Genomic DNA, 57,671 nt, shown 5'->3' with positions numbered 1-57,671 from the left:
TTGTTCTCTATTATTTACATAATCGTATGGCCCTACCCCTGCTAATTTCCACTCCGCATTTGTATTACGCATCATGGGCTCACAATGAGAAGTCCCTATGTAGATCCCATATTTATCAGCGATTTTCTTGTTTTCTGGCGTGAGATAAAAGGCTACTGTACACTCATGCATAGCAGGCCAGAATGTATTAGCTCGTAATCTAAGCAGCAATTCAAAGATTCGTTCATGTGTTCTAGGTCCTATTTCACCGGGCTTACTTTCTGGCTCATGAGTAAGAGAACTCCAGGGCAGTAAAGCAAAATCTTCATCATTTAAAAAGATTCCCCGATGCGCTACTGACGGATAATCTATCCTTTTATAGGAATCATGAAAAATATATTGATTCAATTTATTAGGAGTAGAATCAGCCCACCATTCCCAAGGAGATACTCCAATAATTCGTGACAATTCCAAAATTCCATAAGCTGTACCACGTTTGTCACTTCCTAGCACTAGGAGTTTATTGCCGACAACCTGAATCAAAAAAGCTTCCTTATGTTGTTTTAACGTTTGAATATCTAAAGGATTTAATAAATTTTCTATAGAAGAAGATTTTCCTAACGTGACTATTATAACTTCACTATCTTCCCTATAGTCCACAATTTTTGCTTGAAATACATTTTCAAAATCTCGCTTAAAAATAGAAAAAGCTGTAAAGACGACTTCTTCTGAATAACCATTAATAGATACACTAAGATTCTTTCCTCTATTTAAAATAACCTTTGCATGCAAGGGGTTACAACATATAATAAGTATAAGGACACAAAACTGTAACTTTAATTTCTTCATCGGCATAAATATTAAAGAATTCTTTATCAAGAAAAAAATCTGGACTATAAGGTCCAGATTTTAACACTAACTACTATTTATAAAACTATTGTATTTTGAATGGTAAATACCAATTACTCATGTTCATTAATTTCGAACGCACTTCCGCCGCTTTAGGATTATTGGCTTTGGAAAGTTTTTCGTATACTTTCTCTGCCAAAAACGAAGGATCATTTCTTCTGCGGGCTATACGCATTAAATCTGACCATCTTCCCCCTTCAAAAGCTAATTCTAAAGCTGCTTCTTCAATGATTTTATCTTCCAAATCTGCTATAGGCACATTATATTCAATCATCACGCTACCATAATTATTTGCAGTCCCTGGTCCGTACTTGATGCCAGGAAATTGTAATGCGGGCAGCATAGCTCTTCCACGCACTCCTACATTTCTATACCACACACCGCGCACAATATACTGATTATCACGAGCGTCAAAGTGGTAAGGTGACGATTCGGAGTAAGTAACGCGATCATTGCCAAAGCCTTGATGAGAAATCTGTGATTCTAATTCGAAAAAACTACCTGGAGCAAGCGTCGTATTATTTGATGTAAATCCTCCGTAATAAAAGGTGGATTTAATACCATTATTAAGTAAGGCATAAGCAACACGTCCATGTCCGTCCCGATTAGCAGCTTCGGCAAAACGAAGGTGTGCTCCTGCAGCTCTAGCGATATTCCACTGTCCTCCTTTATTTAAAAGCGTCAATGTTGATGTCGAGTTATCGGTATATTTAGTAATTACAGGATCTCCGGCAGCATCCACAGTATAAGATAATTTACCTCGAGCATCCCATGGAATACCATTTATATTAGTTTTGCTATTCCATAAATCCATTGATTTTTGAGAAGGCTTTATTTGATAATTTCCTTCTTTGGACGCTAATTCAATAAATGGATTCCCTGGCGCAAAAGAATTATGATATGGTATAGACCAATTCCATTCGGAATTCCAATGTCTATTGGTGTTTGGAAGTGCGAACAAACTTCTCCAGCCTTCTGTCAATGAATTTACTAAAGAGGCCCCTTCTTGTCCACGAGCAAATGAAACTTGGATATTAGCATCAGCATTATCAAACCATCCAACACGATTGTGATTAAACTGAATACTGACATTGGTATTCTTATCCTCCGCTGTGAGTGCTTTCTTATACCAGCGAGCCGCTTCCAAGTAATTTCCTTTCCACAAATATAACTCTCCAATGACATGTGGTTTATTCGCAAAAATCTTATTTGTATTATATCCATCTGTTGTAAAAATCAAGGAAGTTCCGTTAGGATAAGCAAAGTATTCCGTGTACGGCAGATCCTTCACGTCATTGATCAAAATGTCAATTAAAGCCTCGAATTTTGTTTTTGGCATCATATTCAATTCTTTAATTTGAGACACATCTTCAATATTGGTAGCCAAATAGGGTATTTCGCCAAAATGAATTCCCAACTGCAAATAAAGCCATGTACGCAATACCATTATGTCCGAATACCTTTGGTTATATTCCTCATTGCTTAACTTGCCCTCTCTCTCCATTATCTTGAAATTATACAACGCATCATTACAGCTAAAGATGACTTTATAAAATGATGTAGGATCGACATAAGGGTTGTCCTGCGTTACTTCATGATTAGAAAGTTGTTGCAGATAAGGGTTAGCATTACGTGTCACATCGACCAAGTCTGCTCTCAACTCATTCCACAATATGTATTTATCTCCTAAGGCAGCAAACTGTCCGTAAATCCCCAATACTGCAGCATCAGCATCCGCTAATGTATTGTACATCAACGTGCGATCTAATTTATCCTCGGGTTGAATATCCAAGGTTTTGCTACACGAAATGGCGAGTATGCTTGTACAAATCGTACCTATTAAAAAACTTTTCGAAAATCTTATCATATCCATAATATTATAACCCTAAGCGTACCCCAAATTGAAATGAACGGAATTGAGGCTCCAAAGTAACGTCTACACCTTGATGAAAAATATCCGCAGATTGTGCAAATTCAGGATCGTATCCTAGATACTTGGTAAATGTGAACAGATTATTAGCTGTACCATATAAGCGTACATATTTTAATATAGCTTTATCCACAGGAATAATGTATTCCACAGAAACTTGTCTCAAGCGTACGTAAGAACCATCTTCGATCCAACGATCAGAAAATCTCGCATTTCCCATTGGATCATTGTATGAAGCTCTTGGGACATTGGTGATTTGACCTTCTGCTTTCCATCTGTTATTTAATAATTCAGTTTGATTGTAGAATGAACTACCCGATTCTAATTGTGCTCTTGTGTAATTGTATACATCATTACCTAATGAATAAGTGATCAAAGCACCGAACTTCCAATTTTTATAGGATACCGTATTATTCAATCCTCCATATAATGTTGGGTTAGGGTTTCCAATCACCGTTCTATCTTGATCATCAATAATTTTATCACCATTGCGATCCGTGAATTTAGCATCACCCGCTTTAAAAGGGATTTTTTCTCCTGCAGTATTTAAGACACCCAAGCCTGCTGCTGCTGCTTCAGCCGAAGTACTATAAACACCTTCAAAGGTATGTCCATAAAATACATTAGGAGCCTCGCCCACACGTGTAATCATCGTACCGCCCGCATATGATGTATATGCTGTTTCTGGAAGGCTTGTTACTTCTGGTTTAGCATGGCTTATTGTCAAATTCGCATCCCATTTCACTTTAGAGTCCACGATTCTTCCGAATACGCCGATGTCCACACCTTTGGTTTCCATACTTCCATTATTGAAAAGATAATATGTCACACCCGAAACGGTATTCCCTCTATTGTAAGAAAGCATATCTTTCGTTCGGTTTCTGTACACATCAACCGATAAGTTGAAGCGTTCTTGTGCAAAAGATAAATCGAGACCTGCGTTAATTTTTTCTACATTTTCCCATTGTAAAAATGGATTACCTATACCATCTCTTACCAAGCCCTGAACACCTAAGAAATTTTGGGATACATAGCCTTCGCGAGCATTGAAATTACCAATATCATCATTTCCTAAAATACCGTAACTGGCTCTAAGTTTAGCTAAATTCAATGATTCACTACCTTTTAAGAATTCTTCATTGGATAGAATCCAGGCAGCACCTATAGCTGGGAATACACCGTATTTATGACCATTTAAAGCTACTCCTTGGTTAACTTTGCTTCCAAAACGGGAAGAGCCATCCAAAGAAACTGCAGCATTCAGAATATACCTGTTTTTGAAAGTGAAATTGGAAAGTGCATAATAAGTTTGATTTGCCCATTTGCCAATATATCCTCCATAGGTACGCGAAGCTGCGGTTGAGTTACCAATACTTACCAACTGATCTGTCGCTGAATTAAAACCTAAAGCATAATCTTGTTCGGCGTCGTGTTGATGATAACGGAAACCTCCCATAGCTTGGATTTTTAATTCATTGTCCAATTCTTTTTCATAAGTAAGGCGTGCATCGTTAGAGATACCGTAGTAGCGAGCGACTTGTGTACCAAGTCTGCTATATACCTCCATATTATTAACCGTATCCTTTGCTACACCTTTCTTCGGAATAAAGAAATCTTCTTGTGCCTTATCGTATGTTACTGCTGTCAAATTGGTAAAGGTGAATGCATTATCAAATTTGTAATCAAATTTAATAGACCCATGAAAACGATAGGCTTTCTTATTATTAATACCATTGAAAACTAATTGCATAGGATTGGAATAGCCAAAATAATCAGCTTCAGCATAGTTTGGAGACAATGTACCATCCTCCGCCACATCATTAGTATTCAAAAATGGAGCTTTAATCATGGAAAGGAAAAGCGGATTAGTTTTAGGCGACAAACCCTGATCCTTTAGGCCTTGCTGACCATACCCCACAGAAATATTTGTTTGCGCAGAAAGCTTTTGTGCTAAGCGCATATTACTATTGAAGCGTGCCGAATAACGGTCTTGCTGCGTATTATCTATAATTCCTTTTTCATTATTATAACCTACTGATAAAGCATAATTTGCAATATTATCACCACCTGTCACACGCAAAAAGTAGTTTTGATCCAATGAATTTTTCAAGACTTCATTTTGCCAATTGGTTTCGTTGTGATATATAGGATACAAATTGTAATTCGTATTATCAATATTGAATGGCATAGCTGCTATTTGCTCTCCAGTATAAGGAGAAGTCGCCAATACATCATTGAGGTAACTTCTATAATTGTAAGACTGCATCATAGGAATAGCTTTCGGTCTGAAATTATAGCTTGTAGTAGCCTGAAAATCAATTTTTGTGGCCAACTCTTTTGCATGTGTCGTATTAATCACCACCACCCCATTTGCTGCTCTAGCTCCATAAATCGCTGTAGATACCGCATCCTTTAGTACCGTTACATCCTGAATATCGCGCAAATCCACATGTTGCAAAGGATTATTCTCATGTCCTGAAGTAATCGAAGACGTTAACATTTCCGCATTATATACCACTCCATCAATGATGTACAGAGGTTGATTTTGTGTATATAAAGAGCCAATATTACGGACAAACAAATTTGCTCCCATAGAAGGTGTTCCAGATTTACGAACCACCTGAACACCAGACATTTTCCCTTGCAGATAACTTGCTATAGATTCTGAATTTTGTTCCCACGCATTGATATAAGCTTTTTGAGTTGCCCCAGCTGTATGTAGCACATCATTGTTTCCAAAAACAGTTTGCGTAGTCTCATAATTAGAGCTAAAGCCAATAGGATACAATTTTATTTGCATAGGTTTATCAAACAGTGCTGGGACAGTTTTTAGGATATATCCATCCATAGAAACATGGATAACTGCCCATGAATTATTTACTTCTACCTCAAATGCGCCATTATTATCCGTTAATTTGGCTACAGCACGCCCATATGTAATACGCGCTCCTGCTACAGGTTTATTTGTACGGCTATCTATTACTGTACCTTTCACAAGATTCGATTTTTGCTGCGTCGTCACGACTATAGCTTTCGCTTCCTGACTGTACGCAACGCCCACTTGCAAGCTCGTGAAGAGGCAAAGAGTAGTAATCTTAAAATTGAAAATATTATTAAACTTTATCATGCGTATTGATTATTGAATAATGGGAACAAATCGTAAATATTCCAATATAATCGGCCCAGTTCCGTTAGACATCACAAGGAGTGGAAGATTACCATACTGATTTTGAGACACTTCACCTAGATATACTTCACCATGGTTTAGCGGTTGTACACCAAACGTAAAACGCGTATCATTAACACCTAAATGGTTAACAACTGGTCTTTTATATAAATCAACTTCATTTGGCGCAATTAAATTAGGATCCAAGAAATGAACATATTGTGTAAAAGTTGCTGTCTGTGGATCACCAGGTAATCCCATAATTGCACGACCATAGACTTTATACCTTATGACATTCATTCCTGTGACTCTATATTTAGCATAGAATGCTGTCACATTATGGCCATGTATCTGAATATCCTGATACAAGTTGCCCAAAGTATCACGCTTATCCCTGAAGTAGGTATTTCCTCTTTTATCTGTTTGCTTATAGCCTATTGGGTTTACACCTAATACAATTTTTTCCTTTATCTGATTCTGTAACTGGAAATCAATACTATGAACGCGATAAACGACACCATTACTCGCTTTGTGTCTTGATATTAGACTTCCTGAAGGAATTGTAAATTTAGTACCACTAATCGACGTCAGTTCGCTATTAAGCTGGTTTTCCAACAAATCACCTTCAACGATAAAATCTCTTAACAAGAATTTCTTCGTGAAGAAAGTGGTTGTACTATCAGGTCGATGCGTATTTCCTTCCACATAATTCGTTTTGAAAAAAGGAGTTAGTTTATTCAATTCGGCTTCAAAATTTGCATCATCAATCACGAAATAAGTATACTTTCTGTTCTCAGTCGTCATATTGCGACGTACCTCTGACATCCATACTGGACTACTTTTATAGAAAGTCTCTCCATTTTCAACATAAGCTGTATCAAAGGACGAAATAGCCTCTACTTGTTTGGTATTCTCAAATTCAGTTTTAACTAACGTAAAAATATTGCTTAACGGCTTCAAAGGTTGACCTATCACATGATATAGTCCATTGCTAGCAGTTAAATTCTTAGCAGTCGGCTGTATACCATCAAAAGTACCACGCGTAAATTCTACGTATTTGTTTCTGAAGTTTAATGCTTTGACCGTATCTGTATTATCATTTACACTATAAATCGAATTGATAAGGTGATAGCCTACAAAACTTCTCACTACCGAGGTGTCATTGAAATTATACTGGTTTTTGGCCGCATTAATCGCTTCATTCGTTGGGATTAGCACCGTGTAGTTTTTTGAAGCTTTTAAAGATTCAGCATAACCCGATTTTTCCAATAATTCGGCAAAAGCACTGTATTCAGTTGTGGAAGAAACAACTTCGAACAAGTTTTTCTGTGTATTTGCATCATCCTTACCAAAATGTTCTTCCCATTTGTCATTACAACTAGCAAGACAAATGCAGAGCATCGGCACTATATAATTTAAAATTTTCTTCATGCGTATCTTTCTCATTTATTGTGGTCTATAGAATAATTCACCTGGATAATGGTGGAATCTCGGATAATATTGCTCTGGATCGTCTGCAGGGATAAAATGAATCATATCCAACCAAACACCATTACTTTGCCATCTTGGTTCACTAATAGCATAAAATCTCAAGGTGTGTCTGTCGGTAGTTTCCACGTTGATTGTACCTGCCAAACGTCCTACGTTCAATGTTCCGTCACCATCTTTTGGTCTCAAACCTTGTGTAATTCCATTTGGATTATAATCTCCCACTGTAGCATAATAGCGTTTGTAACCTTGTGCCAATAGCAAATTATCTGAATTTGGATCATCACGTAATACTGTTGTACTTACACCAGACCCGCCATTTAAAGTTTGGTTAACCATTACAAGGTTTGGTAAAATTTGTTCGTCTGGTTTTCCTGGGTTGAATGTCACTTGTAAATCGGCACCGTTACCATTCTGTACATAACAAACCCAAACTTTGTATCTACCTTTTACCAAGAAAGGTGTTTTGATTTCAAAGCTATGTGGTCTATTTGGACTTGTAGTACTCAATGTCAAATCTAGGAAATCACCATTTGCGTATGGTCTCTTATCACCAATAAGGGATACTCCATAGCTATTTGTTCCAATCGTACTTACATTAAGCGGATAGAATGTAAATGAATTGGCTATAGGCAGACCATTCGCAATTAAGGATACACGTTTATTACGGTATGATCCTCCTAAAGCAGAAACCAATTCCGGCGAGGAAGCGATATCAAAATAAACAGGTACTTGCGCTCGGACTTTTATTCTGAATGACTGTTTACTTTCGTGCAGTACGCCATTAGACGCTAACACATCAGAACGCGAACGATTTAATTCTGCTCCTGGCTCTAAAACTCCATTGAACACGTCTTCATTCAACAAAACTTTCGAATTTTCAAATTTCGTACTGATAATTTCTTTTGGTGCTAACGTATATAAAGTCATGGACTGAATAATATCTTCCAAGAACTTTCCGTCATTTACGATATGGTATGCCATGTATAACCACAAGCTATCTTTAGGATTTTTAGGGTTATTCAAGTGCGAATATTTTTGTTTGAAAGCAGTATAATCATTGATTCCTTGTGCTTTCAACACTGAATCCGATTCTACGATGACCGTTTGAAAACGTTTTTCTACTGGCACCACATTTCCACGTTTGAAATATAAGGTATCGTAAAATCCAGTTTCTTTTAATGCTTGCGCAAATATGCTATAGCGTGAATCGCTGTCAATAATTTCTGCTAAACTTAAAGCTGGAGGTGTCAACATTTTGTTAATGACATGGACCACACCATTTCCAGTCTGGATATTACTTTTAGTAATGCTAGCTGTTCTATTCACTCGGAAAGTCTGATTAGCCACATCGGTGTACAGATATTCACCAAATAATGTTGGTGATTTGATCTTACCATCCGTAAATCGTGTAGTTCCCACAGTATCACGTACGACATGGTATTTTACGATATCAAGTAATTCATTTTCACTAAAGTCCGTAATGCTCGATTTGCCGTTACTTTTTATCCATTCGTTTACCGCATCATTTGTAGGAGCGAATAAAGTATAGGTTCCATATGCTCCTAAAAATCCTGCTGATTTAGAGCGGTAAAGAATATCAATGAATAAAGAAAACTGATCTTTGTTATTTTCTAAATATCCTGTGATATTAACTTCATCTGTAGTAGTCTCTCTGTAATTAACCTTCTGACAGGCATTCATGAAAAATACTACTAATATTGTCAATACGCCGTATATCCAATATTGATTTGAAAATCTTTTCATATCGTTTTATTTTAGATAAAATGGATTCTGAACCAATGTGTTGTCTTTGAATAATTCCTCTTCATGTATTGGTAGATAGTGACTGTTTACGTCACGTACTTTATTCAATGCTGACTGTTGTACCGATGCATCGACTATCTTAGTTACGACATCGATAAGTACTCCAATGTTAGAATAATTGTCTTTTTTAGCTAGACGAAGCACATCAAACCAACGTTTTCCTTCGAAAGCGAATTCGCGGGCGCGCTCTTCAAAAATAAATTGAATAATATCGTCTAAATCACTCTCATTAAGTTGTCTGTTACTTGCTTCAATCGCGCCTCTGCTCTCCCTCAGCTCGGCGATAAGTTGTAATGCTTCTGCACCTCTACCTTGCTCTGCTGCAGCTTCAGCTTTTAGCAATAAAGCGTCTGAGATTCGAAAGATTGGGAAATTATAGTAACTAGGATTTTCTGTTCCGTATTTGCTAATCATACCACTGCTCAGATACAATACGCCTTCGCCACGGCTGTCAGATTTATCGACGTCTACTTCCATATTAGGCGGGAAGAAATCCATATTGATAACTTCTGTTAAAGCGATGTAAGGAATTCGTCCCACATAAACTAGTGGAGTTAATGGATTTGCTCTAGAGTCTTTGTGACTAATCTCAAAAATGGTTTCTGAACTAGAGATATCAAATGAATTAGAAGCAACTCGCCCAATAAGTTGATACCTTTGTGTAGATAACACTTTGTTCAATTCTACTTCTGCCAGGGCATATTGTTCCTTCCACATATACACTTCGGCCAATAACATGTGTACTGCAGGTTTAGTAATTCTTCCTGTGTTAGAAGGATTAATAGAGAAATTGTTTCCTGGAGTTACATGGTAATCTGGGACAAGTGTCTGTGCTTGTTTAAGGTCTTGCTCCAATTGACTCAATACTTTGTCAGCAGATACTGCTCCGATATTTTGAACATCAGTATCACGGTAAGAACCTTTAAGTTTAAGTGGAATTTCTTTGAATGTACGTATTAAATAGAAGTACAATAGACTGCGAATAGTTAAAGCTTCACCAACGTAACTATTGTAAGTAGCCTCCGTAAATGTAGGATCTACAGCTTTAGCTTCAGGAGCAAAATCAATCAAGAGATTACAATTGTTGATTACATTGTATAATGCTCCCCAATTTGCAATATCATTTGTACTTAATACATTATAATTTTTGACAAGTCTATAATCATCCGCAGCGTAACTGGACACATTTACCATGTCAGCTCTTAGCTCTCCCCACAAAAATACCCTTGTCTCTACTGGTCCGGCATTCAACGAAGAATAGATACCCATCAAAGCTGCACGCACATCCTCCTTCGTTTTCCAAAATTCTGCTTTTGTAATACCATCTTGAGGTTGTAGATCCAACCATTTATTACATGAGGTCACTACAAATCCCAATAAGGTTAATAGACCAACAATATATATTTTTCTCATCGTCTCTTAATTAAAATCTTGCATTAATACCTAAAGTTATTGTCTTCAACGGAGGTGTCATCGAATTGTCCATCAACACGGAGAATGCATCTTTATAGCGCACCGCTACATCTGGATCTTGACCTGTATACTTTGTGAATGTCAATAAATTTTCCACAGTAACATAGGTGCTCAATTGCCCCATTTTCACGCGATCTAAGAATCCTTTTGCAAAATCATACTTTAATGTTACTGTACGTAGACGTAAGAAACTCGCATCTTCTACATAACGGCTTGAACCTAACGAGTTGTAACCTGTACCATACAATGCTCGTGGAATATCGGTTACATCACCTTCTTTTCTCCAACGTCTCAATACGGCTGTACTTTGATTATTGTAGCTCAACATATCCGTTGTATTCATCTTGGTTGCATTGATGATATCCGAACCTTGTCTATAGTTGAAGAATGTCAATAAGGACCATTGCTTATTGTAACTTACATTTATACCAAATCCTCCTGTTAATTTTGGATTACTGTTACCTAAGTAAACAATATCTTTGTGGTCAATTACACCATCGAAATTGATATCTTCATATTTGGCGTCACCTGGTTGGAAAACATAATCAACCGTAGGATAATTAAAGCGCATATAGATCGTTTCACCATCAGGACTTATGATCTGGTTGCCTTCACGGTCTTTAGCTATTGTTTCGTCTTTGTCTTTGTAGACACCTTGGTAACGGAATCCATAGAACGATCCAAATGGGTTATCTTCTTGTAGATACGTGAAGAATGCTTTATTTCTCAATGAAGAACGCGCATTTTCTCGTGGATATAATGGTGATATTTCACGAATCACATTACGATTGTTTGCTATATTGAAATTGAAATTAACATTCCATTTATTATTACGTACCGGATTATAATAAACACTTGCTTCCCAACCGTCATTATCCATTACGCCGACATTCATACTTAATGAATTGAAACCATTGTAGCTTGCGATTTGGATATCATTCATCATCAAATCGGAAGTTCTGCGTTTGTACACATCACCTCCTAATATCAAACGGTTATTGAATAATTCGATATCTATACCCACATTCGATTGTGTGATAGTTTCCCAACGCAAATCTGATAACTCGATATTAGATGAATACACACCGTTCTCTCCTAAATACGCATAATCGAAAGTATTGTAAATATTGATATACGAGTAGTCGTTTCTAGGTGCGTTACCACTTTGTCCCCAGCTCGCTCTGAATTTTATATCATTAACAAAACCTAAATCCTTAATAAATTTCTCTTGTCCCATACGCCAAGCACCTGACAGTGATGGGAAGTAACCAAATCTATTAGCTGTACCAAATCTTGAGTTACCATCCATACGCATACTAGCTACTAAAATGTATCTATTTTTGAAGGTATAGTTTACTTGGCCTAACAAACCTACAGAACGACTTTCTGTCAATATTGATGTAGCATTTCCCGTTAGGGTACGCGAAGGAATAGATGGATCCTGCAAATAAGACGATCCCGTATTTGTTGATGACAAACCTTGAATTGTGTAGCGATCTTGATTTGTAAATAAAGATATATTACCCGTGAACAAATGGTCTAATCCAAAATTTGGGTTAATCAATAAGCTTGTCTTGGTACTCATATTGAACTTATCGTAATCCGAGTCATTCGCAACGTTTACCGAATTTTCGGTGAAAGGTCTACCTGTTGCAATTTGAGGCAAGAAAGTTTTGGTTTTATTATTATTAATGTTAAAAGATAAATTACTTGTCAAGGTCACGATCTGTGGAATAATCTGATAGCGAACCGCAAATCTTGAATTCAACACATCACCCAATTGGTTACTCAATGCATTTTCTGCCATTGATAATGGGTTATACGTTCCCGAGTATGTTCCTTGAGCTGTACTTATTGGCGTAAATAAATTTCCAGTTAAATTTCCATACTCATCATATTCCCAAATTGCTTGGTTTGGCATTTTGCGGTATGCAATATCCCTTACTGTCCTGAAATAGTTTTGATTGGTATTCACGTGCGTATATGACAAATCCGATTGGAAAGTAATACGCTCAGACACGATATAATCTAAGTTGATACGTGCTGATAGCCTGTCCGAAGAAGTTCCCTTTGTCGTACCCGCATTGTTAAAATATCCTAACGAACCCATATATCTCGCTTTTTCACCACCACCACGAATCTGGACATTATGATCCTGAAAATAACCTAATTGTGTAATTGCATCCACCCAATCACTATTATTGCTAAAATTGTGATAGGTATATGTATTGTATGGATCGTATTGGAATTGTTGTGCATTTTCTGAAGTAGAAAACACTCTTCCAGCATTGTAGAATTCCTCTAACAATAAGGTGGTATACTGATCACCGTTCAACAATGGAATTGGGCTAGGTTGTTTTGAAATAGAACCTTTGAACGTATAACCTAACGTTGGTTTGCTCACTGTACCCCTTTTCGTATTGATGACCAATACACCATTAGCACCACGCGATCCCCACACAGCAGTAGCAGCAGCATCTTTTAATACCGAAATATCCTGTATATCTGAAGGGGCAATATTTAATAATTGACCGTAAGCATTATCATCCGAAGTAGCAAAGTCAAAATCATCAGGAATAGTAATATCATACGGCATACCGTCCACTACTATTAGAGGGTCCGAAGCTCCATTCAAAGAAGTAGTACCCCTAATCTTAATTTGCATACCTGCACCTGGATCACCAGATACTGTAGCAATATCGACACCAGGAAGACGACCTTGCAAAGCTTGGTCAATAGATGCAGATTGCATCTCTTCTAATTCTGCCATATTGATCGTAGCGATAGAAGCAGTAGAACGTGCTTTAGAGATGCCCATTCCTGTACCATCATCTACAGGTTTTGATGCACTAATTACGACTTCTTCTACTTGATGCGACGTAGATTCAATTTGTACATTGATAGTTGTTCTTTCACCAACTGTGATATTGCCCGAAGGCTTATAACCTGTACTGGTTACACTAAGGCGTAAACCACTAATCTTTGTACGTAAACTATAATTTCCTTCAATATCCGATGTGGTACCTACGATAGTTCGATTTTCTTTGTCTTTTAAGACCACCGTAGCTCCAGCAACAGGCTCTTTAGTTTCTTTATCGGTAATTTTACCTACAATCACAGTTTCTGCTGTTTGCGCAACAGCGTCTGTGGAGGAAAAACAGAAGATAAATCCGATTATAACGAATAAAATATTTAAATGTCTTGTCATAATTATAAAATGAATTAGATTCCGTTTCTTAAATAACCAGATAAAGAATGAATGACAATACGCTGTCCTAATTGATTGCTTTTTGCAACATCTGCTTCCACCAGATTATTTGAGTTATCCCTTATTTGAAGTCTATTATTTTGGTTTGTTACTACTTCTACTACCTGTGTATTGCCTTCGACATCTTTACATAAAGTTTCGAATGTGCCTTGCTTTTTACCATCAATAGCAAAAGAGTTTCGAGCAATATGATATTGTAAGAAAAGTGTTATTTTGTTTTTAAGGACCACATCAGTAGTATTTTCGGCCGCTGGCAAATCACCATTGGCTATTGCTGCTGCTATAGCTTCATTATTTGGTATTAGCAATGTATAATTCGCTCCAATATCTACTCCTTTTACAATGCCATCTGTAGCATTATATAAGCTACTCGCAATGAGGTATCTGTAGAATCTGTTATACGGTGAATCCGCTTTATCAGCACCTAAATTACGAAGTAAAAATCCTGTATTGGTATTCGATGATGTCAAGGCGCCATCGAGGTATACTGCCACCCCATTAAGAGGTCCTGATTGGCTATTACCAATACTAATGGAGTCAATTTTAACATATCTTTTATCCACTGCACTGTCTTGTGTACCACTTGACATGAGTTTCATATTGTCAAATTTTACATATTCTCCACCGAAACTTTCTAAAATTCCCTTGCCAGAAAGTGTAGGAATAGGATCCGCTTCTAAAGGAATAATATGCGACATAATGATTTCGCGCATTTCAGGGGTACCATTACCACCCTTGAAACGTATTGGATCTGAAGTATTATATGCATCATAGGCAAATCCCATATCATATAGTTTTTCATCCGAAATCAAAACTAACATATAACGGATGGTAGGAATACGTAAAGTAATATGTAGCCCCATACGTTCTAAAGCCGTACGCATAAAACTATATTTCGGGTCTAATAATACATTTCCATATACCGATTGAAATACATTCGCTTGCTGTGAAGAGTTCACGCCGTAGAAAGCACCATTACTTAATATTTTTGACTCAATAATGTTTTGAGGCGTAAGTTTAGTAACCTCCCCACCAATATTAGGCTGCGAAGTAAACCTAGAAGGCCAAAGTTGTGTATTGTAGAAATGTGAATTAATGTATTCTGATAGCACTATGGGATTGCTATAGAATAGGTCTTTAATTGTTGTTCCTGATGGATAGTATTTTAAAAGTACACGTTTAGCGTAATCACGCACTGCAGCATTCGTTGGAATAGTAACAGAATAATTATTCATTTGTGCGTCATTCGCATCTTCTTTGATATAATTTTCATTATTCAGTGCGAATGCTATACTTGAATATCCTTTTACGAATACCGAATCTCTTTTGCCTGTTAAGACTTCATTCTTACGTGTTACGGTTGCATTGTAATTGTAAGTAGCGAAGAAGTCTAACATATTTTTGAATTCACTGTATTGTGAGTTACTACGTAGATATTGGTCAATACTTGGTTCTGGCATCAATACTTTGTCAACCACATGGATATATCCATTTTCTGCAATTATATTACTGCGTGCTGGGTCAATAGTTGCACCTAGAACATTTAAACCTGTATAATTGGAGTTGGGATAGAATGTTTTGTAGTCTGTTGCGCTTAACCCATTTGATGACATATAGGCATTGAAAAAGTAGGTTATATGCTTATTATTGTTCTCAGCCTCTATGTAAGCAGCTCCAGCTCCGCGATTTGTAGATATAATTTTTCTAATTTTTCCGTCACTTTGAACTTCATCTTCGACGAAATCATAATATACGGTACGTCTTCTAAAACCAAGTCCTTCAATCCATCCTCTTGAATGGAAATAATCTGCCAATTTTTCTAGACGCTCGCCGTCATAGATCATCGATGTACGTACAATCTTTTCAGCTAATTTTTTGTCAATTTGGCTGGTATCCGAAATACTATTTTCGGTCATAAATTGTTGAAAAGCGCGATCCGTTGGAGCGAATACCGTCCACGAAGAGGCAGATCCTAAAGTATTTCGATATCCAGCTTTTTCAATACAGGACAAAAAATACTTAAAATCACCCATGGAATCAAGCTGTTGGTAAATAGGACTAGCTAATCCTTTCGGTCTTCCGTAATAAGCGTCAAATGCTTCCTTTCTACATCCCACAATGATAATCGCGAAACATAAACACGTAAATAAAACAGTTCTTTTAATACTCATACAATTGTCTTGTAGGTTTATACTATTGATCATAGGTCTATTGTCCACGCCTTCTTAAGATTTTAAAACTGGAGACAATAGTTTGTTGAAAAAGGTATTACAGATTATTCCTGAGAATACCTACTTCATGCTTCTTGCTGATAAAATTTTTAAAAGTTTCTTCTATAATTGGTAAATCACTTCCTTTAATGTTTTGGTCGTGATTAATTGGTTACATGCTAATCTAATGTAATATCAAATATATTGTATCCCTGAAATTACAGCAACCTGCACTATCCTGTAACTAACACGATATCAGACATTTTATCAACTACCGAACAATAAGTAACTAACAAAAGAGATCTAAAAATAAATAACTGTTCTTCAGACAGTTATCAATTTCCATCAGGTTTAATTTGACTCGATAAAATACTCAAAGGCCATTTCCATCCTACAAAATCATCTGGCTTGGCAGGTGAATATTTTTGAAAATCAATTATATTTTTTGAAATAGGCAGATTTAACTCTTTGATTCCTTGCAAAATCATCTTGGCAATCTGTCCTGCTCCATAGGTATTGAAGTGCGTATTGTCTTGTAAAACATTAGGTTGATCGGGAAAAGAATTAGCTGGATAATGCACCAACGCCTTCTTGGAATTTTCTACTCCCAGAGCCACATAAAATTCCCTTGTCATGCTATTTAAGTCTATAAGTGGAACATGCAATTCTTCAGCAACCTTGCGTGCCGCAGCAGGATAATCTCCTAAAGTATAATTTAGATGTCCATCAGCATCAAAAGATCTTCGCTCCGTGGATGTTACGATGATGGGATGCCCTCCTATTTCTCTGAACTTGGTAACGAATAGTCGTAAGCGCTCAGTATAACCATTAAATGCACCAGCTTTTTCACCAGTTTCCTTTTGATCATTATGTCCAAATTCTATAAACAAATAATCGCCTGGCTTGGCCATAGAAAGAATCTTTTCCAATCGATTTGATGATAAAAAAGAACTTAAAGCCAAACCCGATTCCGCGTGATTCGCCACGATTATGCTCGTATCAAAATATCTTGGAATCATCTGTCCCCAGGAAGCCCAAGGCTCGTGCTCTTGATTCACAACGGTAGAATTTCCAGCCAAGAACAAAGTAGTTGCTTTTTTAATAGGCTCAATGATAATGCGTTCAATATTATTTTCTCCTTGAAATTCTAAAGTCAGCTTATTATCCCAATCTAATTTTTCATTTTCACGTGGAGCTTTCAATCGCACGTCCAAGCCTTCTTTAATCTTTGGATTTTTGATGTGTACACTGAATTGTTTAATTATTTTTTTCCGTTGGGGAATTTCGATATGATCCAACGACCAACGACGGGATTCCGACCGCACGGTGGAATAGATCGTTTGATTTTCTACTCCTCGGTATTCAATAGTGACTTTATAATTTCCTTCCTCCACAGCGGTGGAAAAATAAAAAGGTTTGTCACTAAATAAGGTGGAATGCTTCTTATTCTTTAAAAACTGTACAGCATCTTTTGTATTCAGATCAAAACCATAACCTATCTCCTTCTTAAAACTTACGGGTTCATTGATTCGAACAACATCTTTTTCTTTCGATTTCTTTTGGGTAAAATCAAAGACTTGTCTACTTTGAGCAAGGACTAGATTAGTCGACAATATCAATAATAAAAGCGTTTTAAAAATCATAGGTTAATGGTTTTTATGGCTAAGAAAAGCAAACGCCCTTATCTTTTTAGATATAGAGCGTTAGCAAATAGCAGTAAATTTATTTCGGTTTATTTATGCTCTATAATAACGTAACTCAATAATATTATTGGGGAAAGGCAAAGTGTTCCAATGTTCATGAATCAAAAGCGCTGCACCTATAGCTGTTGCTTGCGCCATTGAAGCTGCATAGATCTCAATAGTTGGAAATCTTCTTGCTAATAAATTCATGTAAATATGATTTTTACTAAAACCGCCATCCACAAAAATTCGTTTAATATTCTGCTTTGCAAGTACCAACTCGGTTGATTTTACTTGCGCATTGACCAAACAAACAATCAAAGCGTGATAAGCTTCTTCATAATTATTGAATTGAGTGAGATCTAATCCTCCAAAAGTATTGAGCGAAAAATCGTCAATATTTTGCTCCATATGCAGATTCTCTACGATACTCCAATTGATTTCAAAGTGCTTGAAGCGAGCCGTTGTCACATTGAAATGATCTGCTATCCGTTTGGACTGAAGCTCGTGTTCATATCCTGCAAATAATCGAGAGGCTTTCACAGGTGTACCATTGTATGTCAAATAGAACAAACAATCTTGATCTAGTTGCGCTTTAGTCAATGGTTCATCATTGAAAGGATTCATCGAAATGCACCATGTACCCGTAGAAATCAACACGAATGGTTCGTGAAAATTAACTAAATACGGAATAAGGGCCGAAGAGCTATCGTGCAAGCCTGTTCCTACTTTGTAGGTGCTACCAGGAAAGGTACTTGAAAATACGTCCTTACCATTTACAATTGGCGCTAGTTTTTGATCTATATCACAATCCTTGACCCATTGATGGTAATCTTTTGTATTAAAATCCCACAGAGCGGTATGACAACCAATACTGGTCATGTCTGAATACACTTGTCCTGAAACCAAGAAACTCAAGTATTGTGGTAAGTGCAACGCGTATTTTACCTCATCGAAAATAGAAGGTTTTTCCTTCATCAAACGATAAATTTGCTTGCCAGAATTCAAACTTCCCAGTGGTGGGGAGGCTGTATTCAAAGCAAACTTATCTTCACCACCATAACTTTGATGCAATTCATCCTGCATCTCTGCAGGATAATCTTTTAGGTAATTGTAAAGCGGCGTCAGTGGTCTTCCGTTTTGATCCAAATACACAAAACTAGCTCCATATGACGTGAAATTTATCGCTTTAATATCGTATTCTGTCTTACGAAAAACCTCATGTAAGGAATCGAAAACAGACAATCGTAAACTCTCTAAATTCTCACAAGGGAATCCATCTTCATCGACAGTTTCCAAAAATCGCGCTGAACGCTCAAATACAATGTGGTAATGTTCGTCGAACAAAAACAACTTTTTATTTGTCTTTCCAACATCAAAAATAGCTATGACTGGTATACGCTCTTTTCCCATCCTTCCGTATCTAAATATTATAAACCAGTCGCTACAGTCGATTCCCCGCGTTCGTTGATTAATTGTTGTCTAACATTAATGTCCGTAAACAGTTTTATAGGACTAAGCGCAGCACCTTCACGCAAACGAGCCTCCGCTACTAATGCGCGTACATCCGTACGAAAAGCATCTTGTAATATTTCTTGCGTTGCTACCACATTGTTTTCTTGTTGTGCTTTTTTCAACGCTTGTCTATCTACTAATAAAGCCTGTGCATAAGCCATTTTTATGGCCTCAACAGATTGTAATAAATCCGCTAAAGGATCCTTCAAATTGTGGGAAGCATCAATCATCCAGCCCAAACCAGTAGCATGATCGATTCCTCTGGCATCCATACCATCTACTAATTCATTGAAAATCAAAAACAATTGGTAAGGTTTGATAGCTCCAGCTGTCAAATCATCATCCGCATATTTACTATCATTAAAATGGAAACCAGCTAGTTTGCCTTCCATTAACAATAGAGCTACGATCTGCTCGATATTTGCATTTGGTAAATGGTGACCTAAGTCCACCAAAGTATAAGCTTGATCACCCAATTTATTCGCCAGTAATAAAGATTGGCCCCAATCTGCTATTGTTGTCGAATAGAAGTTAGGCTCAAAAGCTTTGTATTCAATAAACATTTTCCAATCTGAAGGTAGATGCTTATAGATTTCTTTTAAACTTTCTAATGTATTTTGAAAAGCTTCACGGAAATTCAATTGTCCTGGGAAAGAAGAACCATCCGCTAACCATACTGTCAACGCTTTAGAACCTAAAGCAATACCGTGTTTAATTACTTCAATATTATGTTCAACCGCCTGTTTGCGAACCGCAGGATCTACATGATGCAACGACCCGAACTTATAACTAAGTGCTTGATTGGGCTGATCTTGAAAAGTATTTGAATTCACTGCATCGAACGCCAATCCATATGATGCCGCTAATGCTTTTATTTTTTCAGCATCTTGAGGTATATCCCACGGAATATGAAGTGAAATTGCACCACTAGATTTATTTAATGCGTGCAACAAACCTACATCTTCTATTTTTTGCTCTAAATTACCTGGCTCACCTTTTCCACTGAAACGTCCAAAACGTGTACCACCAGTCCCTAAAGCCCAGCTTGGAATTGCAATATTGAATTTTTGTACTTTCGAAACAATTTCTTCAAAGTTCGAAATACTTTCCTTTAAGAAATCGACTTGTTTAGTATGTTTAGCTAATAATTGTTGGTTATGTTGATCTATAATTGATTGCTCGATTTTCATAAGTATAAATGGTTAGATAGTTAGAAAAATAGAAAATATCTTTCTAACTATTTACATGTTTAAAAAATGTTACCTAACAAATGCCATGGCTACTCCGCCATCTACATTCAATACGTTGCCTGTAGATTTATTTAGTTCACCGCCTACAAATGCAAAACAAGCATTGGCTATATCATCTGGCAAGATTATTTCATTTAACAATGTTCGTTTTGCATAGTAAGCTGGTAATTCTTCTACCGTAATACCGTAAGCTTTTGCTCTACCTTCGGCCCAACCTCCAGCCCAAATATTACTATCTGAGATAACCGCATCTGGGTTTACTACATTTACTCTAATTTTGGAAGCGCCCAATTCTGCAGCGTTCAATCTGCTCAGGTGCAATTGTGCTGCTTTAGCAGAGCCATATCCTGCATTATTCGGTCCACTTACTAAAGCATTTTTACTTACAATATTCACGATGTCGCCCCCGATATTTTGAGCTTTCATCACTTTCGTCGCACCCTGTGTCACCAAGAACTGACCTTTTACCAATACATCATATAAAATATCCCAATCTTTATGGGTATGATCCTCAATGGATTTGGATATCGACAATCCCGCATTATTAACGATTATATCTACTCCTCCGAAACTCAAAGCAGCAACTTTTAACGCTTCTTCAATTTGGTCTTGATTGGTTACATCCAATACTGCAGTTGTTACATTATCTTTCCCAAATAAACCGATGAATTCGGCTTTAGCATCTGCTAAACGCTCTTCGTTTAAGTCATTCAAAACCACTACGGCTCCTTCCTGTGCGAAGCGTTTTGCAATTGCTTTCCCAATTCCGCCAGCACTTCCAGTTACTAAAGCAATTTTACCAGATAGGGCTTTGGGTTTAGGCATACGTTGCAATTTCGCTTCTTCCAACAACCAATATTCAATATTGAAAGCTTCTTGTCTCGGCAGTGAAGTATATTCACTCACCGCTTCCGCTCCTTTCATTACATTGATGGCATTGGTATAAAATTCAGACGCTACACGTGCGGTTTGCTTATCTTTTGCGAAAGCAAACATACCAACTCCCGGATAGATGATTACCACAGGATTTCTGTCACGAATAGCTGGACTATTTGGATGTTTACAGGTTTCGTAATATTCCGTATACATCGCTCTGTAGTCCTCAAATAAAGGAAGCAATTTTGCTTTTATGCCTTCTATATCAGATAAATCCTCGTTCTTATCCAAGTTCAAAATTAAAGGCTGAATCTTCGTACGTAAGAAATGGTCGGGACAGCTTGTCCCTAAAGGAGCTAACTTCTCCAAATCATTAGAATTTATAAATTCTAACACTCTAGCATCATCAGAGAAATGTCCAATCATTGGACGCTCGCTCGAACAAAAACCTCTTAAAACAGGCGCAATAGCAGCTGCTTGTGCCCATCTATCTTCTTGCTCCAAACTTTCTACTTTCTGACCACCGAAAACAGGTCTTGTCTTGCCGTAATTTTCTTCTAAGTATGCAGCACAGGTTTCAATGACATCCAATGAATTTAAATAACATTCATACGCCGTGTCCCCCCAGGTGAAAAGTCCATGCGAACCCAGCATGATGCCACGGATTCCTGGATTTTGTTCTAAACAATCGCGCAATTGCAAACCTAAATCAAAGCCTGGCTTTTGCCAATCTACCCAACCTATTGTTCCTTTGAACAAATCTGCCGTGATTTGCTTACCATCTTTAGCTGCCGCAATAGCGATAGCTGCATCAGGGTGCAAGTGGTCAATATGTTTGAAAGGAAGAAATCCATGCAATGGTGTGTCAATAGAAGGTGCTTTTGATGACAAATCAAAAATACAGTGGTTGAAAAGTTCTACCATCTCATCCTCATGTTCAATACCACGATAGACTTTTTCTAGATTGCGAAGTCGCTCGACATATAAGGCTGCCAAACCAGACTTTTTGAGTGTACCTATGTCACCACCAGAACCTTTAATCCACATCACTTCCACTTCTTCACCTGTAAGCGGATCCTTATCCACCATTTTACATGATGTATTACCTCCCCCATAATTGGTTATCCTTAGATCCGAACCCAAAATATTGGATCGATATAACAATAACGCGACTTCATCTCCCTCAAAGGATTTAGCTATTTCCTCATCCCAAAGGTAATTCACATGTTGATATGTTTTTGTTTGCATAAATCTTAGTAAATATTTTATTCTAACGTTTTAGCGAATCCTACTACACAAATAGATAGGATGATAATTACAATACCCGAAATAATGGCAGTGTGCGTAGATTTGCTTACACCCTTCCATTCTTTTAATAAAACTCCCCAAGCATTAGATATCAAAATGATAAATGCCATGTGCAGAATCCATGAACTTGCACCATTACCCAAGCGGCTTTCTCCCATTCCGTAGAAGAAAAACTGTAAGTACCAAGTCGTACCAGCCAAGGCACATAACAATAGATTCTTAGTTAATGGAGCAGATGCTTTTGAATAATCTGTAAGGGTTTTGTTTTTGAACAATAAGTAAGCGCACCATACAAAGTTGGTCAAGAAACCTCCCCAGAGAATCACGATATAGGTTACGTTATTTTGGTAAAGAAATTCACCTTGATCAGGATTAGCCGCTTTCCAAAGCTCATTAGCTACATCGGCCATTGGTTTTCCCGCTTCTATCGCGAAATTAAAACAGGCACTTAATGCTCCAGAAATCAATGCTACGATAATTCCAATCCCAAAATTGTAGTCTTTTTTATCTTGCACATTAGCAGAGGATAAACTTTTTTCTTTAAGCACGCCAGCTTTTCCACATAAGTAAATTCCAACAACACAAAGAAGCATCCCGCCCAGCACACATAAACCCGAAGCTGTTGAAAAGAAGAAATCAATACCATGCTTTCCATCCGCAGGATTGAAAAAATAGTAGATTGCAGGCATCAATGCACCCAAAACCATACTTAATCCTAAGATAATGCTACTGCCTAAAGAAACACCTAAATAGCGGACGCCCAAACCATAAGTCAAGCCTCCAATCCCCCACAATACGCCAAACAAAAAAGTAAATCCTAATACAGATTTATCAGCTTGCGCGATGATATCCGAAAAGTTTGGAATAGTTAGCCATGCGGCCAATGGTGGAACAATAATCCAGGAGAATAATCCTCCTAAAATCCACATCGCTTCCCACGACCAATCTTTCACTTTCTTGTACGGGACATAAAAACTCCCAGACGCAAAGCCTCCTATAAAATGAAATAAAACCCCTGCAATTGCATTCATAATTGTTTAAAATCTAATTAGGTTTATGTAAAATCTAAGTTATTTGTTAAAATTAATTTAACTGTTATGGACTGTCATGTTGGGTGAGCCCCGTACTGACAGCTTATATTGGTTATGTATAATTCAAATACTATATAGACTTGAATATTTTAGTTGTTAAGCATATTAAGGTTTCAAATCCAGTACACGCACTGGAGTGGAATCACTTTCAGCCAATCCTTCACCATCCACTTGCACGGTGTGTTGTACGAATAGGCTTAGTCTTTTCTGGCTTCTCCAAAGTTCCGTATCATAGGTAGGTTCCCAAGCTGCAACAGAATTGTTGTATATATCTTCGATGAGAATTCGGCTAGGCTTATTTTTAGTCCAGCTCAACACCGATATCGCATTATTTCTTTCTTCATCCCGAAAAATCATCCAGATCTTAGTTTTGTGCGCTTTTCCTTTCACTAATAATTGAGGTCTAGAAATAGGAATTTGCTTTGTTCCATGTCCTCCCAAAGAAAATGTCGTTTTTCTAAAATCAAAGGAGTGGGTTAACCATTTCCCTTTGTTCAAATAGATGATTTTATATTGTGGTTTGTCGGCATGTTGATCTCGCCAATAGGAGACAATAAAAGGATTTCCATTTTCATCCGCCGACATGGCGGTTTGATTTATTAAGTCACTCTTTTCGGGAATGCGAATGGCATATTCTGCATCTTTGGCAGTGATAGGTAAATGATAAAGCTCACCCGTTGTTTTTTTCCAAGTTATGCCTTCATCATCTGAATAGGCATATGCCATGTCGTGATTGCTTGCAACATCAGGACTTTCTCGCCACACCCACGAAATATGGATTCTACCTTTGTCATCTATATAAGATTGCCAATACGCATTGCGTTTTCCTTCGCCATCGATCAATTTATCTTGCAAACGTAGCCATTTCTTTTCAGAAAAAATATAGCGGTTTATCATCAAATTGCCATTGCCTGAGCCTCCGTCGCGATACATAAACAACAAATTGCCATTGGTCAATTTAAAAAACTCAGGATACGAAACATATTTTTCTTGGGTTCCTACCATCGGTATTTCGGCAGAAAATTCTAAACTATTCGGTTCTAATGAACGGATATAACGCAATTTAGAATTGTGGTGATCGAAGGCTACATGCAAATAGTTTGCACCATCGAGCATAATACTTATGACATTGTGCGCATCCTTTGCATTCCCTTTTAAGCCCGTATTTTTTAATGTCCAGGTAGAAGAATTTAGTTTACGTTGCCCCACGATCAAAAATCCTTTATCATCGTAATAAGCGATATATTGGAAATTTTGATTACTCACTAAAGAATTTTTTCTAAATACAGCGGTGTTGACCGTATTCTTGGCCCAACCTTGACCAACTTCAGAGATTTGAATGTTCTTCTGAGCAAATAAAAATGAATGAACAAATAATACGATAAAAGTTACAATAAATTTCTTAGGCATGATTTAGATGTTTATAATAGGCTCTACAAAATACAAAACAGATTTGTTAAAATCTAACAAATCTGTTTTGTGAAAAGCATAATCTAAATTTAGATTATATGTATACTAATGTAAATTTTAAAATCCTGTTGGTGCAGACCCTGCTTGAGTAGTCCAGCCTGGATTCTGATAAATTGGCGAATTATTCGGATTACTTCCATCAGGAGACGAAATAATAAAATGATTAGCCGCGATAGGACTTAAATAATGTGCCTCTGTAAAGGAATAACCATTGAAATATTGATTGTTTGGCGAGATCTGATGTATTCTTAAATACGTACTTAGCGAAGGTGCGGAAACCGTATTTGTTGTCGTACCTCCGTATACCAATCTATTTCCATATACATCTTTCATCGGACCCCAAACTTTAATACCTTCCACTTTGAATCCATTAAGTTGATCCATAGCTCTCCAACGAATTAAATCCATATAGCGAAGACCTTCTGCCATCAGCTCCGCTCTACGCTCTCTACGAATGTTATAAAGAGTAGGGTTAACCAAGGTGTTTTTAGAATACGCTCCCCAATCATTTTGCCCTTCAATATTCATATTCGTGGCAGCAATTGTTACGTTGTAGTCTTCATTAACTCCTGCTCTTCTGCGGATAGCTTTCCAATAATTACTAGCATCAGTATCCAGGTTTCCATTTTTTTCGTAGCATGCTTCAATATAATTTAGATACGCTTCAACAGCTCTAAAAGCGACCACAGCTGTAACATCTCTACCCACAATGGCTTGCATATCATTATTGTAAGACAATCCTTTTTTAATGGAATAACCTGTACCCTCTTGAAAACGTGCTGTTCCATCAATCACTGGTACTCTAGGTTCTACTTCTGGAGAAGCACCAGCACTAAGATTTAGAAAAGCTTTTTTCTCTCCTGGTGCGCGCATGAACAATTTCAAACGCCAGTCTCTATTAATTTTTACTTGATCTACAAAGTCATCACCCTGATATCCTGACCCTGAAGCATAGATTGGTAATCCATTTTCCATCAAAAAGTTATCTACAAATTGTCTGGTATAACCATATCCATTGCCATAATACATGTAATGATTCCAATACTGAACGATGCCTAAGGACAAATCGAAATCTCTCCAAAGTAATACTTCATCAAAGCTGCTTAAACTCTCCGAAGCGAACATTTCATAATAAAGATTTCCTGGATCTGCAGCACTCTCCTTGATTACTTTAGAATTTACTGTTAAAGCATGTTTACTTGCTACTTCTTTAGCAGAAGTCATAGCGTTATCTAAAAAGTACCCAATTTCATTATCGATACTACCCGAAGGATATTGATAGTTACTGTTATAGTCCTTCTCTGCCCCAGGCCAGTTCGGTCCTAATGGAACTAACGGCGTATTTTTATGATATTTTAACCAAGTAGCTTCAAACAGAGCCACTCTTGATTTTAATAAATAAGCTAAACTTTTAGTGATCCTTGTTCTTCCGCCTTGTGGGGAGTTTGTCATCAGCAACTCTGCTGCTTTATCTAAATCTGATAAAATAAAGCGAGCCACTTCATTTCTTGGAGAACGTTTACTTGCTTCTATTAATGCTGTTGCATCGTCAGGAAGGACGCTTGTAATAATTGGAAAATCTCCAAACTCTTTTAGCTTGTTAAAATAGGTCAACGCGCGTAAAAGATACGCCTCTCCCAGATAGTGCTTAATATTCCCTTCATTACCAGCAATTTCCTTCTTCTCCACCTTAGGAAGAACAGTTTCCAAAAAGTAATTTAGTTGGTAGATAGTACTAAAATCCCAACTACCGCCTGAAGTTCCTACTCGCCATTGACCAGGTAAAAATCTAGTATTTCCATTTCTATTGGTGATATTATCTGTTCCAGCGTCGTCTAAGTATAAGCCGCCGCCACCAGTTCCTTCGACAGTTCTAAACACCGATTCGTAACGGGTAATGGTATATGTTGCCAAATGGCTCTCATCATTGAAATAATTCTCTGGAGAGACCTGGCTTGGTGGAGTGATATCTAATAAATCCTTACAGCTTGCTAATGATAATACTAATACTGAGGATAGGGCTGCTTTTTTTATATAAGAAATTAAAATTGTCATAGTTTATAGATTAAAAATTTGCACTAATACCGAATGATAAAATTTTTGACAGAGGATACACTGTTCCTCCTTGTCTACCGATTCCGATAGATTCTGGATCAAGCGTTTTACTTAATTTGGTAAATGTGGCAAGGTTTTCTCCAGAGAAAAAGATCCTTGCATTATTCATACGAATAGATTGTAGCATTGAACTAGAGAAAGTATATCCCACTTGAACATTTTTCAATCTTATATAAGAAGCATTTAATAAATAGCCTGTTTGAGCTTGTTGATTTTTTCCGCTAAATAGAGGACGTGGATAATATGCATCCAAGTTTTGACCAAGAGGGTGAGATTCGTCTGCTCTAAAATAGTCTAAGTGATCTTTTAAGGCAGTTGACCACCATTCACCCGAAGAAGTTGTTCCCCAGAATACCATACCCGAAGGAGCCCAATCGCGTTTTAATATTCCTTGAAAGAAGGCACGTACATCAAAGCCTTTATAGTTTGCGCTCAAATCAAGTCCAAGTGCATAGCGTGGCGTAGAATTTCCGATAATGGTTCTATCCCCTGGATTATCCAAAGTGTTAGCACCGCCATCAATTTTTCCATCACCATTCAAATCCGCGTACATAATGTCCCCAGCTTCCCAAGCACCACCACTAATTGGGTTTTGTCCACCATTGCCAAGTTTAGCCAAATGTTCATTCATCTCTTCATTTGTTTTCGCTATACCGATCGTAGTATATCCCCAGATTTGGTTTGTATACTGACCAGCTATATACGTATCCAAACTATTTGTCGGGTTGTTGTAGGCTAAAACCTTAGTTCTGTTATCCGATAGATTTACTTTAGCGCTATAGCCAAAATCACCTTTTTGATCATTCCAACCTAAACTAAATTCAAAACCTTTAGTTACAATATCAATATTATTTGTTCTAGGCACCGCAGTTCCTAAAGTAGCAGGTAATACTAATCCAGGCCCAACACCATTATCTGTATACCTTAAATAATAATCAAAAGATCCTGTCAATCTATTGCCTAAAAGAGCCCAATCAAGACCATAGTTCCAGTTACGAATCTGTTCCCAAGTTAGCGCTGTACTTATTAAGCCAGGAGCTGACACGGTATTTGGTCTACTTCCATCTACCAGCCATCCTCCATTTGATGTACCTAGGCTGGACATTACCTGATACGTAGGATACCAATCATTGGTATTTTGATTACCAAGAATACCATAAGAAGCTCTTAGCTTTAACATATTAACTGCAGAGATCGACTGGAAAAAGTCTTCTTGTGCTATATTCCAACCTGCTGATAAAGACGGGAACCAGTTCCATTGTTTATCGCTTCTAAAGCGCGAAGTACCATCGTATCGAAGATTTCCTTCTAACAGATATTTTCCTTTGTAATCATAGTTAAATCGACCAAAAAACCCTGCTGTAGCCCATTCTTGCACCTGGCCTGAAATGGTAGGCGTAGCATCGGTTGTAAGATTTAATACAGGTAAGCTAGTCGTGATTAAGTTACGGCGAGAAGCGTCTAAATCTCTGTATTTATTCCATTCGGACTGGAAACCAACCATGGCAGCAATATTATGGTTATTGAAGCTCTTTTTATAGTTGGCGTACACATTTGGATTAAAGAAATACATCTTTTTAGCGTATTCGTATACGTAATCATTTGCAGGACTTAACAATGAAATGTAACGTTGTACGCCATCACCATTATAGGCATAGGTCTTAAAGGCGTCCTCATGGATAAACTGTGTTTCAGTTCTATAATTTAATTCACCCGTAATTTCTAAGTCATTAATAGGATTATAAATGGCTTGGAATTGCTGAGTTTGGAAATCTTGTTCATCATTTCTGCGTCCACCATTTTCAAATGCATTGATGTAATTGATATCAGCCATTAAAAATCCATTCGGATCATATTTTGCACGGTTTGGACGGGCTCTTCTCAGTACATTATCATAAAAATCATCAGGCATAGAAGTTGGGCGTCCATAATTTGTACGCACGAATCTATTTAGATATTCTATGCGTAAATTATCAAAGACTTTACCCGAAATGCGTCCCGAAGCCGTATAACGCTTATACGTATCAGTTCCATAACGGAGTAAGCCCTCTTGATCCATATAATTTCCAGACAAATAATAAGTCCATTGATTGGCTCCACCGCTTAGGCTTAAATTATGTTCATTTGTCGGGGCGCTATCTCGAAAATATTCTCTCACCCAATCCACATTGGCCCACGTATTATCATAATCCCATTTACCGTCACCACGCACTGCCGCTACATCGTTTGGCTCTAACTTGCCATCTATGTAATCTTTAATTTTTTGAAGCATGGAAGCATTGAATTTTTGTCCACTACCACCTCCATTATAATCTGCATCGTTCCAATAATTAGCAAATTCATATGAATTCATCATATCAGCTAACAATACAGGGGAATTCCATCTAAAATTATTGTTATAATTTATACGTGTTTTGCCAGAAGTACCCTTTTTAGTTGTTACCAATATTACTCCAAACGGTGCTCTAGATCCATAAACCGCAGCGGAAGCTGCATCTTTTAATACCGAAATACTCTCGATATCTTGCGGATTTAAAGCATCTAACGAACCCGCTGTACCATCAATTAAAACCAAGGGACTTCCTGAGGAAGAAGTACTGATTGTTCCAGTTCCACGCACATTCACACTACGTCCTGCATTTAAAGATCCGCCTACTCCTTGCGTAGATACATTTAAGCCAGGCAAAACACCCTGTAGCATCTGGCTAACATTTTGTACGGGACGAGCTTCAAGCTCTTTAGCCGAAATGGTTCCAACTGCACCAGTTAGATTTACTTTCTTTTGTGTACCAAAACCTACTACCACTACCTCATCCAAAACAGATTCATCGGATGGCTCTAGCGTTACATTCACCACATAAGTATTATCGGCTCCCAACATCTGGCTTGTTAATTCTACGGAAACAGTTTTGTAACCAATATGCGAGAAAGTCAAAAGTTTAGCATTTGTATTGCGCAGGACAAATTCCCCATTGGCGTTGGTAAATACTGCTTCTCTTTGCCCATCAACGGTTACCGAAACGCGCTCTAAAGGACCTTCTGATGTCGTAACCTTGCCACGAATACTTGAGGATTGCGCAAAAACTGAAGGAGAAATGACCATTAAGGTCGATGAAATAAATATGGGAGCAAGTCTTCCCATCCATAGCCTATTGTGCGGCTCATGGAGAGATAGATTCATCCCAACAAGACTGCTTTTAAAAAAAGATGTAGGTTTAACATCAAAAAGTTTGATACGGCTTCTCATCTTACGTAATAGTTTTCTCATAATATTATGATTAGTAATGTAATAAGTGTAATTTCTACATTTAAATAGTCAGCATTAAGATTTTCTTAGCTAGAAACCTTCTTTTGAAATATTTATTTGTTATGAAATTAGGTTTATAATGGGGCTGAAGATATAAAATAAATATTATCCAGATGTCCTGTAAAAAGTAAAAAAGGCAGCAATATTTTAACATATTACTGCCTCATTTTAGCCCTTTTTAGGTATCTTACTGAATCACAATATTAAAGACATAAAGTACTTCATTGTAATATTGACCATCATCGTAGACAAATGATTGTTTGATTGTCATTCTTTCGCCTACCACATTTTTATCTGGGAATTGACCAATATTAAATGTGTAGGAATTACGATCAAATTCAGAGAAAAGTTTTGCTCTAGCTCCCCATGCCACCGTATTTCCTAATTCATCTACCCACATTCCTGGGGCGTTAGCGGTATTAGAACTATTTCTAGAACCATCAGCTTGGATAGCATAAAACCCAACCTTATCCAAAAGCTCATTTTGAAAATCTGCTTCCGAAATCTTTAGTGCCTCGAATATTTCATTCTTATTTACCGGCACTGCTGTAGCAGCGTATCCTGCTCCAAAAGGTAAAGTTACATTCTTGGTAATGGTCGTTGTACGGAAGAAAGGATATCGGTGGTTCAGATTTTTCAATTTGAATTTGATGATATGCGTACCTGGTTTGTAAAATCTAGCTGTGGTAGCTGTATTGATGTGTCTTCCTAAACTGGTATACTCTCCATTTACTCTATAGTTTGAAGTCAGATTGGTATAATCTGTATTGGCAACACGAGCAACTGTTTTTACCGGATAAGGCAAACCTTTGAAATAAGGATATGGATATATGATAGAAGAATCTGTTAATTGTTCTGGATAAAAAGGCGACCAATCCGCAAAACTTGGGAGGTTCGCTCTTTTTAAGACTTCTCCTTCTTTTGGATTGAATGCTTTACCATTTTTGTCCAGCCACATGAAAATGATTTTATTCTCATTTCCAGGAATATAATCAATTGTCACGGTGTAATCATCATTCGTTAGATTACGAACATCCGACTCCGAAGCAAGTGCGGAAGAGGTTGCACTTTTTGAGAAAATGCTATCAGGTTTCAATTCGATTAAGTTAATATTCAAAATCTCATTGTAAAGTTTGGAGCCGGAAACATTGCTCACTTCCAGATCAAGAGTGTATAGTCCCGCAGGTACATTCTCTGTTGCTGGAGTAAGCACTACCTTTCCTCCAGTTTCATTCACCGATATAGCAGGGCTTTTTGCAGTACCAATCAAAGGTGTAAGCTGATCCAAAGTCATAATATTAGCACCTACCTGACCTAAGTAAACGGAATACTCTTGTTCAGCCAAAAAGTCGTTAACCACCGCACCAGTTGCTTTATTACGTACTGCTACTAATTTCACCGTCATGGGTGTCGTACTTCCATTGGCAATCAAAGGATTCGTTGTCACTGCCGATCCTTGCACAGCTTGTAGTTCTGCCATTCCATAGCGCATATTATCATTCAGAAAACCTATGACTTCAGGTTTACAAGAATATACAAAGGAAAGCAGAAGAGCCATTAAGCTTATTGCCCCTATATTTTTCCAATTCATAACTATATGTTATTAATTATTAATTTATTCTAACATTAAATACAAATTCCACTCGCAGCTTCTTATTACTTCGGTTGGTATATTCCAAAGCTTGCTTGATAGTGTACGTATCACCCACTGCAGAGCGATTTGGATATTGACCGATAGAGAAAGTCCAAGAGGCAGGCATATATTCGGAGAATAACCGTGCATTATCACCCCAAGGCACTACTGTACCATCAGCACTAAACCAATGTCCTGGAGCGCTCGCAGTATAATTGGTGTTGAAAGTTCCATTTGGCTCAACAGCCCCAAAAGCAATGCTATTACGTATCATGGAAGGAATTTCATCCGCTTCGAGGGCAAATGTTTCAGCTATCCATGCGCTCGGCACAGTAACCGTAGCTCCAGAATAAGATGAAGCAGCTTTGAAGGAAACTGCATAGGTAAAGCGCAGTCCGTTTTCTAAATCTTCAATCAATGGTCCTGATTCTCCCGACTCATTAAAGTCAGCAATAAACGTATGATAATTATTCAATACGTTAATAACTGTACCTGTGTTGGTCTTGATACCTGTAGTTTGACACAAGATCCTGACATCTGCTTGATCATTGCGATCTACACGTATACTACCGTCTGGAGCCGTTTGATCCGCTTCCCCACGCACTTTGATATAGTACAGGTAATAGATGTCTTGATAAGACCACTGTCCTTGCGGTTGTTTTTGCTTATTAAAAGCAAATCCATCGATGGAAGTGCCATTATTCAGATGTGTATAGCTGGTGTTTGCTGTAGACAAAGTATGTTGTGCATCGCTGTATATATACGCTCGCAAAGAATCCACTTCGATATCACTTAAAAACTGATCAAAAGTATATTCTGCATTTTCGTTTTCCTCTTTGAGCAGAGCTTCTTTGAGTTTGAAAAATCTTTTGATAGAATAATCAGATGGTGCCCAAAAAGTCTTAGCTGAATTAAGCTCATTCTTTAATCCAAAATGGTCTACAATAAGCAATAAGGTGTCAAACATCCCATTGGGGTGTGATTTCAAATAATCGTACGTAGACATGTCTACATATTCACTATGTAGCCCATCGTCTGTGAGATATGCGGCTTTCTTACATGAAGCGAAAGAAATGACGCATACAACTAAAATTAATATTAAGGTTCTCATACTATTTCTTTCTAAAAATTAAAAACCTACCGTCGCCCAAAATGGGGTCTGAATTAATAAAGGATTCTGATTCAACAAGCTTGGATCAAAAGGCCACCTATATTTTCCGCGTTGGAATTGTTCCTGAGACATTCGCGTAGAAAGGAATTCGTAAATGCCATGATGTTTGTACAAGCGTACCATATCATAATAGCGATGCCCTTCTAAGAAAAGTTCACGAGCACGTTCATCAAAAATGGCTTTCATTAACGAACCTGTTCCTGACCAAGTTCCTAATCCCGACATCATTCTGACTTCGTCTAAAAGTGCTTTGGCTTCTGTAGCTCTACCCGTTGCTGCTAATGCTTCTGCTTTAAGCAATTTGATATCCGAAAAACGGAAGATGATGATGTTATTTTTGAATACAGGTACAGCGTTATTTCCTTCTTCTGGATAAGTCAGATTTGAATATTTATTGCAAATCACAAAAGACGTATTGACTGTTGTATCCATCGTAAACTTGCGACGTTTATCAGCTCGATCGTTAAACAGCTCATCTACACGGATTTTGGTTACTGTGAGTTTCGGAGAAGCATGCAATCTATGGTATTTCGGCGTAGCCAAAGTGTAATCGCCAATACCTACACTTGTACCTTCGTTATTAGCACTTTGAGAAATCTCAAAAATTCCTTCTGAAGATTTTCCATTGAAAATCGTTTTATAGGCAATACTGTCACGGGAAACATAAAAGTAATTTTCGCTATCAATAATGGAATCTGCTGCTGCGATGGTCGTGCTATAATTACCAACCCAAGCTCCGATATGAGCCTCTAAAGCAAAAGCAGCTCCTTTATTTGCACGTACGGCAAAATCAGCATTCACCAAATTCTTCCAATCCAATAATTTCTTCGCTTCCTGCAAGTCTTTGAGACTTTGTTCCATTACTTGTTCTGGAGTGGCAGCAGGTTGATTCTCTGCATAAATTGGTGCAATCGCTTCTGTTAATATAGGTACACCGCCCCATATTCTTCCTAAATAGAAATAAGTAAAAGCACGGATATAGTACGCCTCACCAAGTAAAAAGTTCTTCGTTCGTGCATTATCAAACACACTATTATCCATACTGCCCACATATTTAATCACGCGGTTCGCTTGATCAATAACTTTATAAAAGTTGTCATAGCGACGGAGCAAATACATGGCATCTCCCGTATTAGAGGCCGCCAAAGATAAGCTCCAGTTCATATTCACCACATGGCTATAAGGATAGGTATTGGAAGAACTAATTTCGTCCGAAGCTAAGTCGCCATAGGCATAATGGGCAATTCCATAACCACCATTTAATGCTGCGCGTAACAGCGCATACATTCCAGCTACTGCTGAATTGGCATCATTCTGAGTTTTCCAAAAGTTCTCATCCGTAGCTTCGCTTTTGGGTTCTAAATCTAAAAACCCTTTACAGGATCCCATAAAAATGAGGACGCCCGTTATATATAATATTAATTTACTTCTTTTCATCTCTGTGCTATTTACTATAAAGAAATATCAATTCCGAAAGTCCATTTTTTAGGGATTGGGTAACCATTACCTGTAGAATATCCATTAGGTTCCACCGCTTCTGGATCAGGCACTGTGGACCATGAAAAAATGGCTATATTGTCTAATACTCCATATAAACGTAATGATCGTATGCCAAAACGTTTAGAGAAAGCTTGCGGAATATTATACCCCAGGCGTACATTTTTGATACGCACGAAACTTGCATTCTCTACGAAAGTACTATTAGCGATGTGCCAGTTATCTACAGCATTACGGAATAATGAAGGATATTTTGCTACATCCCCCTCTTTCATCCAGAAGTCCGACATATTAAAATCACCAGCGATAGCTGAATTAAGACCATAAGTAGAATATATATTTGCAGCACCTGCATCTTGCAATTTGTCTGATACATACCCATTCCACAAGGTGCGTCCAAAAACGAATGTTGTCAATGCGGATAAAGACCAATTTTTGTAGGAAATAGTATGTGTCATACCCCCCATAAAATCAGGGTTAGGATTACCCATATCTACTTTATCATTATCATCAATAATATAATCGCCATTGTTGTCTTTTCTTCGCGGATCTCCAGCTTGATACTGTGTACCTCCAGCTGAACCATGACGGATACGATCTCCTGTCAATGGATTAACAGGCACATCAGCATTCGTAGAATATACGCCATCTACTTCCCAAACTTTGAAAGGATAGAGTGGCATACCTACATTTAAAGCTCTTTCCATCCATGTCGGACCTACTTTAATTTCACGGCCGCCATCAGGTAATGAAGTCACATAGTTACGGTTATACGATATATTGAAGTTTGTATTCCATTGGAAAGGAGAACTTTGTCTCATATTTCTGGAATTGATGGTAAACTCCACTCCTGTATTACGAACACTAATGAAATTCGTAGAAATAGTCGAATACCCAGAGGTAGCTGGCATTTGAAGGCCGTAAACTAAATCCTTGCTATCACGTACATAATAATCTGCATTAATGGAGATACGATCATTTAACATATTGATGTCTATACCCGCATTAAACTGTGGCGAGCGTTCCCATTTAATTGTTGCCGATGTTGCGGAAGTTCCATAATTTGGATAGGAAACATTCGTACCATTATATGTAGAGACGTTGCCTCCTCCCATGCCATTATCCATTACTGATCCGTAATAAGCTCCGCTATATCCTAACATCGTGTAATGTGCATATTCAGAGCCTGGATCTCGACCTGTCAAACCGTAACTACCTCTAAATTTGAAATAGCTGATAAAGGATTCATCTTTATTAAAGAACTCTTCTTCTGAAATAGCCCATCCTGCAGAAATAGAAGGGAAGATACCCCATCTATTTTCTTTACTATAGCGCGATGAAGCATCCATTCTATAACTTGCGGATAGCAAATATCTATCTTTGTAATCGTAGCCAAATCTTCCGAATATGGACATGCGAGAGCGCTCACTTATATACGAATTACCGTATAAGTTTGCTCCCGAACCAATACCAATTATGGTTTTGATTGATTCACTATTCAAACTTCTACCCCATAGATAGCTGGTGTTTGCGACATTTTTTTCTAAACCAAATCCCAATACGCCCGATACCGTATGTGCCGAATTGATTAGCTTGGCATAGTTGAAATAACTTTCCCATTCCCAACGTCTATTTTGATTTACCCAGTTTTCTGCAACGTTTTGAGATCCTGTTAACAATCTTGGTCTATATAAATCACGTGTGTTATTATTGACATTGAATGAAAATTGAGAACGTAATGATAATTCTGGAAGAAAGAATTTCTTAACTGTTCCTGCTAAATTTCCGTTTATATTGGTGCTTCGATCATCATCCAATAAGCCATCATAACGCCCCGTATATACTTGCTCTTCCAATTCTCCTATTTGCCAAAATGAAGATGGGAATCCCCAGGTGGTAAATGGATATTTCGAACCATCACCTGAACCATGCTTACCTTTGGTAAATCCAGAAAATAGATTGGTTTCGAATTGTAGGTTTTCTATTGGATTAACTTGCAAGAGCAAACGCGGTGTCAAGTTTTTATTCTCGTATCCCATCATTACCCCTTCTTCGTAATAATGCTGAACTGAGATCCGGTACAAAAATTTCTCCATCGCTGAACCAATACTGAAATTCACGTTGGTAATAGGTGCAGATTGTAAAAACAATCCCTGCCAGTCTGTAGCATGATTAAATGAAGGATTCAAACTATCGGTTAGCATTTGGTGAATTTGATTGTCATTGAACCAATCGTATTGGCCACCTGCATACAATAAAGCCATTTTCATTCTCCGTTCTGCAGCACCTACTGTAATAGGCTTCATCGCTGGTCTACTGGAAATACCTGCATAAGTTGCTACACGGATTTCAGGAACCCCAGCAGCGGGTCTTTTTGTTTTGATGATGATAACTCCATTTGCCGCACGTGCGCCGTATATAGAAGAAGCAGAAGCATCCTTCAGGATGTCTACCGATTCAATATCATTAGGATTGATCGCTTGCAAAGGACTGGCTTCCCCGTAAGCTGCCCTAATATCACTCACATCATAGATAATACCATCAATGACGTATAATGGAGCTTGAAGCTGATTATCTGCCAAACCTAAATTGCTCGAGCCCCGAATATTGACAATATTATTGGTACCTGGTTCGCCCGAAGTACTCAACACCGTTAATCCCGCTACACGTCCTTGCAACATGGCATCAAAAGTTGCATAAGGTGTGTTTTCAAACTCCGCTCCTTTTACAGTGGAGACGGCACCAGTCATTTTTCGGCGTTGTACATTTTGATAACCAACTACGACTGTTTCTTCCAAACTCGTTGTAATGTCATCAAGAATAACATTTAATACGTTACTGCTTCCAACTTTAGCTTCTTTGGTTTGATAGCCTACACTTGTGAACTGCAGTACTACATTTTTGGTCGTGACTTTAATTTCGTACGTCCCGTTGTCCTTAGTTTTGGTACTAGCAGAACTGCCCATCTCTTTGATGCTCACTTCTCCTAAAGGTTGCCCCTGCCTATCCCGCACTACCCCTTTTACAGTTTGTTGGGCGAAGACATGAACCGACCCTAATACTATCAGAAGCATCAGCAGATAGCCTCTAATCCTAAATAGATACAAATTCTTCATTAGTTTATAATTTGATTAAGATAATTTGCGATTGGTTGTAGACTATATTTTAGGCACACAGACTTTATTAATACTGTATATTTTCTTACGTTTTTTGAAATATTAAACCTTGTTTCAGTTTCTAAAATATGTTTTTCACTTCAAGTAAATAATCCGGATCGGCTCAGTATTCCAAGGAATTGTTTATATAATTTCGGAAAATAATTGAAAAATGTCATTTTGACATTTAATCAAATTTAGTGCTTTATCACGCTGTTAAAACTTCGCATTTTCACTAATTATGAACTTATTTTAACCTGAAAAATACGCTCCATTACTGCCATATCTCGATGTCAGCGAATTTGCCAAATCCATCCTGATTGTTGGTCGCAATTTGATAGATACCCACTTGCAATACTTCATTATTCATATCCGTCCTGACGATTGGCAATTTTGAAAGATCATTCCAATACACACCATCTTTAGATGTTCGTAAGAAAAACATATCACCCTTTTTCTGTACTTGTATATAGGGCTCAAAATGCAACCCTGTCCCATTGTTGCCTTCATTATGGATTCTTTGTCCAACACTACGCCATAGATTTCCTAAATTCCAACCTGTTAGTATAGTATTGTTTATATAGGAATTTCCTTTTGCAGTACGAATCATAATGCCTGCTTCGCTCGAAGTTCTAGTTTTGCTCTGAAGTCCTGCCACATCCTGAACTTTTAGCTGAATAGTAAAATCACCTTTAATTTCCTTATACATAAATGGAGGAAGCAAATCATTAGATCCCCATTTGGTATGTTTTGAACCTAGATGCCAAACATTCTTTTTCAGACTAATAGAAGTTTTGGTACTATCTAAATGAGAAGATACTTGCATATTGCCCCAGTAAGGTATTTTGGCACCACCTAAACTGTATATTTCATCATTTGGCACATCCTCATTGTATTTTGGCTTAACAGTACTAATGACACAACTGGCTGGTTTACTTATATTACCAAACTGATCTTTCATGTAGACTGTCAATAAGGAATCCACAGAATGAGGTTTAAATAATATAAAAGACTCCTCCTTCCAATCGGTATACTTACCATCTATGTAAAAAGTATATTTCATATCCTTTGCCTCATCCTCAACGTATGCAAAAGCATCATACTGGTTGATGTAGCGACACACATCTTTAAATTTTGGAATGAGAGATACGATTGGCGAATTCAATTTATTTTTCCATATGGCATAATTGGAGGCTATTGTGGTAGCATCAAAAAGTGAAGGATATACATTAATAAAATGTATGGGAGTGCTCACAAGAAGTTTAAAATTATAGTTAATCTGGATTGCTTTGAATTTTTTAGTTTTAATTGATGTACCATCCTGAAATACCGTTATTTTTCCGGAATTGTTGAGATATACATAGTGCCTCCAACTATTATTCTCAAAAACATCTAATTCAATGGTATATTGATTCGACTTTAATATTTCCGACAAATATGAATCTTCTACTGTGTGGAGCTCAAAGGCCGTTCGATTTCCGACAATATTTACTTTTGCGTTTTGAAGAGTAACCATGTGTAGATCCACGCTTCCATTATTACGAACTTGTTTTATTGTACCTATTGATAGTTCTTCCGACTTCAACGAAAAATAAGAAGGGTCGGATTTAAAACTTGTTATTTCATGTTGAATAAAGTCAGCTGATACGGCTGTATTATAAATTTTCAAATCTGCTAGATAACCCGAAAAATGGTTGTCTAACAAATCAGACGATCCAAGAATAAAGTGGTCATTTGGTTTAACAAACAGCATTCTGTTCTGCTCCTTCTGCAATTCACCATTTACGTAAATTCGCTCCATATAGCCATCAAAAGAATAGACAATATGATTCCATTGATCTTCTTTGGGTGTAGATTTAAACCCTAAATCTGGCCAAGCGCCATGTGTCACTGCCCCTTTATTGGTATTCGAACCGACACCAAATACCGCTCTTGTTAAATCTTGTGTTCCTTTAGAATATGCCAACACATCCTCATAACGTCCCACAGTAGGATTATTTACCCACATAGAAACTGTAAAGGGGTTATTTCCGATCAGATTAGTTGGAACTTTAAAGGTGGATTTTAATGTTTGCTGTCCATCAAAATAAAAGGCTTTTTTCCCGTAATAGGTCTTAACAACTAATGGACTTTGTCCTTTAAATTCGCCGCCCAGAAGACCTTTATTCGGAATGGAAGTATACGAAGATGCTTCCTGCAAATTTTTGGGTTGAATGTGCACTAATTGACCAACAATAGATTCGGGTGTTGGCATAGGCTGTGGCTCAGACCACAGCGTCTTTTGCGGATAGGTTTCGCTATACACTTTAATATTCCAAATCCCTTTTGTTAGTCCTGGATGCTGCGTATTCAATATATACACTCGAACGTAACGCGCTTTCACATCAAAGTGTTCTAAAATTGGACTAGCCCAACGATTGTTTTTAGATTGATCAGCATATAAAGACCATGTATTACCATCCGTAGAGGTTTCTATGCGATATTGGTACGCATAGGTAGGATATTCAAACTGCAAAAGGACCGTTCGGATATCCGTAACCTTTTCCAAATCCACCGTGATATAGCCTGGGAGATGATTGTCTTTTGCGCGCCACAAGGTTCCATTATTATCGTCTGCTACAAAAGAAGGTTTAAAATCTTCATTATAGAAAGAAGATGCTGATACAGGTTTTTTATAAGCAATATTTTTTGGGAAGTTTGAATTCTTAATCAATGGACTTACGCCTTGATGCGTGGGAACAATCTTTTTTATTGTTCCATCGGCTTCGAATAGCATTTCATCTACGGCAATTTGACGGTGAAATCCTCCCCCTGAAAATGGATTGTTGTGACGATGATATACTATAAAATATCGCCCATTCTCTTCGATTAAACTATGATGACCAGGGCCGTGAATCGTGCCATCTTCATTGGTATATAATATGGGGTTATTAGTCGCATATTCGAAAGGTCCCATAGGCCCTACTTTGCTCATAGCATATTGTACTCTATACGTGTGATCCTCACAATGCCCTGATGAATACATAAAATAGTAAATACCATTACGTTTAAAAACATAAGGTGCTTCAAAAAAATCTTTTGCATCCGTATTAGGAATCAGTTTGATTTTTTCGAAAGTTCTCATATCGGAATTAAGCAATCCTACCGCACAACCATGATCCGGATATATTCCCCAAGTACCCCAATACATATATATTTTGCCATCATCGTCCGTAAAAGTCTGAGCATCCAATGTAATTACACCCGGAATCATATAGTTAGGGATAATAGATTTTCCATCGGAATTCATCGGAGTCCATGGACCAGTTGGACTTGTAGAAGAAGCAGCATAAATTTCTACAGGTTGGCTATAATACAAATAATACTTTCCATCATAGCCTTTAGTCATATCGGGTGCCCAATACCAATGAGTATTCGGCCAATTCATCGGCTGAATAGTCCAGTTCAAAAAATCTTTGGATGTCCAAACTTGCGAAGGCCCTAAACCTCCACCATTGCCATCTGTAGTAGCATAAATATAATAGGTATCGCCAATCTTTTTAATCGTAGGATCAGCAAAATAACCCGGAAGAATAGGATTTAAATTCCCTGCTTTAATATGCTCTTGACACAGAACTAACTTGGAAAGGAGAATTAATGCGCTTAGGAAAATAAATATATGCTTATTCATGGCAGTTGCAATTGGTATATGAAGTTACTTCATGCAACAAGATGTTGATTACCAGATTTTAGCGTAAAGCACTCTATTTTTATCTATCTTATTTACAATCGATTCAAAAACAAGAAAAGATTCCACCAGGGAATCTTTTCATTGTAAATCTATTTTAATATACATTCCAAGCTGGAGGATCCACACCGATAAGATGTTTCACGAAGAAATCACGACGCTTTCTTTCGCCATAATCTCCACCCGAAGAATGTCCCATTCCTGGAACAAGAATCAGTTCATGATCTTTATTTGCTTTGATTAGTGCATTAGTTAATTGATAAGTCGAAGAAGGGTCTACATTGTCGTCCACCTCTCCTACGATCAACATCAATTTACCTTGCAATCGATAAGTATTTTCTACATTTGAACATTCAGCATATTCTGGTCCAACCGGCCAGCCCATCCACTGTTCGTTCCACCAAATTTTGTCCATTCTATTGTCGTGGCAGCCACAAGACGACACCGCAACCTTATAGAATTCTGGATGAAATAATACGCCTCCTGTTGAACTTTGTCCCCCAGCAGAGGTACCATAGATCCCTACACGATCAATATCCATGTAAGGATACTTTTGTGCAGCGGCTTTAATCCACTTTATACGATCAGGGAAACCTGCATCTTTCAGATTTTTCCATGCTACGTTATGGAATTCTTTCGAACGATTGGAGGTTCCCATGCCATCAATTTGAACCACGATAAATCCTAATTCTGCAAGTTCCTGCATACCACTTGGATTTGCATTGAATGTTTTCGGAACAAAAGAACTGTGTGGACCAGCGTAAATATATTCGATGACAGGATATTTTTTATTAGGATCAAAATTCGTTGGACGAACAATAATTCCCCAAATATCATATTTGTTATCTCTGCTTTTTGAGGTAAAAACCTCAGCAGCTTTCCATCCTGACTCAAACAGTTTGGATTCATCTCCTTTTTCCAATTCCATCACAATTTTTCCTGAATGATCACGTAAAACTGTTACAGGTGCCTTATTGATTAAAGAATATTGATCGACAAAATACGAGTAATCTTCATTGAAATATGCCGTATGATTCGCCTCTTCTTTTGTCAGTTCCTTCAAATTTTTACCATCGAAATCAATTTTATAATAGTGAATTAGATAGGGATCTTGATTCTTAATTCTGCCACTACCTTCAAAGATGATCTGACGATTTTTTTCATCTACATGCACTACCTTACGTACCACCCAATCTCCTTTTGTGATCTGATTAAGCACTTGCCCCGTTTCTCCATCGATGCGATAGAGATGATTCCAGCCATCTCTTTCGGAGGCCCAAATGATTTCTTTACCATCATTTACATCATATCTATATTTTTTGCCACTATAGTCGATGAAAGTGTTGCTTACCTCATTGATGATGTATTTAGTTTGGCCATTTTCCGCATCCAATTTTACTAGAGCATATTGCTGATGACCACGTTTGTTAAATTCAAATACTATACTTTTACTATCCTCACACCAAGACAACGCGCCAATTGAAAATTGGTTATCTATTAATTGCTTGTCCGCCACAAAAACCTTGTTTGTCTCTATATTGCAAATTGCAGGATAATATTGCGGCAGAGCGTCGCCTGGTTTAGCGTAATGGCGTGTTTGCAATTTTGGTTGCAATTGATCAGTAGGTGAAGATTCCAATAAAGTCAATATACGCACATCCTGTTTTGTTGTTCTCACTCCAACTATTTTTTTGCTATCAGGAGACCAGAGGATATGTGCAGAATAATATTCGCCAGGGCTTCCGTCAAAAGTTAATTGTTTTTCGGATTTAGGATCGTCTACCAAAGCATAATAAAGATTATGGTTTTTGATATAAGCCGTTTTCTTTTTGTCGGGGGAAGTTACAGGTCTTCCTTGAGTGTCATCACGACGCTGACCCCAATAACCTCCAGATCTTTGATTTTCTTCTACGTCACGTACTTTCTTCAAGGAGGAAGAACTTCTATTCCACTGCCACAATGCGTTATTATAAGCAAATTCAACGGTGTCCTTCCCTAACAACTTAATCGAATAGCCATTCAAAGAATTAATATCCACTTTTTGTCCAGAAGCTTTTTCTAATTGATCAGCTAAAGCTTTATTATCAAATAGCTGTTCCTTCTTACGGGCGTTGGCATCCACCCAAACAAACTCTTTGCCTTCGGAGGTTCGCTGCTCGTAGAGAAAAGCATCCCCTTTTTTATTCCATTTGATATTTGTAGGGATATAATAAAGTGCATCGGATAAAGCTGCTCGAAATTTTTTAGAACGCTGATAATCTTCCAGAGTTCCTTGTGCAAATACGGTAATTACGTTTGCAATAAATACAATTACAGGTACTATTTTCCTAATCATTTTTATTTGATTTTATAAGGTAATAAATGGGTATGCCTAATAGCGTAATCACAGCTCCCAATATAGAATAGGTCGGTTTGAATAATAAGAGTGACACAATAAATGCCACGCCCAAAATGATGTATAAAACGGGTAAAACAGGATAACCAAACGCTTTGTAAGGACGTTCCAGATCCGGTCTTTTTCTTCTAAGACGAATGACTCCATAAATAGCCAACACATAAAATACCACCACGACACAGGTAATCATATCAAGTAGGTCCCCATATTTCCCACTCATACACCACAATGCTGACACTAACCCTTGTATCCATAAAGCATATCCTGGCACAGAAAATTTATTCAAGCCTTTAGCTTTCTTAAAGAATAAACCATCTTCTGCCATTGAATAATAAACCCTCGCTCCAGCCATGATAAGTCCATTGTTACAACCGAACGTGCTTATCATAATCATCACAGCAAGAATAGTAATCCCAACAGGGCCAAAAATTTCTTGAGCAACACTCATCGCTACACGATCTTTCGGTGCATTGACCATGGTATTCAAGTCCAACACCGAAGTATACATCAAATTGGTTAGTAAATAAATGATCGTAACGATGATAGTACCTAAAGCCAGACTTAATCCGATATTTCGTTGGGGATTTTTGATTTCTCCAGCCACAGAAGAAGATGCATGCCAGGAATCACTACTAAATAAAGCGCCTACCATTGCGGCTGAAATCGCACCGAACGCAGCAAAAGTGCTGTAGTTTTCAAAAGTTCCATCGACATTCAGCTTTCTTAACGTCCACGTATCTGTTGAAAACCAGTTTAGATTCCATACCTCATGTTTGAAGGCTAAAAAACCAAATAAAACCAACAAAGACAAACTCAACAGTTTGAATAAAGTCACACTAGTCTGCACCCATTTCCCTGCATTCACCCCACGTGAATTAATAAATGTCAGCACAAGAATTACAACTATGGACAAGCATTGTGCTGAAGATATTTTGAAGCTCCCTAAGTTCAACAAGATGACGTCTTCGTCCAAAACTGGAAATAAATAAGCCGTAAATTTTGCAAAAGCAACACCCACCGCAGCAATTGTTGCAGTTTGGATCACGGCAAAAAAGGTCCAGCCAAACACGAAGCTGACCAAAGGATTGTAAGCCTCACGCAGATAAACATACTGTCCTCCTGCTTTGGGAAACATGGCACTTAATTCACCGTAAGTGATTGCAGCTATTAAAGTCATGATACCACTCAGGGTCCATACTATCATCATCCAGCCTGCAGAACCCGTATTGCGAACAATATCAGCTGTCACAATAAAAATCCCTGAACCTATCATACTGCCGACCACAAGCATGGTCGCATCTAATAAACTCAAGGACTTTTGAAAGATTGGTTTGTCTGTTGCCATCTTATTATTTTTTGAATTGGTAAAATTTCCAAGATGTTTGATGGTCTGGCGATAAGTTTTGATCGGTCAATATCGCTCGCAACATTTCCATAGGCATATAATTTTCTTTAATCACCCGATCATGAAATTGTTTATAAGTCATCTTACCCGAATCTACCACTTCTTTCTTAATACTCATCATCTGCAAACCGCCAACTAGATACGCTAATTGATAAAGCGGACCGTACGAGCCTTCGAAAGAACGCTTTACTTCACCATGGGCATTTGCACGCTCAAATCCAACCCTGTCCACCAAGTAATCTATACATTGCTGTGGCGTCCAATCACCTAAATGAAACTTGATACTAAATTTTATACGCGCACAACGGTGCATGCGCCAGAATAACATACCTATTCGTTCTTCTGGTGTATGAGCAAAACCTTTTTCGTACATCAATAATTCCCAATACAAAGTCCATCCTTCTGTCCAGAATGGCGTATTGAAAGCTCTTTCTCGATAAGGCTTGTATCTTCTGTTCATGAAATATTGCAAATGATGACCCGGATTGAGTTCATGTTGAACTGTTCCACGCGAAAAATAAGGATTGTTTCCGCGCATACTCATCAACTTTTGCTCCTGCGTCATGGTATTTGTCGGATAGGAAATACTGATTTCTCGTCCCCCAGTAAAGAAAGGATTTACTAACTGACGCTCTGCCGTCATCATGATCATTCCCCAAGTTTCGTCCGCTAAGGATGGAATATCCATCAAATCATGTTTGCGAATAAATTCTTGTGCATCGTTATATAATTTCAGAATGAGTTCAGGTTGTCTTCCTTCAGGAACATACGTATTTTTAACTTTTTCCTGAGCAGCTTTCCAATCTTTACCAAATCCCATTTCTTGAGAAGCTTTTAACAACTCTGCTTCACACCAAGCGAATTCTTGATCCGCCAATCTCAATAAATCATCTGTCGTATAAGCAATCATTTCATCTTGGAGTTGCTTATTGAAAGCTTCCTTGCCTATAGGTGCTCCACCAATATTACTTCCATCATTGAAAACCTTCCAATCACTTTTTTCCGCGATCAATTTACTATACGCAGTCAATTCTTCCGACAATTGTTTGTATGGAGTTGGTACCCACCAGGTAAACATCGGATCGTATTCATTGTAAAAATCAAAGGCACTGGTCAAGCGCAAATTTAAAGACGTTATCACTTCTTTCAAAAATTCCACATCTTTATAAGGAATAGTAGGTACGCTTTTAACCTTTTCAGCAGCTTCTTTTACTTGCTTTATAGCTGTCTGAAAACTTTTAGCTACTTCTTCCCCATTTATTGTCGTCCCTCTTCTTCTTAATTTTTCGAAATCATAAATAATTTGATCGAAAGGCACATAAATTTTTAATCGTTCATATGTTTTCAATTGCTCCTGCAAACCCTCCATATCAAACTTCACTTTCCTATTTAGGAGAATATAATCCACCTGACCGTTTGTATTTAGCTGCGCATAAGGAAAATCCTTTAGCTTTTGTAGATATTCCTTATCCAGCGTAATAAGACGTTGAATTTGTTCAGGAGACTCTGCTGCAGCTTGATTCCCCCAACCCTTAGGCATAGGACCATAAAAATAATTGATAGCTTGCTGATCGTGACCATATTGAATCACGAGTGGTTCTATGGGGGTGGTATGTTGATATAAGTCTTGAGCCATCACAACATTATTTGTAAAAAAAAGGGTAAGAATAAAAGTGGTTATTTTGGTAGATTTCATAATGCAGGTTGTATTTGTTGAGTTATTCAAACCTATCAGGACTGAAAACCGATATATCCGTTTCAAATTTCCGATTTGAAAGTATTTGACTAATCGCTTTACCCATTGCTGGTCCCAAACTAAGTCCCATCATACCTGCACCTGCAGCAATAGCAATATTTTCGTATTTACTTACTCTTCCCAAATAAGGCAAGCCGTCTGGTGTACAGGGTCTATATCCATACCAAATGTCTTGTTTTGGATAATCAACAGAGAGATTTTTCAAGTATTTGGGAATAGAATTAACAATTCCTTCTACACGGTTTTGATATATTTTGTTGTTCGGCGAGCCTAGTTCCATGGTACCGCCAAATCTTATTTTTCCATCCATTGGGGTAACTGCTACTTTAGCTTCTAGAAGCAGAGCCGCATGATTCAATTTTACATCACTTGGTGGGTTATAAAGAAAAGAATACCCTTTTCCTGGCATTAATGGTAATTTCAATCCTAATTTATTGGTCAATTCCATTAAAAATGCTCCGGGCGCAATGACAAATTCATCACCTGCGAAATTACCTTTATCCGTTACCAGCTCTTTTATTTTTTTGCCCGTAATATTATATCCTTTTACCGTAGTTTGCTCCTGAAAAATTGCTCCTTTTGATTTCAAATACGCAATAAGCTGTTTCATCAGCTTCATAGGATTCAACTTTCCATCGCATTTGTACAATATTCCGCCCAATATGTCGAATTGTACATCTGATTCCAAAGCTTGAATTTCAGCCGCGGATTTGATTTCTACATCCAATCCCAAATCTTGTGCACGCTTGGCTAGTTCTATCTCTTCGTGCTCCAAAGCCTTGGTTTTGTACAGCATCATGATGCCATTTTGTTCCAATTCAAAATCAAAATTCGACTCTTGACTTAATCTATCATAAAGTTTGCTGCTATATACATTCAAATCCCGCAATGGTTCCACATGGTTATCTACATGATTTTTGTTAGCATATTTCATAAATTTCAGCCCCCAATCCATCAGATTCCAACTTAAGGAAGGACGAACATAAAAAGGACTTTTCTTATCAAACATCCAACGTATTCCTTGCGAAATCATGCCAGGTGAAGCCATCGGTGTGAAATGGCTAGGTACGATCATTCCGGCATTTCCATACGAACAGTTATTATCTAAGGAATTTTGCTCAATGATCTGAACATTCCATCCATCATTGATTAAATAATAAGCAGCGGACAATCCTGCTATTCCGGCTCCAACTATGATTACCGTACCTTTATTCATTCTAAAAAACTCTAATTGCTGTTAAATAACTTGAAAACCTTCTTTGTAAGGATCCTGATCGTCTATAAAAATGGTATTGTACCCCGTGATTCTCGCCCATCCTTCTACCGACGGAATAATTGCCGGTTGTCCATTAACTTCAGTTACGGCTTCTACTTTTCCTGTAAATTGAGAACCGATATAACTCTCGTGAATAAATTCTTGGCCCTCTTTCAATTTGCCCTTAGCAAACCACTGCGCTATACGTGCCGAAGTGCCAGTGCCACATGGTGAACGATCCAAAGCATTTTCGCCCACTAGGACAGCATTACGTCCAGATGAATTACTTTTAGTTGGTTTTCCTGTCCACTGGATATGACTTAAACCGTGAATATTTGGATCTTCTGGATGAATAAATTCATATTTCTCATTCAATAAACGACGAATGATCTTGCCATAATGAATGAGTTGAGCCGCTGTAAAATCTGAAATATCCCCAAAATTAGGTTGCGGGTCAATAATACCATAAAAGTTTCCTCCATATGCTACGTCTACATAAATATCCCCCAAATCAGGACATTCTACATGCAAAGCTTCTTTATAAAGGAAAGATTTAACATTCGTTAGCTTTACAGAAGTTACTTTTTCACCTTCTTGTTTATAATCCACCAACACCAATCCCGCTGGTGTTTCAAGGCGTAATTTACCTGGCACTTTAGGTTTTACTAATCCTTCTTCAATAGCGATGGTGACAGTTCCAATAGTTCCGTGACCACACATTGGAAGACAACCACTGGTCTCAATATATAATACACCAACGTCATTTTGTTCATCTATGGGTGGATATAAAATACTCCCACTCATCATATCATGGCCGCGCGGTTCGAACATCAAACCTAAGCGTATCCAGTCGTATTCTTGCATAAAATGGAGCCTACGCTCCATCATACTATTACCTTTAAGAAATGGCCCTCCTCCCGCAACTAATCGTACAGGACAACCACATGTGTGTGAATCGATACAAAAAAAAGTTTTCTTCATAAATTAGGGTAAAATGCGCTTGTTATTTTCGATTCTTTCGATTTGTGTAGAGTTAGCATTTTGAAGTTCCACGGGCAACAAATCATCTGGCCAGTTTTGGAAACTAATAGGACGTAAAAAACGCTTCATGGCATCAGGTCCTACGGAAGTAAAACGACTATCCGTACTTGATGGGAATATACCACCATGCTGCATAGCATACACAACCTCTACTCCTGTTGGCATTCCATTGAATAGCAAACGTCCACATTTGTCTTTTACTACTTCGATCAATGATGAATTGGCTTGCACATCATCCTTTGTTGCAGCAAATGTAATGGTCAATTGACCACCCAATGTCGCTATTGTTTCTTCCATTTGATTAATGGAATCACATTCTACGATGATGCCACAAGGTCCAAAGACCTCTTCTTGCAGCTGTTTATTAGCGACAAAATCCTCTGCAGAAACTGTATACACGATAGCAGAAGGAAATTCGCTGTCCGCTGATGATTGTCCAACAACTGTGGCTTCCTTTGTTGCATTTAACAACTGAATCGCTGCATCATAGGATTTGCGAATGCCTGCATGCAACATATGGTTTACGGAAACAGCAGCTAATTCTTCTTTAAGAAATTGTTTCAAATGCTCCGAATCTTCATTCTTCACCAAAAAAAGAAGACCTGGATTGGTACAAAATTGACCACAACCCAGTGTTAAGGATGCAATATATTCTTTTGCAAAATTTTCTTTGTTTGCTATTACATATGCTGGTAAGGCAATAACTGGATTTAAACTGCCCATCTCTGCAAAAACAGGAATAGGTTCAGGTCTGTTTGCTCCTATTTTAAATAAAGCCATTCCACCTTGATACGATCCTGTGAAGGCTACAGCTTTCACATTAGGATGTGCCACCAAAGTCTGACCTACTTCATGAGAACTACCTGATATATAACCAAAGACAGAGTTAGGCGCACCAAAAGCTTGAAGTGCATCGTATATGGCTTTAGCCATGATACGTGAGGTGCGAGGATGTGCCGAATGCTCTTTGTAAATTACCGAACAACCTGCTCCTATCGCACTTGCGGTATCACCGCCTGCTGTAGAAAACGCAAACGGAAAGTTAGACGCCCCAAATACTACAACTGGACCTAAACCTACATTATATTTTCGAATATCGTTCTTGCCCTCCCCATTATCAATACGCGCATCTAATAACACACCCGACGCTGTCACATCAGCATACAAACGCCATTGGTGAATGGTTCTAGCTTTCTCACCGTTAAGTCGTGCCTGCGGCAAATTAGTTTCCTCTTGCGCTGTAAGAATAAGTTCTTCGCCTAATGCTTCAATATGCGAAGCAATGGTATACATTAATTCTGCTCGATCATGACGCGATAATTTTTGTAGATATTTGTGACCATCTACAGCATTTGCGACTAAAGTATCCAGCTCAGTTATGTTAGATTGTAGCATAATTATAATCCGTTAATTGCGGTCTTTGCGCTATAGCGTCTTCTATAAGTTTTTCAATTCTTTCTTTTTCTTCACCCACTAAAGGCAAACGCGGAGCACGTGTAAATGGTGTGCAGATACCTTCATATGTAGCTGCCAATTTGATATATTGAATTAATTTAGGATGAATATCCAACTCTAATAATGGCATAAACCAACGGTATAATTCTACTGCTTTTTCGTATTCACCTGCTTTAGCTAAGTTATAAAGCGCCATAGTTTCTTTAGGATAAGCATCTACTAATCCGGCTACTAAACCATCAGCACCTAACATTAATGATTCCAAACAGATTGTATCTACGCCGCCTAAAATCTTCAAACGATCACCAAATCTGTTTTTCAATCGAGTAATGTTGGCTAAATCGCGTGTGGATTCTTTTACGGCCTGAATCGTTGGTTCTTCCAACAATTCTTCCATCATATCTAGATTAATGTAAGTAGCATAATCAATAGGATTGTTGTACACCAAAATCGGTAAGGAAGAACTTTGCGCAATAGCTTTGAAAAAGGCTACTACTTCACGATCATCAGCTCTGTAACGCATTGGAGGCAATACCATTAATCCATCTGCACCTAATTTTTCTGCTTTTTGTGCAAATTCTACCGCATCTTTAGTGGTATTCTCTGTCAAATTAAGAATAACAGGAATCCTGCCATTTACGATTTCCAAAGCTTTTTCTAACAGCAAAAACTTCTCCTCTTGAGATAGAGCACTTGCTTCACCTAAAGATCCAGCAAGAATAATCCCATGCACCCCCGCTTCGATTTGCGCTTCGGTGTTCTTTGCAAACATCGCAAAGTCTATATTATACTGTTCGTCAAAAGGTGTTAAAACTGCGGGATAAATTCCTTCCCAATTTAAATTTGCCATATCTAATTTTAAATTAATAACTTACTCTCAAAAGTATTTATTAACGAAAGCAAACCCTAACCACCTATTGACAAATAGCAACCATTAATTAACTTGTTTATATATGCTTATTGATTAATGGAACTTTGGTAACGCAATACGTATTCTTTAGGGGATAAACCTGTGATAGATCTAAACACTCTATTGAAATTGGTTATGCTATTAAAGCCGCTGTTATAGGCAATCATCGAAATACAATCGTAGCGCTCATTTACCAATAATCTACACGCTTCGCTCACACGTAGTTCATTGAGGTAGCAAACAAATGTCTTACCCGTGCATTTTTTAAAATAGCGACAAAAAGCTTGAGGGGTTAAATTAGCCTTTTCAGCAATGTCATTTAGGTTTAGGTCCTTGCGGAAGTTATTTTTGATGTACGTACATAGACTTACAATACGTATCGAAGCCACATCATTTATTTCCTTGATAATCGCACCAGACAGAGGAGATACATCTTTAGAAATGGTATTCAGCAGTTTCAATAGATAAATAAAATTGATTAGTCTATCCGCCCCATCAGAGTTTTGCAGGACCTCAATCTTATTGCAAACATCTTCAAGAAAATGTTTGGGCACACGAAATCCATTGCTGTAATTCGTCAGAAAATTTTGAAGACTTTTTAATTCGGGCAGGTTAAAAATATACTCCAACGAGCCTTTCAAATTGAAAAATACGGACACCGTACGGACATGTAAAGGCAGTTTATCTCCTTTGAATACATGCGGTTGATTGGCACCTATTAGAAAGACTTCACCACACTCAAACTCATGCATATTATTATCCACAATAAGCTTTCCACTCCCCTCGGCTACCCACACCAACTGATATTCGGGATGCTTATGAAAGTGCGGATAAAATGAATCCAATATCTCCTCGCGAACGAAAATAGTCCGATCATTCGGGATGTTTAAATTATAATGCAACGCTTTCATGGTTTATTAATTAGGTTAGACGTTTGCTTAAATTTAAATATTCTAAACTCAAATACACAACAAAAAAATGTAACAGGCTAAAAATAAAGTAGAATGAGATAATATTCAGTAATTGAAATGCGCTTTTTACAGACATCTTTGTAACAGAGAAAGATTCTTCTACATCTTACTGAACTCTCTTAACTAAGAACACCAATTTACTTTAAGATATTTAATTCATCAACAACTAAGCATATGAAAAGAACATCTATACTATACCTCGCTTTTTCCTTTTTTGCTTTGGTCAATCCGAAAATGGGATTTACACAAAATCCCTTTTGGGAAGAAGTCAAAAAACAGCCTGCAACACTAGGAATCGATAAAGGATCAAAAGATTTTAAGCTTACGAACTTCAATCTATCTATACTTAATTCTTCTCAAACTGTGGCAAGTCTGAAGTTAAAAACGGACAGCAAATTTGATTATACACCCGATGAGCTGTTGAATAAACGGGACAGAGATAAGTTCTTCCATTTGGGTGATTTAAACATCAGTATCAAGCCAGTTGGAAGCTCGGATTGGAAGAATTATTCCTCATCTACCAAAAGAGTAGATGTAAAGCCCATCATCGATAAAAAGTCTCTTGTGGCGGCCAATATTTCTGCAGCCTTAGGCGATATTCCACTACAAGTGAATCGTTATTGGCAAAATATCAATGGCGATTTGGTGTTGAAATTCGAAATAAAAAATACGACAAAATCCAAATATGAGATTGGAGCTTTAGGAATTCCTATGATCTTCAACAATAATTTGGATTGGAAAAATCTCGATACGGCGCACATGGACAATGTGTTTTTTGATCCGTACATCGGGAAAGATGCTGGTTATCTACAAGTCAACAGATTACATGGCAATGGGCCAAGTTTATTGGTATTGCCTTATGAAAATGCGGGGTTTGAGGCTTATAACCCTTTGAATTCGGACCCTACCCCACGAAGTATTACGTTTGAAGGTTTTCACGAATGGGTAATCCACAGCAAAGCTTATGCGGAGACCGAGTGGAAAGGTGTAGAACAGTGGAATACGCCCACATCAACCATTTTAAAGCCGGGACAAAGTAAATCCTTTGCGGTACGTTTTGTGCTTGCTCCTAGTATCAAACAGATTGAAAATGAATTAATCCGCCAACAAAGACCCGTAGCCGTTGGTGTCTCGGGATATGTATTGCCGATCAACAATACCGCCAAATTATTTGTGAAATCCACAAAAGCGATCAAAAAAATACAGTCTTATCCAGCAGACGCAATAGAACTACGCAAAGAACAAAATACTGCTAATAAATGGGCTAATTATACGGTAAAAGGTAAAAAGTGGGGACGCGCTCGAGTAGATATTACTTATGAAGATGGTAGCTTGCAAACCGTTCATTACAAAGTAATCAAAGCGGAAAAAGATGTGGTCAAAGATTTAGGTCATTTCTTGACTACGGTACAATGGTATGAGAATCCAAATGATTTATTTGGAAGATCACCTTCCGTTATATCTTACGATTACGAAACTAAATCGCATATCACACAGGAAAAACGCGCCTGGTACGCAGGTTTAAGTGACGAAGCCGGTGCCGCGAGTTGGTTAGCCGCGATTATGAAGCAATTGCTACAACCGCAGCCTGAAGAAATCAACAAACTTAAACGTTTTGCCAATGAAACAATGTACGGTAGAATACAACATAAAGAGGGCAAAAATAAATATGGCGTAGTAAAAAGTTTATTCTACTATGAGCCTGATTCTATGCCTGCAGGAACGTACAGTGCAGATATCAATTATAAAACTTGGTCTGCATGGCCTAAAAAAGAAGCTGATAATATCGGACGTTCGTATAATTATCCGCATGTTGCTGCCGCACATTGGGTATTATATAAACTGAGCAGAAATTATACGAATCTAGTAACCGAAGAAGGTTGGTCCAATTATTTAAGACGCGCGTACCATACAGCCATTGCTATGGTTGAAAAAGCCCCTTATTATGCCCAATTCGGACAGATGGAAGGAAGTGTATTTTTATTTATTCTCCAGGATTTGAAAAAAGAGGGATTAACCACTGAAGCTAATCATTTGGAATCCACTATGCGCAAAAGAGCGGAGCATTGGCGTACCTTAAATTACCCTTTCGGAAGCGAAATGCCTTGGGATTCTACAGGTCAGGAGGAAGTCTATATGTGGTCCAAATATTTTGGATTTAATGACAAAGCTTTGGTAACCTTAAATGCCATTTTAGCCTACATGCCTACAGTGCCACATTGGGGATATAATGGAAGTGCACGACGCTATTGGGATTTTGTGTATGGAGGCAAGTTATCCCGTATCGAGCGCCAGTTGCATCATTATGGCTCGGCATTAAATTCCATTCCTGTTCTGCATGAATACAGAAATAATCCGAACGATTTTTATTTATTACGTGTAGGTCATGCTGGAATGATGGGCGCATTAGCTAATGTTACTGAGGATGGTTTTGGCCCAGCTGCTTTCCACTCCTATCCTTCTACCTTAGCCAATGATGGCATTTCTGGAGATTATGGTAGTGGATTTTACGGCTATGCGGTGAATTCAGGCACTTATATTGTCAAACACCCTGAATTTGGATGGTTAGCATTTTCCGGAAACTTAACCCAGCAACAGCATAACATATCAGTGGAAGTGACCACCTCTTCACAAGCCAGAGTATTCTTAGCCGAAGAAAATCTGTGGGTGACGACTGAGGTTGGTGAGATCAACAAATTCATTTATGATGAGAAAACCAAAGATGTTACTTTAACATTTAACAGTACGGTAAACAATATAGAAATCGACAACATAATTTTATCTTTGAACCAAGAAAGTGGCTATAAAGTGGAAAGTTATAGTAAAAATTCCAGTGGCAGATATCTTATTCCTAAAGGAACTTCGTCGATTAAACTAAAAAAGATTTAAATTATGTTTTCAGCTGAAACTTATATACAACGCAGACAACAATTAATACAAAATATCAATACCAAAGGGATTCTTTTGTTCTTAACGAACAAGGAGAATCCTATTAATTTTGAGCACAACTGCTATCCCTTCAGACAGGACAGCACTTTTCTATATTATTTTGGAATAAAAGCTGCTGGTATATGTGGAGCAATTGATTTAGATGCCAATGAAACGATTATATTCGGTGATGAAGCGAGTATAGATGATATTGTGTGGACCGGTAGATTAGAGTCTTTGCACGAAAAAGCTACTAAGTCGGGTGTACAGAAAATTCTTCCAAGCAAAGAAATTCATACTTACTTTCAGAAAGCTATTGCGCAAAATCGCACCATTCATTATCTACCGCCTTACCAGGCATATAATAAGATTCTACTTTCCGAATTAACGCAACAACCGATTAACAATCTTCAACCCTCGGTATCTTTTATAAAAGCTGTTGTACAGCAACGCGCTATCAAAGAAGAACAAGAAATTCAAGAGATTGAAAAAGCGTTGACTACGACTGTCGAGATGCATAAGTTAGCAATGCGTATTACCCAAGCAGGTATGAAAGAATATGAAATCATCAATGCAATGCGTCATTATGCAGAAGATCAAGGATGCACATTTGCTTATCCTCCAATTGTGACTAAGCATGGTGAAATACTACACAACTTGCATAGTCATCATGTTGTTTCATTGGGTGACATGATTCTCAATGATTCCGGATGCGAAACAGAAAAGGGTTATGCCGCGGATTTGACTCGTTCCTATCCGGTAGCAGGTACGTTTTCAAATGCTCAACGCGATATTTATAACATCGTACATCAAGCCATTAATTCTGCTAGTAGTATACTTTCTCCTCAAATAAAATTCCGCGATGTACATCTTCGTTCGGTAACTACTTTAATGGAAGGTTTAAAAGATTTGGGTCTTGTCAAAGGGAATATAGAAGATGCTGTACAAGCTAACGCTTTTACCCTGTTTTTTCAATGTGGAACGGGGCATATGATGGGATTGGATGTCCATGATATGGAAGACTTAGGAGAACAATATGTTGGCTACACTACAGAAGAACCAAAGGATACCCAAACATTCGGATGGAAATCTTTGCGCTTGGCGAAGAAACTAGAAGTAGGTAATGTGCTGACTGTAGAACCTGGAATTTACTTTATTCCTACGCTAATAGATATGTGGGCATCTGAGCGAAAACTATCCGAATTTATTAATTACGATAAGTTAGAAGCATATAAAAATTTTGGAGGTATTCGCCTCGAAGATAATTATTTGATAATAGCAGATGGTTACCGTGTATTGGGTCCTCCTCTTGTACAATCTATTGAAGAGATTGAAAACTATCGCTCGTCTCATCTTTCATAATTCATAAAAAAATCCCTCTAGAATATTTCTAGAGGGATAAAATTTATAAAACGGAGCGTAAAACCCACAGGTCTTTAGCCTGTGGGATGTAAGCGACTCACCCTGATTGAGAATATACTCACGAATAGTATCAGGAGATGCTTCAT

31 protein-coding genes (1 of these 31 running past the window's edge) are annotated in these 57,671 nt (G+C 37.8%); 2 read left to right on the top strand and 29 right to left on the bottom strand.

Annotated features, from left to right (window positions below):
• From G5B32_RS08795 to G5B32_RS08655, 29 genes are all read right to left on the bottom strand, one after another.
• Positions 1-771: the 5' end (the start) of a glycosyl hydrolase 115 family protein gene (locus G5B32_RS08795; protein WP_206366853.1), read on the bottom strand. 1,521 nt of this gene lie to the left of the window's left edge; only the first 771 of its 2,292 coding nucleotides appear in the window; it begins with the start codon at positions 769-771; the stop codon falls past the left edge of the window.
• A 142-nt stretch (positions 772-913) separates the two neighbouring features.
• The gene (locus G5B32_RS08790; RefSeq protein WP_165291172.1) at positions 914-2,755 is read right to left on the bottom strand and encodes a RagB/SusD family nutrient uptake outer membrane protein; all 1,842 of its coding nucleotides are present in this window, start codon (positions 2,753-2,755) and stop codon (positions 914-916) included.
• Positions 2,756-2,765: 10 nt separating this feature from the next.
• On the bottom strand, positions 2,766-5,945 hold the full coding sequence (locus tag G5B32_RS08785; protein WP_165291171.1) for a SusC/RagA family TonB-linked outer membrane protein: 3,180 nt from the start codon (positions 5,943-5,945) through the stop codon (positions 2,766-2,768).
• 9 nt (positions 5,946-5,954) lie between these two features.
• Positions 5,955-7,430 (bottom strand): fasciclin domain-containing protein, encoded by a 1,476-nt coding sequence (locus G5B32_RS08780; protein WP_206366852.1) that lies wholly within the window; start codon positions 7,428-7,430, stop codon positions 5,955-5,957.
• Positions 7,431-9,239 (bottom strand): fasciclin domain-containing protein, encoded by a 1,809-nt coding sequence (locus tag G5B32_RS08775; protein ID WP_165291169.1) that lies wholly within the window; start codon positions 9,237-9,239, stop codon positions 7,431-7,433.
• A gap of 6 nt (positions 9,240-9,245) precedes the next feature.
• Positions 9,246-10,712, bottom strand: coding sequence for a RagB/SusD family nutrient uptake outer membrane protein (locus tag G5B32_RS08770; RefSeq protein WP_165291168.1), 1,467 nt, complete (start codon positions 10,710-10,712; stop codon positions 9,246-9,248).
• Between the two features lie 10 nt (positions 10,713-10,722).
• Positions 10,723-13,980 carry a SusC/RagA family TonB-linked outer membrane protein gene (locus tag G5B32_RS08765; protein ID WP_165291167.1) on the bottom strand — a complete coding sequence of 1,086 codons (3,258 nt, stop codon included), beginning with the start codon at positions 13,978-13,980 and terminating at the stop codon, positions 10,723-10,725.
• A 14-nt stretch (positions 13,981-13,994) separates the two neighbouring features.
• Positions 13,995-16,211 (bottom strand): fasciclin domain-containing protein, encoded by a 2,217-nt coding sequence (locus tag G5B32_RS08760; RefSeq protein ID WP_165291166.1) that lies wholly within the window; start codon positions 16,209-16,211, stop codon positions 13,995-13,997.
• Positions 16,212-16,585: 374 nt separating this feature from the next.
• A complete protein-coding gene (locus G5B32_RS08755) occupies positions 16,586-17,893 on the bottom strand; it encodes a rhamnogalacturonan acetylesterase (protein WP_165291165.1) in 1,308 nt (435 codons plus the stop codon).
• Between the two features lie 93 nt (positions 17,894-17,986).
• Positions 17,987-19,345, bottom strand: a complete 1,359-nt coding sequence (locus G5B32_RS08750) for an FGGY-family carbohydrate kinase (protein WP_165291164.1) — start codon at positions 19,343-19,345, stop codon at positions 17,987-17,989.
• 17 nt (positions 19,346-19,362) lie between these two features.
• Entirely contained in the window at positions 19,363-20,637 is a 1,275-nt protein-coding gene (locus G5B32_RS08745; RefSeq protein WP_165291163.1) for a TIM barrel protein, read from the bottom strand.
• 69 nt (positions 20,638-20,706) lie between these two features.
• Positions 20,707-22,821, bottom strand: a complete 2,115-nt coding sequence (locus G5B32_RS08740; RefSeq protein WP_165291162.1) for a bifunctional aldolase/short-chain dehydrogenase — start codon at positions 22,819-22,821, stop codon at positions 20,707-20,709.
• Between the two features lie 17 nt (positions 22,822-22,838).
• Complete coding sequence (rhaT, locus tag G5B32_RS08735; RefSeq protein WP_165291161.1) at positions 22,839-23,912, bottom strand: L-rhamnose/proton symporter RhaT; 1,074 nt, start codon at positions 23,910-23,912, stop codon at positions 22,839-22,841.
• 165 nt (positions 23,913-24,077) lie between these two features.
• Positions 24,078-25,382: a BNR repeat-containing protein gene (locus G5B32_RS08730; RefSeq protein WP_165291160.1), complete on the bottom strand. Its 1,305-nt coding sequence runs from the start codon at positions 25,380-25,382 to the stop codon at positions 24,078-24,080.
• Positions 25,383-25,499: 117 nt separating this feature from the next.
• Positions 25,500-27,497 (bottom strand): RagB/SusD family nutrient uptake outer membrane protein, encoded by a 1,998-nt coding sequence (locus G5B32_RS08725; protein ID WP_165291159.1) that lies wholly within the window; start codon positions 27,495-27,497, stop codon positions 25,500-25,502.
• 10 nt (positions 27,498-27,507) lie between these two features.
• On the bottom strand, positions 27,508-30,825 hold the full coding sequence (locus G5B32_RS08720; RefSeq protein ID WP_206366851.1) for a SusC/RagA family TonB-linked outer membrane protein: 3,318 nt from the start codon (positions 30,823-30,825) through the stop codon (positions 27,508-27,510).
• Between the two features lie 226 nt (positions 30,826-31,051).
• Positions 31,052-32,455, bottom strand: coding sequence for a DUF4859 domain-containing protein (locus tag G5B32_RS08715; protein WP_165291158.1), 1,404 nt, complete (start codon positions 32,453-32,455; stop codon positions 31,052-31,054).
• A gap of 19 nt (positions 32,456-32,474) precedes the next feature.
• Positions 32,475-33,608 carry a DUF4859 domain-containing protein gene (locus G5B32_RS08710; RefSeq protein WP_165291157.1) on the bottom strand — a complete coding sequence of 378 codons (1,134 nt, stop codon included), beginning with the start codon at positions 33,606-33,608 and terminating at the stop codon, positions 32,475-32,477.
• 18 nt (positions 33,609-33,626) lie between these two features.
• Positions 33,627-35,105 carry a RagB/SusD family nutrient uptake outer membrane protein gene (locus G5B32_RS08705; protein ID WP_165291156.1) on the bottom strand — a complete coding sequence of 493 codons (1,479 nt, stop codon included), beginning with the start codon at positions 35,103-35,105 and terminating at the stop codon, positions 33,627-33,629.
• A gap of 14 nt (positions 35,106-35,119) precedes the next feature.
• A complete protein-coding gene (locus tag G5B32_RS08700; RefSeq protein ID WP_165291155.1) occupies positions 35,120-38,281 on the bottom strand; it encodes a SusC/RagA family TonB-linked outer membrane protein in 3,162 nt (1,053 codons plus the stop codon).
• A 313-nt stretch (positions 38,282-38,594) separates the two neighbouring features.
• Positions 38,595-41,990 carry a family 43 glycosylhydrolase gene (locus G5B32_RS08695; protein ID WP_165291154.1) on the bottom strand — a complete coding sequence of 1,132 codons (3,396 nt, stop codon included), beginning with the start codon at positions 41,988-41,990 and terminating at the stop codon, positions 38,595-38,597.
• Positions 41,991-42,144: 154 nt separating this feature from the next.
• Positions 42,145-44,382, bottom strand: a complete 2,238-nt coding sequence (locus G5B32_RS08690; protein WP_165291153.1) for a S9 family peptidase — start codon at positions 44,380-44,382, stop codon at positions 42,145-42,147.
• A complete protein-coding gene (locus G5B32_RS08685; protein WP_165291152.1) occupies positions 44,375-45,787 on the bottom strand; it encodes an APC family permease in 1,413 nt (470 codons plus the stop codon). The genes G5B32_RS08690 and G5B32_RS08685 overlap by 8 nt, the downstream gene beginning before the upstream one ends.
• A gap of 4 nt (positions 45,788-45,791) precedes the next feature.
• Entirely contained in the window at positions 45,792-47,543 is a 1,752-nt protein-coding gene (locus tag G5B32_RS08680; protein WP_165291151.1) for a DUF885 family protein, read from the bottom strand.
• A gap of 22 nt (positions 47,544-47,565) precedes the next feature.
• Positions 47,566-48,819, bottom strand: coding sequence for an NAD(P)/FAD-dependent oxidoreductase (locus tag G5B32_RS08675; protein WP_165291150.1), 1,254 nt, complete (start codon positions 48,817-48,819; stop codon positions 47,566-47,568).
• Positions 48,820-48,840: 21 nt separating this feature from the next.
• Entirely contained in the window at positions 48,841-49,839 is a 999-nt protein-coding gene (locus tag G5B32_RS08670) for a 4-hydroxyproline epimerase (protein WP_165291149.1), read from the bottom strand.
• A 3-nt stretch (positions 49,840-49,842) separates the two neighbouring features.
• The gene (locus G5B32_RS08665) at positions 49,843-51,294 is read right to left on the bottom strand and encodes an aldehyde dehydrogenase (NADP(+)) (protein ID WP_206366850.1); all 1,452 of its coding nucleotides are present in this window, start codon (positions 51,292-51,294) and stop codon (positions 49,843-49,845) included.
• Complete coding sequence (locus G5B32_RS08660) at positions 51,281-52,204, bottom strand: dihydrodipicolinate synthase family protein (protein ID WP_165291148.1); 924 nt, start codon at positions 52,202-52,204, stop codon at positions 51,281-51,283. The genes G5B32_RS08665 and G5B32_RS08660 overlap by 14 nt, the downstream gene beginning before the upstream one ends.
• A 107-nt stretch (positions 52,205-52,311) precedes the next feature.
• Positions 52,312-53,175: an AraC family transcriptional regulator gene (locus G5B32_RS08655; RefSeq protein ID WP_165291147.1), complete on the bottom strand. Its 864-nt coding sequence runs from the start codon at positions 53,173-53,175 to the stop codon at positions 52,312-52,314.
• 234 nt (positions 53,176-53,409) lie between these two features.
• Between G5B32_RS08655 and G5B32_RS08650 the strand changes: the two genes are divergently transcribed.
• Positions 53,410-56,124, top strand: coding sequence for a DUF5695 domain-containing protein (locus G5B32_RS08650; RefSeq protein WP_165291146.1), 2,715 nt, complete (start codon positions 53,410-53,412; stop codon positions 56,122-56,124).
• Positions 56,125-56,127: 3 nt separating this feature from the next.
• Positions 56,128-57,525, top strand: coding sequence for an aminopeptidase P family protein (locus G5B32_RS08645; protein WP_165291145.1), 1,398 nt, complete (start codon positions 56,128-56,130; stop codon positions 57,523-57,525).
• The last annotated feature ends 146 nt before the right edge of the window (positions 57,526-57,671 follow it).

This window comes from Sphingobacterium sp. SGL-16 (genome assembly GCF_011043515.1).
Classification (GTDB): Bacteria; Bacteroidota; Bacteroidia; order Sphingobacteriales; family Sphingobacteriaceae; genus Sphingobacterium; species Sphingobacterium litopenaei.
This window is presented reverse-complemented; position numbering and strand designations above follow the sequence as displayed.

What these genes read in the sequence shown, in the direction of transcription:
- G5B32_RS08725 (WP_165291159.1), bottom strand. Translation starts at nt 27,497, where the DNA reads ATGACAATTTTAATTTCTTATATAAAAAAAGCAGCCCTATCCTCAGTA.
- G5B32_RS08665 (WP_206366850.1), bottom strand. Translation starts at nt 51,294, where the DNA reads ATGCTACAATCTAACATAACTGAGCTGGATACTTTAGTCGCAAATGCT.
- G5B32_RS08775 (WP_165291169.1), bottom strand. Translation starts at nt 9,239, where the DNA reads ATGAAAAGATTTTCAAATCAATATTGGATATACGGCGTATTGACAATA.
- G5B32_RS08680 (WP_165291151.1), bottom strand. Translation starts at nt 47,543, where the DNA reads ATGAAATCTACCAAAATAACCACTTTTATTCTTACCCTTTTTTTTACA.
- G5B32_RS08720 (WP_206366851.1), bottom strand. Translation starts at nt 30,825, where the DNA reads ATGAGAAAACTATTACGTAAGATGAGAAGCCGTATCAAACTTTTTGAT.
- G5B32_RS08770 (WP_165291168.1), bottom strand. Translation starts at nt 10,712, where the DNA reads ATGAGAAAAATATATATTGTTGGTCTATTAACCTTATTGGGATTTGTA.
- G5B32_RS08645 (WP_165291145.1), top strand. Translation starts at nt 56,128, where the DNA reads ATGTTTTCAGCTGAAACTTATATACAACGCAGACAACAATTAATACAA.
- G5B32_RS08655 (WP_165291147.1), bottom strand. Translation starts at nt 53,175, where the DNA reads ATGAAAGCGTTGCATTATAATTTAAACATCCCGAATGATCGGACTATT.
- G5B32_RS08745 (WP_165291163.1), bottom strand. Translation starts at nt 20,637, where the DNA reads ATGAAAATCGAGCAATCAATTATAGATCAACATAACCAACAATTATTA.
- G5B32_RS08785 (WP_165291171.1), bottom strand. Translation starts at nt 5,945, where the DNA reads ATGATAAAGTTTAATAATATTTTCAATTTTAAGATTACTACTCTTTGC.
- G5B32_RS08780 (WP_206366852.1), bottom strand. Translation starts at nt 7,430, where the DNA reads ATGAGAAAGATACGCATGAAGAAAATTTTAAATTATATAGTGCCGATG.
- G5B32_RS08705 (WP_165291156.1), bottom strand. Translation starts at nt 35,105, where the DNA reads ATGAAAAGAAGTAAATTAATATTATATATAACGGGCGTCCTCATTTTT.
- G5B32_RS08670 (WP_165291149.1), bottom strand. Translation starts at nt 49,839, where the DNA reads ATGAAGAAAACTTTTTTTTGTATCGATTCACACACATGTGGTTGTCCT.
- G5B32_RS08765 (WP_165291167.1), bottom strand. Translation starts at nt 13,980, where the DNA reads ATGACAAGACATTTAAATATTTTATTCGTTATAATCGGATTTATCTTC.
- G5B32_RS08650 (WP_165291146.1), top strand. Translation starts at nt 53,410, where the DNA reads ATGAAAAGAACATCTATACTATACCTCGCTTTTTCCTTTTTTGCTTTG.
- G5B32_RS08740 (WP_165291162.1), bottom strand. Translation starts at nt 22,821, where the DNA reads ATGCAAACAAAAACATATCAACATGTGAATTACCTTTGGGATGAGGAA.
- G5B32_RS08695 (WP_165291154.1), bottom strand. Translation starts at nt 41,990, where the DNA reads ATGAATAAGCATATATTTATTTTCCTAAGCGCATTAATTCTCCTTTCC.
- G5B32_RS08750 (WP_165291164.1), bottom strand. Translation starts at nt 19,345, where the DNA reads ATGGGAAAAGAGCGTATACCAGTCATAGCTATTTTTGATGTTGGAAAG.
- G5B32_RS08685 (WP_165291152.1), bottom strand. Translation starts at nt 45,787, where the DNA reads ATGGCAACAGACAAACCAATCTTTCAAAAGTCCTTGAGTTTATTAGAT.
- rhaT (WP_165291161.1), bottom strand. Translation starts at nt 23,912, where the DNA reads ATGAATGCAATTGCAGGGGTTTTATTTCATTTTATAGGAGGCTTTGCG.
- G5B32_RS08760 (WP_165291166.1), bottom strand. Translation starts at nt 16,211, where the DNA reads ATGAGTATTAAAAGAACTGTTTTATTTACGTGTTTATGTTTCGCGATT.
- G5B32_RS08715 (WP_165291158.1), bottom strand. Translation starts at nt 32,455, where the DNA reads ATGAATTGGAAAAATATAGGGGCAATAAGCTTAATGGCTCTTCTGCTT.
- G5B32_RS08755 (WP_165291165.1), bottom strand. Translation starts at nt 17,893, where the DNA reads ATGATTTTTAAAACGCTTTTATTATTGATATTGTCGACTAATCTAGTC.
- G5B32_RS08790 (WP_165291172.1), bottom strand. Translation starts at nt 2,755, where the DNA reads ATGATAAGATTTTCGAAAAGTTTTTTAATAGGTACGATTTGTACAAGC.
- G5B32_RS08660 (WP_165291148.1), bottom strand. Translation starts at nt 52,204, where the DNA reads ATGGCAAATTTAAATTGGGAAGGAATTTATCCCGCAGTTTTAACACCT.
- G5B32_RS08675 (WP_165291150.1), bottom strand. Translation starts at nt 48,819, where the DNA reads ATGAATAAAGGTACGGTAATCATAGTTGGAGCCGGAATAGCAGGATTG.
- G5B32_RS08730 (WP_165291160.1), bottom strand. Translation starts at nt 25,382, where the DNA reads ATGCCTAAGAAATTTATTGTAACTTTTATCGTATTATTTGTTCATTCA.
- G5B32_RS08700 (WP_165291155.1), bottom strand. Translation starts at nt 38,281, where the DNA reads ATGAAGAATTTGTATCTATTTAGGATTAGAGGCTATCTGCTGATGCTT.
- G5B32_RS08690 (WP_165291153.1), bottom strand. Translation starts at nt 44,382, where the DNA reads ATGATTAGGAAAATAGTACCTGTAATTGTATTTATTGCAAACGTAATT.
- G5B32_RS08710 (WP_165291157.1), bottom strand. Translation starts at nt 33,608, where the DNA reads ATGAGAACCTTAATATTAATTTTAGTTGTATGCGTCATTTCTTTCGCT.